The 57,671-nt window shown below is 73.3% G+C and carries 29 protein-coding genes (1 of these 29 running past the window's edge); 12 read left to right on the top strand and 17 right to left on the bottom strand.

Translation table 11 applies throughout. The features are described from left to right. On the top strand, positions 1 to 522 hold the 3' portion of the coding sequence (locus tag ACFYW3_RS27525) for a 2OG-Fe dioxygenase family protein (protein WP_389387648.1). 309 nt of this gene lie to the left of the window's left edge; only the last 522 of its 831 coding nucleotides appear in the window; the start codon falls outside the window, past its left edge; its stop codon occupies positions 520 to 522. 53 nt (positions 523 to 575) lie between these two features. On the opposite strand, the gene ACFYW3_RS27520 is transcribed toward ACFYW3_RS27525, so the two are convergent. The 12 genes from ACFYW3_RS27520 to eccCa all read right to left on the bottom strand — a co-directional run bounded on the left by ACFYW3_RS27520 (position 576) and on the right by eccCa (position 26,908). Then, positions 576 to 9,398 carry a hypothetical protein gene (locus ACFYW3_RS27520; protein WP_389387647.1) on the bottom strand — a complete coding sequence of 2,941 codons (8,823 nt, stop codon included), beginning with the start codon at positions 9,396 to 9,398 and terminating at the stop codon, positions 576 to 578. An 85-nt stretch (positions 9,399 to 9,483) separates the two neighbouring features. After that, positions 9,484 to 9,852 (bottom strand): WXG100 family type VII secretion target, encoded by a 369-nt coding sequence (locus tag ACFYW3_RS27515; RefSeq protein ID WP_351763784.1) that lies wholly within the window; start codon positions 9,850 to 9,852, stop codon positions 9,484 to 9,486. Next, the gene (locus ACFYW3_RS27510; protein WP_389387646.1) at positions 9,845 to 10,276 is read right to left on the bottom strand and encodes a YbaB/EbfC family nucleoid-associated protein; all 432 of its coding nucleotides are present in this window, start codon (positions 10,274 to 10,276) and stop codon (positions 9,845 to 9,847) included. Before ACFYW3_RS27510 ends, ACFYW3_RS27515 begins: the two co-directional genes overlap by 8 nt. Before the next feature lie 68 nt (positions 10,277 to 10,344). Next, on the bottom strand, positions 10,345 to 12,756 hold the full coding sequence (locus ACFYW3_RS27505) for a hypothetical protein (RefSeq protein WP_389387645.1): 2,412 nt from the start codon (positions 12,754 to 12,756) through the stop codon (positions 10,345 to 10,347). Between the two features lie 116 nt (positions 12,757 to 12,872). Continuing rightward, on the bottom strand, positions 12,873 to 13,496 hold the full coding sequence (locus ACFYW3_RS27500) for a hypothetical protein (RefSeq protein ID WP_351763611.1): 624 nt from the start codon (positions 13,494 to 13,496) through the stop codon (positions 12,873 to 12,875). A gap of 1 nt (position 13,497) precedes the next feature. After that, a complete protein-coding gene (locus tag ACFYW3_RS27495; RefSeq protein WP_351378890.1) occupies positions 13,498 to 13,788 on the bottom strand; it encodes a WXG100 family type VII secretion target in 291 nt (96 codons plus the stop codon). A gap of 48 nt (positions 13,789 to 13,836) precedes the next feature. Then, positions 13,837 to 14,169: a WXG100 family type VII secretion target gene (locus ACFYW3_RS27490; protein WP_389387644.1), complete on the bottom strand. Its 333-nt coding sequence runs from the start codon at positions 14,167 to 14,169 to the stop codon at positions 13,837 to 13,839. A gap of 119 nt (positions 14,170 to 14,288) precedes the next feature. Further along, on the bottom strand, positions 14,289 to 17,453 hold the full coding sequence (locus ACFYW3_RS27485) for a right-handed parallel beta-helix repeat-containing protein (RefSeq protein ID WP_389387643.1): 3,165 nt from the start codon (positions 17,451 to 17,453) through the stop codon (positions 14,289 to 14,291). Continuing rightward, positions 17,450 to 20,167 (bottom strand): hypothetical protein, encoded by a 2,718-nt coding sequence (locus ACFYW3_RS27480; protein WP_389387642.1) that lies wholly within the window; start codon positions 20,165 to 20,167, stop codon positions 17,450 to 17,452. The genes ACFYW3_RS27485 and ACFYW3_RS27480 overlap by 4 nt, the downstream gene beginning before the upstream one ends. A gap of 5 nt (positions 20,168 to 20,172) precedes the next feature. Next, on the bottom strand, positions 20,173 to 21,480 hold the full coding sequence (eccB, locus tag ACFYW3_RS27475; RefSeq protein ID WP_389387641.1) for a type VII secretion protein EccB: 1,308 nt from the start codon (positions 21,478 to 21,480) through the stop codon (positions 20,173 to 20,175). Positions 21,481 to 21,491: 11 nt separating this feature from the next. Beyond that, a complete protein-coding gene (eccD, locus tag ACFYW3_RS27470; RefSeq protein ID WP_389387640.1) occupies positions 21,492 to 22,889 on the bottom strand; it encodes a type VII secretion integral membrane protein EccD in 1,398 nt (465 codons plus the stop codon). Next, a complete protein-coding gene (eccCa, locus tag ACFYW3_RS27465; protein ID WP_389387677.1) occupies positions 22,886 to 26,908 on the bottom strand; it encodes a type VII secretion protein EccCa in 4,023 nt (1,340 codons plus the stop codon). The genes eccD and eccCa overlap by 4 nt, the downstream gene beginning before the upstream one ends. A gap of 268 nt (positions 26,909 to 27,176) precedes the next feature. Here eccCa and ACFYW3_RS27460 point away from each other — a divergent pair, with 268 nt between their 5' ends. Next, complete coding sequence (locus tag ACFYW3_RS27460) at positions 27,177 to 27,815, top strand: response regulator transcription factor (protein WP_351763637.1); 639 nt, start codon at positions 27,177 to 27,179, stop codon at positions 27,813 to 27,815. A 205-nt stretch (positions 27,816 to 28,020) separates the two neighbouring features. Continuing rightward, positions 28,021 to 29,730: a ricin-type beta-trefoil lectin domain protein gene (locus ACFYW3_RS27455; protein WP_389387639.1), complete on the top strand. Its 1,710-nt coding sequence runs from the start codon at positions 28,021 to 28,023 to the stop codon at positions 29,728 to 29,730. Positions 29,731 to 29,859: 129 nt separating this feature from the next. On the opposite strand, the gene ACFYW3_RS27450 is transcribed toward ACFYW3_RS27455, so the two are convergent. Next, positions 29,860 to 33,351: a BTAD domain-containing putative transcriptional regulator gene (locus ACFYW3_RS27450; protein WP_389387638.1), complete on the bottom strand. Its 3,492-nt coding sequence runs from the start codon at positions 33,349 to 33,351 to the stop codon at positions 29,860 to 29,862. A gap of 174 nt (positions 33,352 to 33,525) precedes the next feature. Here ACFYW3_RS27450 and ACFYW3_RS27445 point away from each other — a divergent pair, with 174 nt between their 5' ends. Further along, positions 33,526 to 34,173, top strand: a complete 648-nt coding sequence (locus ACFYW3_RS27445) for a hypothetical protein (RefSeq protein ID WP_389387637.1) — start codon at positions 33,526 to 33,528, stop codon at positions 34,171 to 34,173. 200 nt (positions 34,174 to 34,373) lie between these two features. Here the strand turns inward: ACFYW3_RS27445 and ACFYW3_RS27440 are convergent, their stop codons facing one another. Continuing rightward, positions 34,374 to 37,007: a M4 family metallopeptidase gene (locus tag ACFYW3_RS27440; protein WP_351752759.1), complete on the bottom strand. Its 2,634-nt coding sequence runs from the start codon at positions 37,005 to 37,007 to the stop codon at positions 34,374 to 34,376. A gap of 370 nt (positions 37,008 to 37,377) precedes the next feature. Here ACFYW3_RS27440 and ACFYW3_RS27435 point away from each other — a divergent pair, with 370 nt between their 5' ends. Beyond that, positions 37,378 to 38,394: a helix-turn-helix transcriptional regulator gene (locus ACFYW3_RS27435; protein WP_351752762.1), complete on the top strand. Its 1,017-nt coding sequence runs from the start codon at positions 37,378 to 37,380 to the stop codon at positions 38,392 to 38,394. A gap of 217 nt (positions 38,395 to 38,611) precedes the next feature. On the opposite strand, the gene ACFYW3_RS27430 is transcribed toward ACFYW3_RS27435, so the two are convergent. Both ACFYW3_RS27430 and ACFYW3_RS27425 read right to left on the bottom strand, forming a co-directional pair. After that, positions 38,612 to 40,597 carry a bifunctional metallophosphatase/5'-nucleotidase gene (locus ACFYW3_RS27430; protein WP_389387636.1) on the bottom strand — a complete coding sequence of 662 codons (1,986 nt, stop codon included), beginning with the start codon at positions 40,595 to 40,597 and terminating at the stop codon, positions 38,612 to 38,614. Positions 40,598 to 40,973: 376 nt separating this feature from the next. Continuing rightward, a complete protein-coding gene (locus ACFYW3_RS27425; RefSeq protein ID WP_389387676.1) occupies positions 40,974 to 42,065 on the bottom strand; it encodes a methyltransferase in 1,092 nt (363 codons plus the stop codon). 133 nt (positions 42,066 to 42,198) lie between these two features. Between ACFYW3_RS27425 and ACFYW3_RS27420 the strand changes: the two genes are divergently transcribed. Both ACFYW3_RS27420 and ACFYW3_RS27415 read left to right on the top strand, forming a co-directional pair. Then, positions 42,199 to 43,287 (top strand): hypothetical protein, encoded by a 1,089-nt coding sequence (locus ACFYW3_RS27420; protein WP_351752767.1) that lies wholly within the window; start codon positions 42,199 to 42,201, stop codon positions 43,285 to 43,287. Between the two features lie 356 nt (positions 43,288 to 43,643). Then, complete coding sequence (locus ACFYW3_RS27415) at positions 43,644 to 44,924, top strand: FAD-binding protein (RefSeq protein WP_351752769.1); 1,281 nt, start codon at positions 43,644 to 43,646, stop codon at positions 44,922 to 44,924. A gap of 22 nt (positions 44,925 to 44,946) precedes the next feature. Here ACFYW3_RS27415 and ACFYW3_RS27410 read toward each other — a convergent pair whose 3' ends face one another. Beyond that, a complete protein-coding gene (locus ACFYW3_RS27410; RefSeq protein WP_389387635.1) occupies positions 44,947 to 46,398 on the bottom strand; it encodes an amidase in 1,452 nt (483 codons plus the stop codon). Between the two features lie 128 nt (positions 46,399 to 46,526). Here ACFYW3_RS27410 and ACFYW3_RS27405 point away from each other — a divergent pair, with 128 nt between their 5' ends. The 5 genes from ACFYW3_RS27405 to ACFYW3_RS27385 all read left to right on the top strand — a co-directional run bounded on the left by ACFYW3_RS27405 (position 46,527) and on the right by ACFYW3_RS27385 (position 57,503). Beyond that, a complete protein-coding gene (locus ACFYW3_RS27405; RefSeq protein ID WP_389387634.1) occupies positions 46,527 to 47,141 on the top strand; it encodes a TetR/AcrR family transcriptional regulator in 615 nt (204 codons plus the stop codon). Between the two features lie 268 nt (positions 47,142 to 47,409). Then, positions 47,410 to 48,402 (top strand): CorA family divalent cation transporter, encoded by a 993-nt coding sequence (locus ACFYW3_RS27400; protein WP_389387633.1) that lies wholly within the window; start codon positions 47,410 to 47,412, stop codon positions 48,400 to 48,402. Positions 48,403 to 49,136: 734 nt separating this feature from the next. After that, the gene (locus ACFYW3_RS27395) at positions 49,137 to 51,608 is read left to right on the top strand and encodes a DUF6603 domain-containing protein (RefSeq protein ID WP_389387632.1); all 2,472 of its coding nucleotides are present in this window, start codon (positions 49,137 to 49,139) and stop codon (positions 51,606 to 51,608) included. 121 nt (positions 51,609 to 51,729) lie between these two features. Next, complete coding sequence (locus ACFYW3_RS27390) at positions 51,730 to 53,976, top strand: hypothetical protein (RefSeq protein WP_389387631.1); 2,247 nt, start codon at positions 51,730 to 51,732, stop codon at positions 53,974 to 53,976. A gap of 53 nt (positions 53,977 to 54,029) precedes the next feature. Further along, positions 54,030 to 57,503, top strand: a complete 3,474-nt coding sequence (locus ACFYW3_RS27385; RefSeq protein ID WP_389387630.1) for a hypothetical protein — start codon at positions 54,030 to 54,032, stop codon at positions 57,501 to 57,503. Positions 57,504 to 57,671: the final 168 nt, after the last annotated feature.

Below are 57,671 nucleotides of genomic sequence, written 5' to 3'. Positions count from 1 at the left end.
TCCCAGGGCGAGGACGTTCCCGAGTACCCGCGCAAGCGGCGTGTGCTCCCCGAGATTCCCGAGGCGCTGCGCGGCAACGCGCTGCTGCGCAGACTCCTGTGCTGGGACATCGAACAGGTCGTGTCCCTGAGGAATCTGGGGGGACGGCCGCTGTGGGTGGGGGTGCACCTGATCAAGCTCGGCGTCGACCATCACGGCCAGGACGCCGTTTCTTCCCCGAACTGCCTGCACCAGGACGGAGGCTCGTCCAGCACGTTCACCTTCGCCCACCTGATCAGCCGTACCAACGTCAGCGGCGGGCAGAACGTCATCGCCACACCGGACAGCGCCGGCCTCCAGCCCGACGACCCGTGGGCGGACCTCCATGCCCGCTTCACCCTCACCGACCCACTGGATGGCTACGCCGTCCATGACCACAGGGTGAGCCACTACGTCGGCCCGGTCCGCGCGGGCTCCGCGCCGGGACCTGGCGAACGATCCGTCATCATCGTCGGCATCGCCCCGTACGTCCCCCAGCTGTGACACGAACACCAGCGCCGCCCCCACCCACGACATTCGGGGCACGCGTCCCGCCGTCATCTCCCGTCGGCCTCCGAGTCGTCGCCGGACCGCCGATGGTCGATGTCGAAGGTGACCTCCCGGCCGCGGGTCGTCCCGTCGTCGCGGTGTAGGCCCGATGCGACGGAGAAGAGGAAGTCGCGTGCGTCCACACCCGATCCGCGCTGCCGCAGCAGGTCCGCGATGCGGGCGCGCAGGTCCGTGCGGATGCCGTCGGCCATGGCGGCGGTGAGCTCCAGGTCCCGGTGCGGCACCCGGCCGTCGCCGTGGCCGGTCAGCCGGACCGACGGCAGCGGCAGGCCGTGGTCACGGTTCCACAGACCGACCCGGACCAGGTGCTCGGCCAGTTGCTCGAGCTTGAACCGGCCCCCGTCGGCCATGGCGCCCGACTCGTCGAACGCGATGAACCGGTGCAGGGGTTCGCCATGCCCGTGGAGCACCACCAGGGTGAGCGGATTCGCCTCGGCCGAGTCGTGATCGGACAGCAGCGCCGCGTGCGTTTCGTGCATGCTCTCGCCCGGGCGCCGGCTGTAGGCGCGGAAGTACCACTGCTCCTTGCCCTCGACCATGGGGGCGGTCTTCAGCATGACGGTCGCGGCCTGCCGGAGCGTACGCTCCTGCTCCTGCGCGGGCGCGCGCCGGTCACGGGCCTCCTTCGCCGCGATCAGCGCCTGCGCCAGCCGGGCCCTCGCCCTCAGCGCGGCGGTGTCCTCCGTGGTCGCGCCCGCGCTTTCGGCCTGCCGCAGGCGGCGTGCCAACGAGGCCTCCACCGAGCGGAGTTCACCGGCGGATTGCCGCAGGTTGGCCTCGACCGCGTCGGTCGTCTCGGCGCGCGTCCGGCCGACCCGGGCGTGGTTCTCCAGGGTGAGCTGCGACCGCCCGTCCTCACTGGCCAGTACGACGGACGCGAAGTGGTACCCGTAGTGCGAGCCGTTCCCGCCGCCGGGCTTGGCGTAGTTGACGTCGAGGGACGGAAGTCCCTCGGCGTTCGCCGCGTTGACGGACTGGACGAGGTACCCCTCGCCCACCTCGGCCCAGGCGGCCTCGTTGATCCCGATCCGCCCGGCCGCCTCCGTCAGGGCGTCCCGCCCCGGATTGTCGGCGTACTCGTAGCTCAGCGCGCTTCCGTACTCCCGGCCGGGCAGCGGCGCACCGCCCTGGCCGCCGACGCCCCGGTCGTCCCGCCCGATCTGCGCGGCGGCCCAGGCCGGACCGGTGGTGGCCGGGGCCACCAGGCCTCCGGCAACGCGGGTGAGGGACTCCGCGAGGTGGTGCGTGCCGGTGACCTCCGCCGTGTCCAGAGCGCTGATCCGGCCGGTCGCTACGCGGTCCCCGGGTGCCCGGAACACCACGTGCGAGGCTCGGACCTCACCGGACACCATCTGCGCGAAGTCACGGCAGGCCTCCTCGTCGGAGCGCCCCGACCGGGTCAGGAACCCCGGTGCGATCCGCAGCAGCGGGGGATGGGGCAGCCCGTCCCCGCGCCGCAGGGTGAGGGAGACCGCGGGGTCCGCGGCCAGCCGCACCCTGCTCCCGGCCGCGGCGAGCCGCACGTTGGCGTCGTCGACGGCCTGCTGCGTGGCGTACGCGTGCCGGCTCAGGCCGCCGCAGTCAACGGCCAGCGTGCGGTCCTGCGAGACCTCGATCCCGGGCCGGTCGTGGACGAGCACATCGTCGAACCGCTGGACGGGCAGCACCAGGGCGGGGCTGTCGGGATCGGCCGGGTCGACGGCGTGGAAGGCCTCCAGCCGGGTGAGCGGCAGCCGTTGGAACAGCACCGAGCCGCCCGGGGCCGCGGTCGTGTACGCGTCCGTGACCAGTCGTGCGGCCCTCAGGTGGGCGAAGGGGTCGGCGTCCTGCGCGGTGGTCGCCTCCCACCTCGGGTCGGAGCCGGACAGCTCCATCCGCTCCGTGGTCCCGTGCCCGCGAATCGTCACCAGCCGCATGGTCGCGTCCACCGGGGTCCAGACACGGCTCCCCGTCGCGCTCCGGATGGCCTGGGGCAGGCCGAGGGAACCCTCCGCGAGCCCGCGCACGGCCAGCACGATGTCGGCGCCCGGCGGCCGGTGCGGGTCGTTCGCCACCAGGGCGGCGAAGTCCTCGGCCTCGGTCAGCCGGACGGTGCCCAGCGGCGTCCGCAAGGTGACGTGGTCCCCGCCGGCACGCGCCATCACGACGTACGGATCGACCCACGGCGCGCTCCGCGTACGGCTCTCCCCGCCGTCCCTGACGACGGCGTACCGGTCGACGTCGAGCGGGGGCCGCCCGGGCCCCGCCCAGTTGCGGCCGTGCTCCGTCCGGGTGTCGTCGTGCAGCACCCGCCGGACCAGGTCCTCGACGAAGGCGCGGTCACGGCCCGCGAACGGCGCGGGGGCAGGGGCGCGCGGCAGCGGAGCCTGCTCCGGGTCCGGCGCGAGCAGCGCCGTGCGTGCGGCGCCGCGGCTGAGGCCCGGTGCCCCCGTCCCGGTGCGCGGCAGATCGCGCAGGACCGGCCCGGAGTCGGTGACCGCGCCGATGGCCCGGATGTACGCGTCGGGTACCTCGAACGTGTCGGTGCCGGCCATCACCCCGCGCCGGTCGGCCTGCCGCTCCAGGCGGCGGAACAGCGTCGAGGCATCGTGGTAGCGGTCCGGCAGACCCGCGTAGTGCAGCAGCTCGTGGAGTGCCCGGGCGTCGTCCGCGAGCCCCTCACGGGTGCCCAGCGGGAAGGTGAACTGGTCCCATTCCCGCACCGGTCGAACACTGCGGCTGATCTCGATCGCCTCCGGATGGTCGGGGCGGTGCTCCACCTCCACGTCGATGTGCAGTTGGTCGCCGGAGCCGGGCAGCCTGCGCCCGTCGTTGACGTGGGCGTCCAGCAGTGCCTGGAGCCGGTGGCCGTACGCACCCAGGTCGCCGGCGCCGAATCCCGCGCCGAAGCGCACCGGCAACTGCAGGGAGACGTTGCGGATCCAGCGGCCGTCGTCCGCCTGGATGCGGGCCACCGCCATCCGGACCACGACGTCCCGCCCGGCCAGCGCCCCCGGACCCGGCCGTTCGGCCGCCGGATCGCGCGCCGGGTCGAACCGCTCGGTCCGCAGCACCGCCCACCCCGCCCGCTCGCGGCGCTCCCGCCACTGTCCGGGGCGGACGGGCGGGGCTCCCTCCCGGACCGCGTGTACGGGAGGCCGTTCGGCCGGCATGTGCGTGACGGTGACGACCGCCCGGCGCCGGGCTTCCGGAGTGTCGTGGGCGGGGTCCGTGCCGTGCGGCAGGTCCGAGCCGCGGGACTCGCGCGCGATCGACAGGGCGGAGGCCGTCAGCGGGGACCCGAGGTCACGCAGGTGCGCGTCGAGGCGCCGGACGAAGACCTCGCGGACGCCCTCCGCACGCTCGGCGCCTACCTGGACGGCCCGGCCGAAGTGCGGCCGTCCCGCCACGGACGCGGTGCCGTGGCCGGTGATCGTCACCTCCGGCAGCGGCAACCCCGCCTCGGCGTGCCGGACGGTACCGCGCGCCACGACGGCGGCCAGTGCGTCGAGGCGACCGACCTCAGCGGGGCCGAGCCCGGTCGAGTCCTCCGCCCCGAACGCCACGGCGCGGGTGAGCGGCGGGCCGGAAACGGCGGCGGGCCGGCCGGTGCGTCCGGAGGTCGCCGCCGGCTCCTGTAGAGCGGTCCGCGGCGTCTGGGGCGCCACCTCGTCACCGCGGAGATCGGCGACGCGGCTGTGGGGTGCGGCAGCGGGGGCGCGGACACCGCCGAGGACAGCCCGTTCGGGCGCGGCGGCCACGGACGGCGCGGGCGCCGTCTCCGGTGGGGTGGCGGGCGGTTCCGCAGCGGACGGGGGCCGGACCACGGGCCGGGCGTGGACGAGTTCGGCGTCGTTCACGCCGGGGAGGAAGCGGAGCAGCGGCTCGCCGCCCTCCTGGTGCGACTCCACGATCTTGCTGAAGATGCCCTTGCTGAAGGGCGAGGACGGCTCCCAGTCCATGTGGGCGCCGTGCATGACGGCCATGTCGTTCGCCATCATCTCGCCGACCACACGGTCGTACGGGCTGCCCTTGAGCCGGGTGCTGCCCGGGGTGCTGATGTCGAACACGTCGTGGTCGCCGGTGATCTCGCGCCAGCCCCCCTGCGGGTCCCGGCCGTACACCAGCCCGTCCTCGACCTTGAACCGGCCCTCGGCCGCCAGGGTTTCCATGACCGGCGCCAGCGTGTCGAACTCCTCCGTCCGCTGGGCGAACCGCGCCTCGATGCGGCTCCAGGTGGCGGCGTCGGTGTCCCCGCGCTCCGGCATGACCGGCCGGAAGTACCCGATCAGCCCTCGGTGTTCGGCCCTGGCCCCCAACCGGGTGTCCAGGTCGTTGATCGACTTGGCCTTGATGTCCTTCGGTTTCGGGAGCTTGCCCTGGTCGAGCCAGGCGGGAGCGGTCGGGTTCGTGGGCCGGACATCGATCCTGAGCCTGTTCCTGGTCGCGACCTCCTGGAACTTGCGGAAGTTGCCCTCGGGCATGCCGTAGCGCGCACGCGCCTCGGCGGGGGTGACCCCGGCCGGGGCGCCCGTGCCGGAGCCGCCGGCACCGCCCGAACTGCCGGTCGGGGTACCGGTGGTGCCCGACGAAGTGCCGGCGGTGTCGGACTGCGGGGCGCGCGGTGTGACCTCGCCGCCGCTGCCCTGTCCGGCCTGCTGCCGGTTGTACGCCTCCCAGGCCTGCATCTGGATCCGGGTCTGGATCTGGCGGTGCACCTCCCAGACCGCGGGGAAGTTCGGGAGGACGTGCTCGACGAAGTCCGCGTACATCTGGCTCGGCCCGTGCGGATAGTGCTCCAGGGGCGTGTGGAAGAAGGCCTCGGCCTGCGCCAGGTACTGCTCGACGTCGTACTCGACCAGGTGCCGGTACTGCCGTACGACGTCGCGCACCGCCCCGTACCGGCGCTGGACGTGGCGGACGCGGTCGGCGTCGAAGGCGTCGCGGTCCTGGAACCGTCCGGTGAGCCCCAGCTCCTCCCGGATCGACTGCACGTCGGCGTGGCCGAAGCCGCGCTCGTTGCCGTACGCGTGGACCGGTTTGCGCCACCAGGAACCCGGATCTGCCGGCTGGTACGTCCCCTCCAGGGGCCCGCCCGTGTCGAACTGCTTGCCGTACCTGCCCGAGGCGGTGGGCGGGTCGGCGATGACGACGCGCTCGTACCCCGGCGCGAGGCCGCCCTTGCGGGTGGTGCCGGTGCCGTCGCTGTCGTGCCACGCCTCCATGCGGTGGGAGCCGGTCGCCCCCGACTCCTCCAGGTAGTGCACGTCGTGGCCGATGAGCGCGACGGCCTCCAGGTTCCCGGAGCGGAACCCCAGGTGCTGTACGCCGTGCTGCCGGGCGAGGCTGTCGTACAGCCGGAACTGTCCGGTGCGGGTGTCGCCGCCCCAGGCGGCCAGCGCGGGTTCGGTGCCCCGCCAGAAGCCGGTGACCTGGTGGATGGCGTCGGTGCCCAGCTCGGTGCGCATCTCCCGCACCAGGGCGTCCCACTTGCCGCCCTTGCCCGCGTCCGGGTGGGCGTCGCCGGTGATGATCACCGCCTTGTAGTCGCCGGCCAGGTTCCGCAGGAGCTGGCGGACGCCCTGGAAGCTGGTGTCGTGCTCCATCCGGCCCCGGAGGTCCGACCACTGCGTGGCCTTGCCGGAGAACCGGGACCACAGCACCAGGACCCGGCCCTCGCCCGGCGGGATCCGCACCCCCCGCCCGGCCAGCCACGCGTTGACCTCGGCATCGCGGTCCTCGTTCAGGTGCCAGGCATCGCGGACCCGGCCCCGCAACTCCTCGGAGAACACCCGGCCGATGTGATCGGTGCCGTCGGTGACGCCCCACAACTCCTTTACCTGGAACATCTCGTGGAAGTGCTTGTTGATCCCCCACTGCTCCTGGGCGATGCGGGTGGCCTCGTCGTTGAGGGCGGGCCAGACGTTGCCCTTCTCCAGGTTCGGCACGTCGACGTGGTGGACCCGATCGGCGGGGATGCCGCTCTCCAGGTAGAACGCCTCGATGGCCCGGGACTTGTCGCGGACCGGGTCGTGCCCGGGAAGGCCGGCGTCCGGTCCGCGGGCGATGAGGACGTGCCGGTTCGGGTCGTGGAGCAGCGAGGCCAGGATGCCGAACTGGTCGCCGGACGCGTAACCGGGCTGCATGATCAGGGAGTTGTCGGGCGAGTACACCGGCGGACCGAACATGCGGGGGGCCACCGAAGGTGACTCCGTCCGCTGATGGCCCCGGTTCTCGCCGCGGTCGTCCGCCGCGACCTCGTCGCGGGCCGGGTTGCCGTCCCGGCCGTGGCGCAGGGGGTCGGAGACCGGGTCCACCCACACGTGGCTGCGCTCGTTGGCCGCGGCGCCCCGCCAGGCCCGCGCCCACTGCGCGTCGTACGGGAGGGCCGCGGCTGCCGGATCCTCGCGGCGCGGTGCGCCGGTCCGCTGGTCGAGGTCCCCGACGAGGGCGGCGATCAGCCGCAGATGACGGTCCCGCAGGCCCGCCTGCCGGAGGCCCTCGGGCGCCGGGGAGCGGTAGTCGCCCTGCAGGCTGCCCTCGACGGCGGGGCGGTGCGGGGCGCTCGTGTCGCGGTACTCGTCGCGCAGACCGATCTGATGGGCCAGTTCGTGCGCGTAGTCGACGGGATCGGCGTCGGGCCACCACGACCGCTGGTCCATGCCCCGGTCGCGGCCGACGAGGTCGACGGTCAGGTGCGGTTCGTCGCCGGGGCGGGCACGCAGCACGGTGACGTGCAGCCGGTCGCCGCCCGGAAGGCGGTACTCCGGCCCGTTGAGGAACTCCCGGACACCATCGGCCATCCGGCTCCAGACGGCCTCGGTGTCGTGGCGACCGTCGCCGCCGCCCCGGAACGCGACCCGGACGGTGAGGTCGGTGACGGACTCGCCCCGGTAGGTGAACCGGCGGGCCTCGAAGGCGGACCGGACGACGAACCGCGGGGTGCGATCGAGCGCCATGCGGGGGGCGGGCGCCGGCCCGCCGGGAACGGGGCCGGGCGGCGGCGCGGACCCCGGGTCGCGGGTGGCGGCGCCTTCCATGGCGCCGGTCGTGCCCGTGGTCGTGCCCGTGGTCGTGCCCGTGGTCGTGCCGGTGGTCGTGTGCGCGGCCGGTGCGGCCGCCGTGTCCGCGGTGTCCGAGGTGGTGACGGTGACCGTGGCGCCGGGTCGTTCCGGCACGGGGTGCGGGCCGGTGGCCGCCGGTGCCCGTGGTCCGGTCCGGGGGGCGGTGTCCGCCGACGCGCCCGGTCCGGCGTGCGGTGCGCCGGCCGCCGACGCCTGCGGCCCCGCGTGCGGGCCGGCGCCGGCCGACGGGGTCGGACCCGTCTCCGTACGGACGGAGCGGGACGGGTCCGACCCCGGTCCCGCCGCGGCGTTGGGACCGCCGGCTGCGGCGGCGCCCGCGGTTCCTGCTGCCGGTCCGCCGGGCGGTGCCGCGGGGGCGGCGGCGCCGGGACCGCCCGAGGGCGCGGGACGGTTCACCTCGGCGGGCGCGGGGCCGGCGCCCGTACCCGTGCCGGTACGGACAACCGGCGCAGTGGTCGCCGGTCGGGCGGAGCCCGCGCCGGGGGCGCCGGACGAGGCCGCGCCGGATGCGGTCGTACCGGACGGAGCGGCGCCCGAGGGGGCCGGTGCGGCGGCGTGGCCGGGGCCCGAGGCCGTCAATCCCGGGGCCGGGCCGAGCACGGTCGCGAAGCCGGGCAGGCCGCCGTCGCCGGGAGTGGAAGCCGGGGCGTGCGTACCGCCGGCCGCGCCGTGGACGGCCGGGGCGCTCTCGGTGCGCGGCGCGGGGAAGCCGGCCCCGTCCGCTCCCGTACCCGTACCCGTACCCGCTTCCGTTCCCGTTCCTGTGCCGGCCACGTTCACGGGATCGGCTCCGTTACCCCGTCCCGGCTCCGGTGCGACCCGTCCCGCAGACGGCGGCGGGTCGGACAGGGCCGCCTTCTCGGCCGTCGGCAGCCCGGGGAGATCGAAGCGCAGGGCGTCCGGCACGTTCAGGTGCACCGGGTCGACCTCGATCGTGGTTCCCTTGCCGCCGAAGCGCCGTCGGCCGCCGCCGCCCAGGGCTCCCAAGGCGCCCGCGGAGATGGACGACCCGAACTCCTCCTCGCCGCTCTTGTAGATGCCGTACATGATTCCGGCGGTTGCCACGCCGGTGGCCGCGCCCAGCACCACCTTGCCGAGCAGCGCGTGCGCGAACTTCGGCGCCAGTACGCCGCCCGCGCCGAAGAAGACACCGCCCACTGCCCCGCCGATGGCGCCCGAGACGACGGCGGAAACGGTGTTGTCCGTGCTCCACTCGGTGCGGTCGCCCTTGAGGAACTGGATGGTCTGGACGGCGACGTCGAGACCGACGTTCATCGCGACACCGGTGGCGACCGAGATGAGCAGCCGGCGCAGGATCATCTTCACCGCGATGCGGGCGCCGGTGACGGCGAGCGGGATGACCTCGGGTGCGAAGAAGGCCCACTGCGCGATCTGGGCGGCCAGCAGGACGAGCTGGCCGAGGATCATGTACTTGGAGTACTCCACCTGCACGGCGGTGTGCCTGCCGAGCTTCCCCAGTTGGCCGGCGGACCGCGCCATCTCCGGGATGCTGGACTCCAGTTGTGTGACGAAGCCGCGGAACTCGTCCGCGACCTGTCCACCCACGCTCTCCAGGACCCCGTTCCCGGAAGCGCCGATCTGCTCGCTGATTCCCTTGAGCTCCTGCGCGGCCTCGTGCCACGCCTGGCCGAGGGCGTGCAAGCCGTCCTCGTTGCCCTTGGGCCAGGACTGTCCGACCGCCAGCCGGGCGACCCAGGCGAGCTCGGGGGGCATGTCGACGCTCATGTGGTGCCGTGTTCCTCGGTAAGGGTGATGGCCGGTGCCGGTGCCGGTGCCGGTGTAGGGCCCGGGAAAGATCCGAAAGAGACGGCTAGCGGCGGGAGCGGTGCGGTGACACGTCGCCCCCCGTGACCGGGTCGGCGGGCGTGATCGCGCGGAGCGCCTCGACGTTGGCCTCCTCGGTCCGCTGGAAGCCCTTGGCCATGGTGCGGATGCCGTCGACGGTGCTGTGCAGCACCTCGGCGGCGCCGGTGATGCCGTGGCCCAGTTGCCGTTTGGGCTCGGCGTACTGTTCCAGGAACTGCCGGCCGCTCTCGTCGTCGCCCCAGCACGCGCCGAGGGCGGACAACCTGCCCTCCAGCTTGGTGGCGACGGACCTGATCCGTCCGGCCAGTTCCTGGACCTGCGGCGCGGCCTGGTCCAACCGGTCGGTGTCGACGGAGAACGTGCCGTCACTCATGGGGATCCCCCTGGAAGCCGTGGTCGACGTAGTCGCGTACGGAGTCCGGCATCGCCGGCTCCTCGGGCAGGACGGCGCCCGGGTCGACCCGCCCCTGGAGCAGGTCGGGCACGGTCACGCCGGGCGGCAGCCCTTCCGCGAGTACCGCGGCGACGCCTTCCAGGGCTTCGGACCTGGCCTGGCGGATGGTCGTGAGCAGGACGTCGGCCAGCTCCTTGGGCGCCATCCTGCGATAGGCGCCGGTGGGGAACTCGATCGCGGTGACCTCGCCCTGGGCGCCGACGGTGATCTTCACCGCCTGGCGCGGGGCGGTCGCGGTCGACGTGGTCCCGTTGACGCGCTGCCGGGTCTCCACGGCTTCCTCGCGCTGTCGGCGGTACTGCTCCAGCAGATCCTCGATCTGCTGGTCGTACGGGCTGGACACGTGAACTCATCCTTCCTCAGGGCGGTGCCGGCAGGTGCGGGCCGCCCTCGGACGGGCGGCGTGGACTCTCAGTACGCGGCGGTGGGCCCGCCGGGAACGGCGCCCCACGTGCTCTCTTCCTGGACCAGCAGGTCCGCGATGCCCCGACCGGTCCGCTCGGCCGCATCCCCGTCCGTCTCCTGCTCCCGCACCGTCTCGGCGTCGGGATCCACGGCCTCCTCCTCGGGGCCGCCGTCTCCGCAGCCGGACACGCGCGGAACGCCGCTGATCGCCGCGGGCGAGTCCCCGGGAGCGGAGCGTTCGGGCTGCCAGGTGCTCCGCGGCTCACCCGCCACGCCCGGCCCGCCCTCCTCCGGGGCCGACCGCGTCTCCCGCCCCTCGGGAAGCGACCACAGCAGCGGGACGAAGGCGCCGGCGCCCGCCCCGGCCTCCCAGGCGGTGAAGTCCTCCTCGGCGCCGTCGGCGACGGGCCGTAGGACGACGGGGCTCCCGGCGTCGCCGGCAGGCGGCAGCCCGTCGGACCCCACCGCGACGGGAGCGACAGCCGTCGCGGTGGGGTCCGACGGGGCGGCGTGTGCGGTCCCGGCGGGCGTCGCACCATCCTGCGCGACCCCGGCCTGCGGTGCGTGGCCTTGCTGAACGCCGGCCTGCGGTGCACCGCCCTGCGCCGTGCCGCCCGTCGTGGAGGTGGCGGCCCGAGCGGCCCCGGCCGCGGACGTCCCGGTACGCGTGTCCTCCCCGCCGCTCCCGCGGGTGGCGGAGGTGGTGCGCGCACCGGTGGCGGGCGCACCGAAGCCGGGCAGATAGGGCACGCCGGGCAGGGCGCCCTCCGGCGCGCCGGCCTCGTCGTCGCCGTCCGCCTCTTCGGCCTCCCAGGGCTCGGCGCTCGCGTCGAGGAGCCCCGAGGCGTCCGAACGTTCGCCGACCCCGTCGCGGCCACCGCTCGCCGCGCCCGCGCCTCCCATGCCCGGCAGGTACGGCATTCCGCCCGTGCCCAGGCCTTCCCCGCCGGCCGCCGCGCCCGATTCCGAGCCCACGTCGTCCCCGCCGGTGGCAGCCTCGCCCTCCCACGGTTCGGCGCTCGCGTCGATCAACCCCGAGGCGTCCGTGGGCTCCGACCCCTGCCCCGCCCCGCCGGCGCCGGTGCCGCCCATGCCCGGCATGTACGGCATCCCCGACGACGTCGCCATCTGCGACGGCATGCCCGAGCCGTCGGTGAGGCCGCCGGCCAGGCCCTCGGTCAGTCCGCCGCCCAGTCCGCCGGTGAGGCCGTCGGTGAGCCCACCGCCGAGGCCGTCGCCGATCCCGGTGTCCCCGAAAGCGGAGGGGCCGGCCGAGGACAGGCCGTCCAGGCCTTTGAGGCCGGAGGCCGTCGGACGGCCGGCGCCGAGGCCGCCGAGCCCGCCCAGTCCGCCGAGTCCCGGAAAGGAGAGGGGGTTGAGCGCATGGTCGAGGGCCGAAGGGTCGAGGCCGTCCAGGCCGAGGTCGCCGAAGCCCGCGCCGCCCGGGCCCCCGCCGTCCAGCCCGGTGCCGTCGAGGCCCAGGTCGCCGAGTCCGGCACCGCCGAGCCCGGAGCCGTCCAGCGCGGACGGATCGCCCGGGAAACCGGACGGGTCCAGGCCGCCGAGCTCGCCCACACCGCCGAGCCCGGCGCCCGAGCCGGACCCCGCGTCGAGGCCGGTGTCGGGCATCCCGGACAGGTCCGCGAGGCTCCCGGTGCCCCCGATGCCGCCGTCCGGCCCGCCCGGGTCGGGACCCGGCCCGGGATCGCCGTCACCGATGCCGGGGCCCTCGGGATGCTCGGCCGGGGAGCGCACCGGCACCGGATTGATGATCGCGTCGGTGGTGACCTGGTAGGCGTGCGCCAGGCTCTTGAGCACGCTGCGCATGTCCTCGTTCATCATCTGGACGAGTTCGGGCTTCCGGCTGATCGGGATCAGGCCGTTGGACATGGGCGTGACACCCATCGCGATCGCCTGGTTCGCGTACCAGGTGTCGATCTGCGCGATCTTGTTCTGTGCGCTCCGCAGGGTGATCGCGTTGTTCGCCAGTTGGTGGGGGACCGAGTGGTCGCCCGTCGAACCGCCCGACAGGACGTCCGCGTTGGCCTTCACCTGCCGGGAGAAGCCGGTCATCATCTCCAGGAAGGAGTCGGCCGCGGCCCCGCTCCACGGCCCGTTCTCGCCCGCGAGCGCCTTGGCCTGGTCGACCAGGCTCTTCGTGACCCCTTCGAGGGTCCGCTGCACGTGGTAGAACGCGTTGGCGGCGTCCAGGAGTGACTGGGGGTCGGCGACGGCGCGCGCGTGGGACTCGTTGGCGGCGGTACCGACACCGGCGGACATGCCGGTGATGGCCGCCATGATCTGCTTCCAGTCCCAGTTGTCGTAGTCGGCCAGGCTGCCGGTGGACGATCCGTCGGGATTGCCGAAGATCGTCCCGTCGTCGCCCTGGTGGAAACCACCGCTGTTGTAGTCCGCCACTGTCGCTCTCCTGTGTGCACTTCGCCCACGCCCACACCACCGCGTGGATCTGCGGGGCCGCGGTCGGCGTTCCCGGCTCCGGCGGGCGGGCCGCGTTCCGTCGGAGCCCGCCCGGCTCAGGCCGGGGCGGTCGGCGGCGGGGTCCCGGCGCCGGTCGTCCCGGTGCCGCCGTTGGCGGTCATCATCGTGTTGAAGTCGGCGCCGGTGTTGCCGAGGGCGTCCGCGAGGTCGTTGGCCGTCATGCTGTTGGCCTCCTCCGTCGTCCCGTAGTTCCGGCTCAGCAACCGCACCCCGTCCCGCAGGTCCGTGAGGCCGCGGACCAGGGCCGACAGGGCGTCGCCGTAGTTCTTCTTGAGCCCCGCGTCGGCGTTCGGACCGTTGACCTTCGTCCGCATGACGTTGGCGTGGTAGAACGCGCCCGGTGCGACGGAGGAGTCGGCGAGAGCGGTGGCGACGGTGCGTACCGGCTGGATCAGCAGGTCGATGTTGCCGGCGAACAGCTCCATCGACGGGGTGCTGACCGACGTTCCGTTCGAGCCGTTGCCGCCGGGCACCGGCGGGGGCACGAACGGGTGCAGGTCGCTGAGGATCCCCGGCGCGTGCAGGACATCGGTGCCGCCGTTGTAGGCGTGCGGGTCGCCGGAGCCGGTGCCGGAGCCGCCGTTGCCGTCGCCGTAGTCGTTGTTGTTGATGTTCGGGTCGCTGTTGCCCCGGTCGGCGGTCTCGTCCGTGATCGCCACGTCACTGCTCCCAGAGACTCACACCGTGCCGCTCGCCGGCGTAGTACGCCGCGTTGATGTGGCCGAGCGAGTTCGTGGCGTTCTGGGCCTGCGTGACCATGTCGGTGGCGGCCGCGTCCCACTTGGCCTTCGCCACGTCGTAGGTGCTGCGCGCGTCGCTCGTCCACTCACTGAGGTGGATCTTGGCGCTGTCGTCCAGGTCGCTCAGGGCGGCCTGGAGCTTCTTGCTGATCGCGGCCATCTCACCGACGACGTACTCGATCTGGTCCATCTTGACGGTATAGGTCGTCATCCTGCGCTCCTGGGATCTGGCGGGTCGGGGGGCGGGGAGGCCGTCGGCCTAGAAGCCCGGAAGCGGCGTGACCATGCTCTTGTGGAGCTGGTTGGCCGCGTCCGTGGTGGCCTGGTGGGTGGTCTTGTAGCTGCCCGTGTTGGCCTGGAGCTTCTCCAGCATCAGGCCGAGCTGCTGCCGTACCGAGGCGAAGTCCTGGAGCCAGGTGTCCATGGCGCTCTGGAAGGTGCTGGACGCGTCACCGGACCAGCTGCCCCGCAGGGCGTCGATCTGGCCCTGCATCTGGGTGTAGGTGCTGTTGGCGTCGTCGAGCGCGGACTGGAAGCTGCCCGCCGCGGACCGCATGCCCGCGATGCTCACCGATGTCGGTTCGCCTGCCATGGTCGTTCCTCTCCTCGCGCGGTCGTTGTCTCGTGATGATGGCCGGGGCCGGAGACGGCCGGTGACCGGCCCCCGGGCACGCTGCCCGACCGACCGCCCATCTCTGCCCCTTCGACCCGTCAGGTGGCCGCCGGCGTGGCCTCCGGCAGCATCGCCGCGGGCGTCGCCTCCATCGACGGGAGGTCGTCGACGAGGTCCGCGAGAGCCAGTTCGCGGGCCCGCGCGCGGCCCGCGACGCGGTCCGCCAACCGGTGCGCGCCGTGGGCACCGTGGGCCGGGTCCTGCCCGGCCAGCGCCGCCGTCACGGCGCCGGGCACCTCGAAGCCCAGTACGGTCAGACGCCGTCGGGTCAGTTCCGCGAGACCTGCTCCGGTCCAGGCGGGCAGCCGCAGGTACTCGGCGAAGACGCCGGCGAGATCGGTGCGGTCGCGCAGCAGCTCCCGCAGGCGCGCCCCGCTCCCGGACAGCACCAGGACCGCGCCGTACGCGTCGCGGGCCTCGGCCTCGGCGGTCAACGCGTCGATGACGGCGTCCCGTTCGGCGGCCGGGCGGCTCTCGAAGGCGGCATCCGCCTCGGCCACCAGCACACCCCCGGCGGCCTGCCGGAACACGTGCCCGAGGTAGGCGCGCGGTTGGGACGGCCAGCGCGCCGGAACGGCGGACAGCGGCACGTGGTCGAGCGCACCCGACGGTACGACGCCGGACTCGGCCAGGGCCCTGCCGTAGGCCGCGGCCACGGCCCGGCGTCCGCTGCCGGGCGCGCCCTCCAGGACGATGTCCGCCGGCCCGGCGGTGCCCTGGCCGAGCTCCACGAGGGTGTCGACACGGGAGCCCAGTGCGTCGGCCACCGCGCCCAGGCCGGTGAGGGCGGCCAGATGACGGGCGGCGGGGGCGGAGGCCGGCACCTGAGCAGGTGCGCGCCGTGCTGCCGGGGCGGGCGTCGCGGCCGGGGGAGCGACGGCAGGCGACCGCCCTGCCGGGGGCGGCGGAGCGGGAACTCCCGGCGCCGGGGCGACATCGGCGGCGGTCAGGCGGCTCAGCTCGCTGTCGTGCCCGGCTGCCTGCGTGGCGAGCCGGGACGCCTGGGTGCTGATCATCGTCTCGAAGACCTGACGGGCGACGCGCCCGTTGCCGAAGGTCGGGCCCTTGGGTACGTCCACGAAGTAGCGGGACAGCGCCTCCAAGGCGTCGTCGGCCAGTTCGTAGCAGTGCTTCGCGCACAACCCCCGGACGATGGTGACCAGTTCCTCCGGGGCGTAGTTGGGGAACTCGACCGTGCGGGCGAAACGCGAGGCCATGCCCGGGTTCGAGGCCAGGAAGCGGTCCATGTGCTCGGAGTAGCCCGCCGCGATCACCACGATCTCGTCGCGGTGGTCCTCCATCATCTTCATCAGCGTCTCGACCGCCTCCTGGCCGAAGTCCGGCCCGGTGCCCCGTGACTGGTTGGTCAGGGTGTAGGCCTCGTCGATGAAGAGCACCCCGCCCAGGGCCCGGTTGAACACCTCGGTCGTCTTGATGGCCGTGCCGCCGATGATCTGTGCGACCAGGTCGGCGCGGGCCACCTCGACGATGTGGCCCTGGGCCAGGATGCCGAGCTCCGCGAGGACCGCCCCGTACAGCCGGGCCACCGTGGTCTTGCCGGTGCCGGGCGGGCCGGCGAAGACCAGGTGGCGGCTCATCGGCGGCATGGGCAGGCCCATCTCCGAACGCCGCTTCGTCATCTTGTTGAGGTTGATCAGCCCCGTGACCTCGTGCTTCACGCTCTCCAGGCCGACCAGCGCCTCCAGTTCCGCAAGTGGTCCCGTCCCGGAGTGGGGAGCCTCCGCGCCCCGGAGGGAGGAGACCGCGGCGAACGGGCCGCCGACCGCGTCGCCGGCGGCCGTACGGCCGTCACCGCTCGTGCGGGCCCGGTCGTCGAGGGTGTTGTCCGAGAAGGCGCAGTTGCTCAGGTCCGTGCGGGCATCGGCGTGCGCGTTGACACCGTGGCCGCGGGCGCCCGTCATGCGGCATCCGACGGCGGTGAGCGTGCCGCCGGCGAGCACCCGGACCGCGTCCGTGTCCGAATCGGTGAACTCGCAGTCCTGCGCCGTCAGTTCCGCGCCCTCCCCGACGGTGATCCCGCATCTGCGCAGCGCGCAGCCGGCCAGGAACGCGCTCGACTCCCCGGCCAGCGCGAGCCCCTGCCCGCCGCCGCCCAGGGTGATCGAGCCGTCCCGCAGGGTCAGACGGGCGCCGCCCTGAGCCAGGACGCCGGCGCCGGACGTACTGGTGACGGCGAGCCGCTCCAGTTCGACGGAGCCGGAGTCCGCGGCCTGTACGGCGGCGGTGACGGCGTCCCGCACGACAAGTCCCGCACCCGATACGGTGCTTGCGGCGCCGGTGACATGGAGTCCGACCGGGGTGCCGCTGATCTCGCAGTCCTCCAGGTGCGGGCGGGCGCCCCCCGCCACCTGGATACCGCTGCGCGCCGCACCGGACACCGTGCAACCGCGCAGGCGGGGCGCGGCGCCGTCGGCGATGTGCACCGACTGCCCGGCCGAGCCGGAGAAGGCGCAGTCGGTGAGCGTGGTCTCGCCTCGGCTCGTGAGGTAGGCGTCCAGCACGAGGCTGTCGGTCACCGTGACCCGTCGCAGCACGGCCCGGGCCTGCTGCTCGACGGCGACGGCGGGCTTGCCGCTGCCGGTGATCAGAGTGTCCGCGACGGTCGCCACCGCACCGCCGTTGACGCAGATTCCGTTGCCGCGGGGGCGGATCAGCCGGCAGTCCCGTACGTCCAGGGCGCCCTGTTCGGCGACCACCACCGCCGACGAGCCGGCCTCGGTGACCTCGGTGTCCTCCAGCACGTTGCCGCCGCGCGAAGTGACCACCACACCCGCGCCGTTCGGGTTGGCCACCCGGCAGCCGCGGGCCGCCAGGGTGCCCTCGTTCCACGCCAGCACCGCCGTCCAGGCCGCGCCCTCGACCAGGCATCCGTCCAGCGCCGTCTGGCCGCGCCGCAGGTCGAGGACGGGGGCCTCCGGGTCGGCGCCGGACAGGACGAGCCCGGAGAGCCGGACCGCCTCCGCGTCCACCACGACGGTGCTCCCGGTCGGCGCGTGCACCCGAACGGTGCCGGCGTCGCCCTCGGCGGCCAGCGTCACGGCGCGGGTGATCTCCAGCGACTCCTCGTACCGCCCGGGAGCCACCGTGACCAGTGCCCCCTCGACGGCCTCGGCCAGCGCGCGGGCAATCGTTCGGTGGGCTCCCGGACGGTCGGGGGACACCAACAGGACCTGCCTGCTCACGGCTTGGCTCCTTCTGCACGGTTCGTACGGGTGGTGGTGATCAGCCCGGGCGGGTCGGCGCTCCGCGCCCCGGCGTCGGTGCCGGCCTTCGCCAGGGCGTCCAGGATGTTCTCCAGCCCCTTGAGGGCCATCTCGTCGAACTTCGCCCGCTGGGCGCCGACCCTGCCGTCCTGGCCGATCTCCGACGGCGACACCTCGCGCATCAGGACGGTGTCGTCGTCCGTGCGCAGCACCTTGAAGGCGGTACCCGGCAGGAACAGCACCCGGTCGGGGACGGCCGGGTCGAGCGAACTGGTCCGGCGGGCGGTCATCGACCAGATCAGGACGTCGGTGGCGCCGCTGCCGCGCGGGCCGGCGTGCAGTGACGTCCGGGCGTGGCAGAACGCCCATTCGACGGCCAGCCTGCCCTCCCCGTACCAGGCGCGCTCCGCGTCGGTGAGTCGTGTGCGCAGCAGGGCGGGCCCCCGGTAGGAGGGCAGCCGGCGCAGTCCGGCCGTCACGCAGCGCGCCAACGGCACGTGCGGGCCGGCGGTCGCGGTGCGTACCGCGGCGTCGGCGGTGCGGCTGTCGCCGGACAAGTACAGGCGCACGGCGACCAGTTCGGTCAGGGCGTCCGCCGCCTCCGCTCTGGAGCCGCCGCGCAGCCCCGGCGACTCCGACATCACCCGCGATACGGAACCGGCCATCGCGTTGTACTGCTCGCTGAACGTCCGGCGCACCCAGTCCCGTTCCTGGGCGATGCCCCGCTCCGGCGGCAGCGCGCAAGCGGCCGTCCCGGGCACGGGCTGCACCCGGACCCCCGCAGCCCCACCGGTCGCCGTGGCGACCGGCGGCGCCACGGCCGGCCCGGGCCCCGCGACCGGTGCGGCGGGGCCCGCCGGCACCTCCTCGGGCTCCGGCGCGGGCGCGCTCGACTCCAGCCGGAACCGGGGCGCGGCGGGCCGCACGAGCCGTGCCGAGGCCACGGCGGGCGCCCCCGCCCCGAGAGCGGGCCCGGGGTCCTGTGGCGGTGGCTGAACCGTGCCGGTGGCGGGCCCGGACGCGGACGCCTGTACCGGAGCCGGGTGGTGCTCGGAGGGCCGCGGCGGAACGGGACCCGCACCGGTCACCGCCCCGGACGCGGACGCCTGTACCGGAGCCGGGTGGTGCTCGGAGGGCCGCGGTGGTGCGGGTACCGACGCGGAGACCGGGCCGCTTCCGGAGAGCCCGCCGGCGACGTGGGGAGAGACGCCGGCGGAGGGATCGCCCGTGACCGACGCCGGCGGCACGGGAGCCACCGTGCGGGATCCGGACGCCGCGGGGTCCGGGGGCGCGCCGGCCGGGAGCGCCGAGCCCAGTGACTCCGTCCGGACGCGCGGCAGAGCCGATCGGGCAGCGGGACGCTCGGCCGCGGGCAGGGCACCGTCCGCCTCTCGGGCCGCCGGAACGGCACCGCTACCGCCGCCGGCGGCCTCCGAGACGGGCCGCACACTCGCGGCAGTCGCCGCGACGGAGCCGAGGCCCTGTTCGTTCTCCGAGGCGCCGGACGGCAGCGCGATGTCCTCCCGAGGCCGCCCACCGGGCGCCGCGTCCGCGCCCGACGGCATGGCCGCGCCCACACCGGCTTCCTCGCCGTGCGGTGCCGGGGCGCGTACGACGGCGTCCGCGCCCGACGGTTCGTTCCGGCCGGACGGGGGTGTTCCGGCGGACGGCGTCGCCGCGCCATCGGGGTGGTCCGCGCCGTGCGGTGGCCCGGTACGGGCCACGGCGGTCGCGCCCGACGCTTCGTGCCCGCCGAGCCGGTGTCCCGCGCCCGCCGGCGCCGCCCCGTCGACAGTCCCTTGAGTGCCGGGCGCGGCGGAGACCGAGGCGGGTCGCGCCCCGCCGCTCCTGGCCGGAGCGTAGGCCGAGGCGCCGTGCTCACCGCCCGGCAGGGGCCGCGCGCCCGACGGGAGGCCGGCGTACAGGACGACGCCGTGGCCCAAGGCGTCCGCGAGGCCCTGGCCGGGGGCGATGGACCCGGGGGTGTCGAGCGTGCCGTGCACGACGAACCGCACCGCGGACCGGGCGCCCGGCAGCACGGTGTCCCAGTAGCGGGCCACGTCGGCGACGGGCAGCGGCGGAGCGCCGGGGCTGCCGAGGACCACCAGGAGGTGCCGGGGGTCCGCGGGGACAGCCTCGACGGCACGCCGATCGCGGCCGGGGAGCGACCCCTCGCCGGTGTGCCGCAACCACACCCCGCACGGGACCGGTTGAACGGTCGTACGGGCTCCGGCCGGCCGGGGGCGGGCCGGAACGGCGAACTCCCAGTCCGGTTTGGGGAACCGCTGCGCGTCGGGCTCGGCGGGCCGGCCCGGCCGGAACCGCAGCCAGGCGGCTCCGTCGTCACCGGGCACGAACAGGCCACCCGTGGCGGTCGGGACGAGCGCGCCGTCCGGGGCGAGGACCAGCCGGCCGAGCCGGTCGGCGATCAGCCCCGCGGCCGTGCGCACCTCCTCGCCCCTGTCCCGGCCGAAGACCAGCCGCAGGCTGCCGTACCGGGAAGGCGACAACAGCCTGGCCACCGCCGCCCACCCGTCGGCGAGGGCGCCCGCCGGCAGGTCCACGACGACGAGGGTGTGCTGCGGATCGTGGGCCAGCCCGCCCGCGAAAGCGGCCGCCCGCTCGTCGAGCCGGCCCTTCGGGTGGACCAGGACGGCGTCGCCGACCGGCGTCGCCCGCAGTCGGAGCCTCACCCGGCTCACCCCCGTCCCGCGGCGGCGCGGCTGAGGACCGGCCCGTCGGGTATGAGCGCGAGGACGCCCGCCGGGAGGGAGAGCCGCGGCTTGGTGTCCCCGAGACCGAGGGCCCGTACCGCGGCCTCGTCGGCGAGCCGGTACTTCACGCCCTGTTCGGTGACGAGGTACGGGTCCCTGCCGCCGGCCGGCACCGCCAGGACGCCGCCGCCCGCCGGGAGGACGACACGCCGGGAGCCGAGACCGGCGACCGTCAGCCGCACCTGGCCTGAGGAGAGTCGTCTCAGGCACACGGTTGCGCCTTCCAAGGGGCGCACGCCCACGACGTCCGGTATCCGGTCGGTCGGGCCGCGGTCCGTCGAGACGGGGACGACCGCGATGTCCGCCTGAGTGACCTGTCGCGGCCCGGGCGCGCCGGGGCGGGCGGCGAGCAGCGCGTACGCGGTCGCGTTGACCGGGACGAGTCCGTCCGAGCGCAGCAGATAGTGGTGCTCGGTCCCGCCCGCGCTGGTGCGGAACACCTGTCCCACTCGGGCGGGCTGTCCGGCGACCGTCCCGGACGCCGTCCCCGCGCCGGACGGCACGGGAGCGGCGAGCGGGGCTCCGGTGGGCACGGCGGCGAGCCAGTCCGCGGTGGCGGCGAGGACCGCCTGGCCGTCCAGACCGAGGGCGATCAGGGTCGCGTCGCCGGGAACGGGGTACTTGACGCCCCGCAGCAGCAGGAACCGGGCCCCCGCGGGATCGGCGAGCAGCACCTGACGGTCGGCCGGCAGCGGACGCAGCGCGTCGGCGGCGGCGCCGAAGACGAGGGTCTGCCCGGCGCCGGCCGGCGCACGGCCCACCGGTCCGCCGCCGGGCAGGCAGCGCGCCCAGGGGCCGGCCGTCAGCGCGGACGCCGCCGGGACCGTGTCGGGCGCGCCCGGGATGCCGACCGGAGCACCGTGCGGAACCCCGGCCAGGTCCTTCGTGGAGACCGACTCGGGTGCGGCACGACCACCCGCGATGAGCAGCGCGGAGGCCTGGTTGCGGGTCGGGCGCAGGGCACCGTTCGCGTAGACGTAGCGGTTGCCGGTCTCCTTCTCCACGACGACGGCCCCGTCCTTGCGCCAGTCGTCCTTCGCGACGGGGGAGACCAGCCCGTACACGCCGAACCCGGCGCACAGCAGCACGACCAGGGCCACTCCGAAGACCGAACCGAGGGCGGAGCGCCGGGTCGGGCTGTCGCCCCGGCCGGGGTCGCCGCTGACGAGGGCGGATGCGAGCCGGCCCATGGCGAACTGGTACGCCTGCACGTGGTCGCGTCGAGTCTGCACGTTCGCCCGCCCTAGCCCGCGAGACCGCGGAAGTACGTGTACGCGTGCAGCACTTGCAGCAGCAGCGGCAGCAGGGCCAGCGCCGTGACGATCTCCAGGAGGTCGCCGAGGTGCCCCCAGACCGGCAGCAGCCGGGCCCGCGGCAGCCGCCACGCCCCCGCCAACAGCAGGACCGCCGCGGCCAGCAGCACCAGGAGCGCCACGGCCCGCCCCGCGGGCCCGTTCTGAGCGGTGCGGACCACGAGGACCAGCCCCAGCCCGTACGCGCCCGTCAGCACCGCCGGCATCCGCTGGAGGGTTCCGTTGGTGCCGCGCGCGCGAAGCAGTACGGCCAGACTGAGGGCGAGCGGCAGCAGCCAGCCCGTCCAACCGTGCTCGCGGACGGTCAGCAGCCACAGCGCGACCGCCCAGACCAGCGCGGACGAGATGCCGATCATGTCGAGGCAGGCGGTGGCGACGGAGACCCGGAGGGACACCCGGGTGCCCGGCTCGGGCTCGATGTCCAGTTGGAGTTCCCTCGCGTCGTGCGGCAGTTGGGGCACGCGAAGCCGGGCCGTGCGCAGGGCGAGCCGGGGAGCGAGGTGCCCGAGGACGAACAGGGCGACGGCGACCGCCGCGCCGGCCTGTTCGGCGCGCAGGCCGGTGCCTTCGGCGAGCCCCGCCCCGGCGGCCGCCGCGACCGCCGTCAGCAGCACGGTGCCCGGCACCACCAGCGGCAGCGCGCCCAGTGCGAACAGCACGCCGGCCAGCGCGATGACACATCCGGCGCCGAGGAGCACGCCCGTCAGTCCGGGCGCGTGGCCGCCGGACGGACCTTCGCGCAGGGTCGTCCCGGCCAGGGCGGCGAAGCCGAACGCGCCGAGCCCGGCGACCAGGACGCTGCCGCGGTCGGCGTGCATCCGGGCGGCCGCCGCACAGGCCGCGGCCAGCACGAGGGCCACGACGCCGGCGACGGCGGCGGTACGGGGGCCGGTGCCCGCGCCGAGCAGCGCGGCGGCGAGGCCGGCCAACGCCAGGCAGGCCAGGCCGATGGCGAGACTCCGGGTGAGTCCGGGGCGCCACCGCCCCGGGCCGTCGCCGACGGCGTGCGCGACCCCGTCGGACACGTCGTCGAAGTGCAGGGCGGGCAGCGGCGCGTCGGCCGGCCGCAGATGCAGGACGTCGCCGTGGCGCAGCCCGGCGCTCGCCGGGGTGGCCTCGGGGGAGAGGGGCTCCTCGCCGAGCCGCTGGAGCACCCACGGGATGCCGGCAGCGGCGCTCCCGGCGCCGAGCTGCCGGAGCAGCACCGGGAGCAGGGCGGACACGGGGGTGGTGACCGGGACGGACAGGTCGGCACGGCCGTCCGGCGTCTCGACGGTGACGCGGCAGACCTCGGTGGCCCGTCCCGTCAACGGTGCGGCGGTGGTCATCGTGCTCCTGGGGTGGGGGCGGGGGGCGTCGACACCAGGCCGGTCTGGACCAGCTTGACGGTGCGCCGGGTGACGAGCTGGGCGCGCCCGGCGGGCAGGGTGCGGGGCTTGGCCTCGCCGATGAACTTGCCCTCCTCCTTGGGGTAGGAGAACAGCAGCGCCGGATTGCCCAGTTCCCACATGCGGCGGACCAGCGGGTCCATCACGGACCGCATCGCGCCCGAGGTGCTGCGGGCGACGACCAGGTGCAGCCCGATGTGGGCGCCCTGCGCGAGCAGCGGCACCAGCGGCGTCATCGGGGCGACCGAGCCGGGCGCGCCGGAGAACAGGTCGTAGTCGTCGACGAGGATGAACAGCAGCGGACCGCTCCACCAGTCCCGCTTCTCCAACTGCTCGGGGGAGACGTCGGCGCCGGGCTGCCGCTTGCCCACGGAGACGGCGGCGCTCTCGGCGAGCTTGCCGAGCCCGTCGTTGTCGACCACGTACCCGACGCGGTACTCCTCCGGCACGTCCTTGAGCAGTCCGCGGCCTGGGTCGGCCAGCAGGATCCGGGCCTCCTCCGGCCGGTAGCGGGTGGTGATGGCGCGGATCGCCAGCCGCAGCGCGTTCGTCTTGCCGGTCTCGCCGTCGCCGTACACCAGCAGGTGGGGCGTGGAGCCGAAGTCGTGCCAGAGGGGCGCGAGCCGCTGCTCGTCCCAGCCGAGGCAGAACCTCAGGTCGCGGGTGTCCGCGGGCGCGGGGAGCCGGCGGGCGTCCAGCGTGGCCGGCAGCAGGCGCACTCCGGGAGCGCGGCCGCCGGTCCAGAACGTGTCGATCTCCGCGACCGCCGCCTTGGTGGCGGCCGTCAGGTCGTCGGTGCGCGAGGAACTGTCGAGACGGGGCAGCGCGGACAGGAAGTGGTGGCCGGATCCGGTCAGGCCCCGGCCGGGTCGGTGCGGGACGCCGGCCGCGGCCCGGGACCCGACCTCGGACTCCATCGAGTCGCCGAGACGCAGTTCGAGCCTGGTGCCCAGCATGTCCCGCAGTCGGGGACGCACTTCGGACCAGCGGACGGCCGACACCACCACGTGCAGACCGAACGACAGCCCCCGGGCGGCGAGTTCCATCACCCGCTGCTCCAAGTCCTCGTAGTCCTGGCGGAGCGTCGCCCAGCCGTCCACGAGCAGGAAGACGTCCCCGTACGGGTCGTCGACCGCGCCGGTGGCGCGCAGCGCCCGGAACGCCGCCATCGACTCCAGCCCCCGGGCGGCGAACAACTGCTCCCTGCGTTCGAGGAGCTGCGACAGCTCCTCGACGGTGCGCAGCACCCGGTCGCGCTCCAGGCGGGTCGCGACGGAGCCCACGTGCGGCAGCCCGGCCGTGGACACCAGGCCACCCCCGCCGAAGTCCAGGCAGTAGAACTGCACCTCGGCCGGCGTGTGGGTCAGCGCGAGCGACAGCATCAGCGTCCGCAACACGGTCGACTTGCCGGTCTGGGGCGCGCCCACCAGACCCACGTGCCCGTCGGCGCCGGACAGGTCGGCGACCAGCAGTTCGCGCAGTTGCTCGAAGGGACGGTCCACCATGCCCAGCGGCACCCGCAGCGCGCCCTGGGCGCGGGGGTCGGCCGCGCCCATGCCGCGCTCCGGGTCGGGCACGATGCCGGGCAGGAGCTGGTCCAGGCCGGGCGACTCGGACAACGGGGACAGCCAGACCTGACGTGCGGGCGGGCCGTTGTCCTCCAGCCGCCCGACGAGGACGTCGAGGAGGCTGTCGTCGGCGCTCTCGGCGCCTTCCTCCGCATCCCCCGTCCCGGAACCCTGGTCGCGCAGGGCCTCCTCGGCGAGCGAGACCAGCGCCGAGGCCTCCTCCGCGCGGACCGAGGCCGGCGGCCCGCTCTGCTCCAGCCCGAAGGCGGTCACGTCCAGCACCTGCCCGTCCGCGTGTCCGGTCTCCGCGGGGGCCTGCGGGGCGGGGGCGGGGCCGGAGACGTACGCGGCCTTGAACCGTACGAGGTTGGTCGTGTCCACCTTGAGGTAACCGTTGCCGGGAGCGGACGGCAGTTCGTAGGCGCTGGAGGTGCCGATCACGCTGCGGGATTCCATGGAGGAGAAGGTGCGCAGGGCGAGCCGGTACGACAGGTGCCCCTCGACCCGGTGGATGCGCGACTCGTCCAGGCGCTGCGAGGCGAGGAGCAGATGCACGCCGAGACTGCGCCCCAGCCGTCCGATCGACACGAACAGCTCGACGAACTCCGGCTTGTTCGCCAGGAGTTCGGAGAACTCGTCGACGATGATGAGAAGGGAGGGCAGCGGTGCGAGGGTGGCTGCCCCGGCGCCGCGCGCCTTCTCGTACTCGTAGAGGGAGGCGAAACCGGCCGAGCGCAGCAGTTCCTGGCGGCGGATCATCTCGCCGTTGATGGAGTCCCGCATGCGGTCGACGAGGTGCAGTTCGTCGGCGAGGTTGGTGATGACGGCCGACGTGTGCGGCAGCCGGTCCATGTTGAGGAAGGTGGCGCCGCCCTTGAAGTCCACCAGGACCAGGTTGAGGATCTCGGAGGAGTGGGTGGCGGCGAGGCCCATCACCAGCGTGCGCAGCAGCTCGCTCTTGCCGGAGCCCGTGGCGCCGATCAGCAGGCCGTGCGGCCCCATGCCGCCCTGCGCGGACTCCTTGAGGTCGAGCTCGACGATCTCGCCGTCCTCGGTGACCCCGATCGGCACCTTGAGCCGTGCGTCCTGCGCGAGGCGGGGGCGCCATCCGGCGGAGACGTCGAAGGCCCGCACGTCGCGGATGCCGAGCATGGTGGCCAGGTCGAAGTCGGACTCCAGGGGACGGTCCACCAGGTCGACGCCGCCGCCGGTACGCATCGGGGCCAGGGTCCGGGCGAGCGTCTCCGCCTCCACCGACCCCAGCCGGTCGGCGATGCCGGAGACGGTCTCGGCGCCGTTGGGGAAGTCGACGCGGCCGCCGCGGACGGAGAGCCGGAGCACCTTGGGGCCTCCCGGCACCGCCCCGGTGAGGTCGAGCAGCACGACTCCGCGCACCCCGGCGCCCAGCAGCCGCGAGGTCTCGGGGAGCCGCACGCCCTGGGCGACGATCACCGTGAACGGCTCGGCGACGCCGGGCGAGGACGCGGGATCGTGGTCGGGCCGGTCGCGCAGGTCCGGCCCCAGCAGGTCGAGCAGCGCCTCGTGGTCGCCGGCGGCGAGGCGGACGGGACCGGCGGCGTCCTCCTCCTGCGGGTGGGCGTTGTGCGGCAGCCACTTGAGCCAGTCCCACGCGCGGCGCGCGGCCTCGTCGCCGAGGAACGCGATCCGCAGTTCGTCGGGCGAGTGGAAGACCGCGAGCCGCGCCAGCATCGCGCGGGCCAGGTCCAGCGCCTCCGCGGTCTCGCCGGTGAACTCGACGCTGGTGAAGCGCCGCAGGGACACGGGCACGGGCAGGAGGGGCACGGTCTGGTGGGCCCGCGTGAAGCGGCGCAGCGAGATCGCGCACAGCGGCTCCAGGTCCTCGACCGGCTTCGTCTGCGGCGGCAGGAACTCCAGGGCGGCGCGGCGGGTGCCCAGCCCGATCCGGACGCGGGCGAAGTCCTCGTGGGCGGGCCTGCGTTCCCACAGCCGGGCGCCGAGGGCGAGTGCCCACAGGTCGCCGGCGTCCGGGTCGTCCCACAGCAGCGCGGCCCGCTGCCCGTCGGCGGCCTGCCGGGCCTGCGTCCGCTTCTGGCCCAGGTAGCGCAGGTAGTCGCGGCGTTCGGCGCGCATCCGGCGGCGCCGCTCCGCGCCGGGCCGGCCGACCTGCGTCAGGGTCATGCTGACCATCGCGACGCCCATCATCCCGGCCATCATGTACATGGTCATGCCGCCGCTGCCGACCGAGAACATCAGCACCATCGCACCGGCGCCCAGGCCCATCGGCAGGTACATCATCACCGAGCCGAAGTCGGCGGTGGCCGGCTCGCCGAGCACGGGGGGCTCGGCGAGTTCGACCTGTCCCTCGGGCATCGGCGGACCTTCGGCACGCGGCGAGCGCTTGGTGACCACAGTGCTCAACGTGCTTTCCTGCTTTCCCGCGGCCGGCTCTTCGCCTCGAACCCTAGGCAGGGCGGCCCGCCCGCACCCGCCCCGCGGGCCCATGTCTGTCCCGGTGGACACGGAAGCCTGGTCGGACGGGCAAACACGCCAAGTGAACGCCAAGTGAGCGCCAAGGCGGACCGGCGACGATCGCCGCACGCCGTCACCACGGCCGCCCGACGCCGTGCCGGTACCCCGGATCCACCCGTGCGAGGGTCCGAACACAGGGGAGAAACCAGTGACGTTGGGGACGATATCGATCGCGGTCCTCGCCGACGACCCGATCACCGGAGAGGGCGCCGCCTGGAGCCTGTGCAGGCATCAGGGGCTGAAGATCCTGCCGCAGGAAGACCACCGGGAGGCGGACGTGGTCCTCGTGCTCACCGCGGACGTGACCGAGGAGACGATGGCACTCATGGAGTCGGTCGCCGCCCGGTCGACCAATCCCGCGATGGGAATCGTGCTGGTGACGGGCCGTATCGACGAGGCCCACCTGCTGCGCGCGGTCCACCACGGCCTGCGCGGCGTGCTGTGGCGCCAGGACAGTACGTTCGACAAGGTCGTGGAGGCGGTCCGGGGCGTCGCCGAGGGCGCCGCGGCCCTGCCGGCACCGGTGCAGGGGCAACTCGTAGACCACATCAAGGCGGTGCGGCGCGATGTGCTGGCACCGCTGGGACTGACCGCTTCCGGCCTGGAAGCCCGTGAGGTCGACGTGCTGAGGTTGCTCGCCGACGGCTTCGACACGACCGAGATCGCCCGGAAGCTGAACTACTCCGAGCGCACCATCAAGAACATCGTCAGCGTCATGATGAACCGCCTCGGGCTGCGCAACCGCACCCACGCGGTCGCCTTCGCGCTGCGCACCGGGACCCTGTAGGCCCTGTCCGGCCCGAACGAGTGGGAGCCGGGGGCCGCGGTGGTACGCGGCGGCCGACCACGGGCCCGCAGGCCCGCACCCGGCACGCAGGGGAAGGAAATCCGGTCCTGCCGGGCAGGGTTCGCCGCCTACGCGACGCCGACGGCACACGCGCTCCTAGGGTCGTCCGGCGAGGACCACCACGCGCGGAGGCGGGCAGGCACACATGGAACACAGGACCGGACCGGCGGAACAGACCGGTGAAGCGGCCGGTGAAGCGGCCGTCTGGGAGCAGCCACTGCCCTGGCTGCCGGAGACGGATTCAGGGGCCGAGCCGGAGGCGGTCACCGAGCCGGGTTCGGCTGCGGAGCCGGGGGCGGTCACGGAGCCGGGTTCGGCTGCGGAGCCGGGGGCGGTCACCGAGCCGGGTTCGGCTGTGGAGCCGGGTTCGGATTCCGATCCGACACCAGCGCCGACGCATGCCCCCGAGGCGGCGCCCGGCACTCCCGCGGCGTCGCCCGAGGCCCCTGCCGTACCCCGACCCCCTCGGCCCGCGAACCGCGCCGCCGCCGGACCTGCGTCGGGCACCGCGAGCACCCCCGCCCCCAGGTCCGCGGCCGACGGCGAGACCGCTCCCGGGGCGGAGCCCGCCGGTATCCACGAGCCCGAGCCGGAGCCGGAGCCGGAGCCCGGGACGGCGTCGGCCGCGGCTCCGGCGGCGGAGCCCGCGACGCCCGCCGCCTCCGGGGCCGAGCGCGGGACGCCTTCGGGCCCCGAGCCGGCGCCGGAACCCGCGGAGCCCGCCGCCTCCGGGCCGGAGCGAGATGAGGCCTCCGCCCCCGCGGCCCCGTCCGGCGCGGAGAGCCCGGCCGTACCGGCCGGGGGCCGCGCGTCCCGGTCCGGCACGGAGCCCCTGCTCACGCGCGCACCCGTGGGCCCGGCCGGGAGCGGCCCCGCGTCCGGCGGCCGGTCCGCGTCCACACCGGCCGCCGGCGGGCCGGGAAGACTGTCCCGGCTGCTCGCGGCCCGGGCCGCCACCCCGCCGACGCCCGTGCGCGGGGGCGCGCAGCCGCAGGAGGACCAGCCGGAGCGCAGCGCGCGGATCATCGGGGCCGTGACCGCCGCCTCGGTGCTGCTGGCACTGGGCCTCGGCACCGTCGCCTTCATGGCCCTCCCCGGCGGCGACGCCTCCGGGCCGGGCGCGGCGCGCGTCGAGGAAGCCGCCGCCCCGACGGTCGGCCCGGACGGCTCGGTGCTCCCCTCCCCGTCCCCGCCCGCGAGCGGCACACCGGCGGCGAACCCGCCCGGAGCCGAGGGCGCCCCGGCCGTCGCGAGCCCGGCCCCGCCCGGGGCGGGCCCCGCTCCCGGTACCGGCCCCGCCCCCGGGTCGGGTCCCGCGCCCGGGTCGGGTGCCGCGCCCGGGACCGGCCCCGACCCCGCCGGTCAGGGGGCCGGCGCCCCCGCGCCCCGGGCGGCCGGCTCGGGCGGCGCCCCCGCCCCGCGTCCCGCGCAGAAGCCCCCGGCCCCGGCGGCCGCCGCACCGGCCAAGGCGGCAGGCGACACGATCGTCGGCTACGGGTCTTCCCGCTGCGTCGGCGTGTCGACGCGCAACGGATCGGACGGATCCGCACTGCAGTTGCAGGGATGCGGCGGTGACGCCTGGCAGAAGTGGGTGTTCGCGTCCGACGGCAGCGTCCGCTCCATGGGGTTGTGCATGGACATCGCCCGCGCCTCGACCGCCAACGGCGCGGACATCCAACTGGCACGCTGCAACGGCGGATGGGCCCAGCGGTTCAACCTCAACGGGTCCCACGACCTGGTCAACACCCAGATCGGCAAGTGCGTCGACACCAGGGACGCGGGCACCGCCGCCGGTACCCGCCTCCAACTGTGGGAATGCGGTGGTACGTCCAACCAGAAGTGGCACCTCGGCTGAGGCCGGCCGGCCCGTGGCCGCCGCGGCCCGCCGCGCCCGGCAAGGCACCGGACGAGAGGCCTGGGCCGTCTCTTTCGGATCGTGCCGGGCGGCGCGGGTCAGGCAAGATCCGAAAGAGACGGCCCAACCTCAAACCGCCGCCCGCACGCCCGTCGTCCCCGCCGCGAGGGCCGCACGGGCCGCTTCCGCCAGGTGGGGCGATCTCCACCGCTTGGCGACTTCCTCCGCCCGGGCGAACTGCCGTAGCGCCGCGGGCTCGTCTCCCAGGAGCCGGTGGATCTCGCCGAGCGCATGGGCGAGCGGGCGGGTGACGAAGGAGATGCCGGCGGCTCCCGCGAGCTGGTCGCCGGCCGGCAGCAGCAGCGGGAGCAGCTCGCGGGCCGCGGACCGGTCCCGCAGCAGGCACGCCAGTTCGGCCCGGAGCGTCAGGGCGATGCTGTGGAGGTGGTCGGCCACACCGGTGGAGAGGGGGCCCAGCGCGTGAACCTGATCGGTCCTGCCCTGCCGGGCGAGGACGACGGCGAGGGCGAGCCGGGCCAGGGGAGCGGTCCCGTCGTCGACGGCCCGCAGCAGCGGCTCGGCGTCCGAGGGGCGCCCCTGGCTGAGCCGAACGGTCGTCAGCCCCAGTACGTGGACGAAGTCGCCGTGCGAGGACCTGTTGGCCCGCAGCCGGTCCCGCACCTCGGCGTAGCCGGCCTCGGCGTCGGCGAACCGGCCCTCGACATGGGCCAGCATGGCCAGGGTCGACAGGTTGATCGCTTCCGCCTCGACCAGTCGGTGCCGTGCGGCGATCGCCCGTCCCTTCAGCGCGTGGCGGCGGACCCCGGCCACGTCGTTGCGGGCACCCGCGGCCATGCCGCTGATGTGCTCCCGCACCCAACTGTTGGCGGGGAGGTCGTGCGCGTAGCCGAGCACCCGCAGTTCCGTCGCCAGGATCTCGCGGTGGTCGGTGAAGCCCTGCGGCACGGCGCCGGACGCGGCCGTCAGGGCGCAGGAGATCAGCAGCGGGTCACCGACCGCGCGGGCGACCGCCAGTTGCCGGGCGCCCTCCCGCCCGCCGGTCTCCCCGTCCGGTGGGGTCCGTACCGGGAGTCCGAGGATCATCGGGTCCACCGCGGCGCGGGCGATCAGCCCGTCGACGAACGCGTCGAGCGCGGCCGGGGCGACGAGTCCCTGCGGCCCGCTCAGCGCGAGCCCCGGGCTGATCGACGCGCCGAGAGCCACCGCCACGAGCGCGTCGTGGCCCACGTCCGATGCCGCCTCGATGGCGCGCTGGCGGGTGTACCGCGCGGACACCACCGCCCCGGCCCGTATCTCGGCCCGCAACAACCGTCCGAGCAGGGCCACCAGCCGGGCGCCGCGTGCGTCCGCCGCGCCGCCCTCGCCGGCCGGTATCAGGGCGAACGACTCGATCGCCTGCCCCAGCAGCTCCACCGCCGTGTCGTGGGCGTAACGGCGCTCCGCCAGGTCCGCCGCGGCGAGGGAGTACTCGACGGCGAGCGAAGCGGTCCGCGCCGTCGCCGACCGCGCGAAGTGGTGGGCCAGGGCCGCCAGGTCGTCGGGTCTGCGACGCCGCAGCACCTCCGCCAGCCGCGCGTGCAGGCGTGCGCGGCGCACCCCGACCAGGTCGGTGTAGACGGTGTCGCGGACCAGTGCGTGCGCGAACCGGACCAGTCCGGGCGCCGGTTCGGTCAGCAGCCCCGCCATGACGCACTCCTCCAAGCCGTCGAAGACCTGGTGCTCGTCGTACTGGGCGGGATCGACGGCCTCGATGAGGACGCCCACCTCGGACTCGCAGCCGCACACGGAGGCGAGCCGCAGGACGGCGAGGGCCACGGGGCGCAGCTGCCGCAGCCGCCGGCGCAGTACGTCGCGTACGCCCTGCGGCACGTCGGAGACGGCCACCAGCGCGCCCTCGCCGGCGAGCAGCCGGGCGCTCTCGCGCACGTAGAAGGGGTTCCCGCCGGTCCGTTCGGCGAGCGCGGTCACGGTGGCCGCGTCGACCGACGTACCGCACACGGCTCTGACCAGGGTGTCCACATCGTTCGGCGGCAGCCCGCCGACGGCCAGTCGGTGCGGGGAGCGGTGTGCCAGTTCGGCGAGGGTCCCGGTCAGTCGGTCTCCCGCATCGGCCGGACGGTACGTCGCGATCACCAGCACAGGGGCGCCGGTGAGCTCGGCGGTCCGTTCCAGCAGGGCCAGGGTCTCGCCGTCCGCCCGGTGCAGGTCCTCGATGGCCACCGCCAGCGGTCCGCTCCCGGCGGCCGTCCGAAGCCAGGCGCTGAACGCCCGGTGCAACCGGAATCGCCCGGCGCCCCTCCCGTCGCCCCACGCCGGAACCCCCTCGGACAGGCCCTCGCCGCCCCCGCTCTCGCCGCCCCCGCTCTCGCGATGCCCGCGATCCACGGGCCCGGGGCGTTCGTCGCGCCCGTCGCCCTCGCCGTGCCGGGTCCGTACACCCGCCCCGCTGTGCCCGCCGAGTTCGTCGAGCGGGACGTGCGTTCCGTACCCGTCCTCCTGGAGCAGCGGGGCGACCGCGTCCTGGTCCGGGGGAGGCACCTGCCGCGCGAGCGCGCCGAGTGCCTCCGCCCACGCCCATGCGGGCGGGGCGCCGTCGAACTCGGGGCAGCGCCCGACCACGACCGTCCAGCCCTCGGCCCGCAACTGCCGCCGGAACCGGCCGAGCAGCGCGGACTTGCCGGCCCCGGCCTCTCCGGTCAGCAGCACGACGCCGCCCGCGTGCCGGGCGCGACGGGCGGACTCGTACAGCGCCGCCAGCTCACCGTCCCGTCCCACGAACAGCTCGTGCGGGGCAGCGGTGGAGACCACCACCGGTGCGGGCCTGCCGGTCGCGGGCACCGCCGCGCGCAACACCTCGGTCCGGTCCGTCAGCATCGCCCGCTCCAGGTCGACCAGTGCGTCGCCGGGGCCCAGACCGAGCTCGTCGGCCGTGATCCGGGCGGCCCGGCGCAGTTCGGCCAGCGCGTCGGCCCGCCGGCCGCTCGCCCACAGCCCGAGGGCGAGCAACCGCCAACCCTCCTCCCGGAGCGGGTGCTCCCGTACGAGTGCCTCGGCCGAGGGCACCACCTCGGCCGCCGCCCCGGCCCCGAGGGCCGCCTCGACCGCGAGTTCCCTTGCGACGACGCGCAGTTCGCCCAGCCGGGACGCCTCTGCGTGGGCCCACTCCTCGTCGGCCCACTCCCCGTACGCCGCCCCGTGCCACCAGCCGAGGGCCTCGTCGAGCAACCGCCGGGCCTGCGCCGGTGATGCCGTACGCGCCCGCCGCACCGCCGCTTCGAAACGCCACGCGTCGACCGCTTCCTGCGGCAGCCGCAGCGCGTATCCGGGCGGGGCGCTGACCAGGACGCCGGACGGAGTGCGGGGCGCCCGCCCGGGTTCGAGCACCCGGCGCAGGTTCGACACGTAGGCGTGCAGGGACGCGGCCGCCTTCTGCGGGGGCCGCCCGCACCACAGTCGGTCGATGAGCGTGTCCACGGGTACGACGGTGCCGCGGTGGACCATCAGGAGGGCGAGGACCGCGCGTTGCCGGGGGCTTCCCAGGTGGACCGGTGTGCCGTCGACGGCAGCACCGAGCGGCCCCAGGACCTGAACACAGAGCATGAGGTGCCAATGTACAGCGACTCCGTGACAGGTACGCTTCATCCAGCCGGCGCCCGCGGCGGGTCGCCGGGCCCGCGGCCTCTCGGCCTCGCGCACAACCGAGGCAGAGTCCGAGTGCGAGGCGGGGGCCTCCCCGTCCGCCGGACCTCCGGGACCGCCGACTAGCCTGTCCCGATGGGACTCGACATCACCGTGCTCATGGTCGACTGGCAGCACTTGGCGCGGATACCGGCGGACGACAGGGCGGACGTGCTGGGTGATGCCGCGTGCCCCGACTTCTGCTGCCGGGCGTGCGAGGACGCCGACCTCGCCGTGACGGGCGGCTGGGTGTGGCGGCGGCAGGTGTCCTGGTGCGCCGAGTACCGGTTCCACGGAACCACCGGCTCCTACGGCTGGCACGCCCGATTGGGCAATGCCTGGAATGACGTCCGGACCTCGGTGGCGCCCGAACTGCGGGACGCCCTGGACCACTTCCTGCGCGGCCTGTTCTGGGACGACCCGGCCGACCTCACGTGGATGGACCCCACGGCCGCCGCGGAGGAGGAACGGCCCGCCGCGCGCGGCTTCCCCGACGACCCCGCTCCGTGGCGCCCCCCGGTGCTCCTGCTCAGCGCCCCCGACGAGGTGTCGGAGCTGGTCCGCTCCTGGCAGGTGGCCGCGCCCCGGCTGGAGGAACTGCGCGGGCCCTTCGAAGCCGAGGCCGCCGGCTGGGCGGGCCGGCCCGCCGGCTTCGACGCCGCCGCCGCGCTGTTGCGCGAATGGGGCGACGTGGCCACGGAGGCCGGCGCCCGGGGATGGGGCCTGGTCGGACTCCCCTTCTAGGCCGTCTCTTTCGGATCTTGCGGGTCGAGCCCGCGTCGTCCGGTGCCGTGCATCGCACGGCGGAGAGGCTCCCGAGTACCGGACGTCCTCGGGTGCCTCGACAACGCGGCGAGGTGCGGCGCCGGACGACGCGGGTCAATACAGGGCCGGGGGCCCATGGTGTGTGCCATGGGCCCCCGGCCTCCTGGGAGTGGGGCGGGTCAGCAGCGACCGGCCGGCCGGTCACGGACGACGAGGTCCGTGGAGCCGGTGGTCGCGTCGATCCAGGCGACCTGGCGGCCGGTGCCCGCCGCCGGGTAGCTCTGTTCACCGCGGTTGCACGAGACCCGGTCCAGACGGGACCCGTCGGTCGTGAACTGCCACAGCTTGGGCAGCGATTCGTTGCGGTAGCGGGTGTCGGGCGTCTGGGCGACGACCGTCAGCGCCTCCTCGGAGACGGTGAGGTCGGAGGCGATCAGCGCGCCGGGCTTGTGCTCGCTGCTGACCATGACGGTCCCGGTGCCGTCCAGCGCCGAGCGCAGGATCGTCATCTGCCCGTCATCGCCCTCGTTGGTGTCACTCAGCCAGAACACGTTGTTCCCGTTGACCCCCGTCTGGCCCAGGCTCACGGCCTCGTCGAGCTGCTCGGCCAGTGTGGTCTTGCCCGAGGCCAGGTCCAGGATCTCCACCCCGAGGCGGTAGGTGCCGTCCTGCGGGTAGAGCTTGGCGTAGGCGAGCTTGTCACCCTTGACGGACGGCAGGGCGGTGATGATGTCCCAGTCCTGGCCGTCGACGAAGACGGGCGCCTTGTCGGCGGGGCGCTGGTAGCCGACGTGCCGGCCGCCGAAGATGTCGTACTCCTCGAAGACGACCACGCCCTTGTCGATGCGCAGGCCCGAGACGCCCGTGGTCGAGCTGTAGAGCTTCTTGACCGGGCCGCCCGCGATCGGACGGGAGAGGATGTCGACGGAAGTGGTGCCGTAGGCCGTCCAGACGGCCGTCTTGCCGTCGGTCGCGGGCGCCGTGTGGAAGCGCCCGTCGTTGGGGCTGATCACCTTCGCGGCGCCCTTGCCGTCCATCCGGCCGGCGTAGACGGAGTAGGGCTCGGAGCCGTCGTCGTTGGACTTGGAGACCGTCCACCACCCGCCACCGGCGCCCAGACCGCTGTCGGTGGTGTTGAGCTTGCCGAACAGGGAGTCGCTGTCCACGCCCAGGGCCTGCTCCCAGCCGGGAACGATGCCGTGGGCGTTGAAGGCGCGCTTGACCGTGTTCTGTTGGCCGGCGGTGACACCCATCGACTTCGCCGCGGCGAGTACCGCGTTGCGGGCCTCGGTGAATCCGTCGACCGGAGTCATGTACTCGGTGAGGGCCTTGTAGACGATCTTGTCGGCGAGGGTGCCGCCGAGGTCCTCGCGCATGTCCCACAGCGCACCGGAGAAGATCGTCGAGTTCAGGTGCACGCCTCCGTTGTCGGTGGCGAAGGAAACACCCAGGAAGCTCTTCGACGTGGTGGCGCCGTCGTTGAGGTCACGCAGCGCGCAGTCGGCGGCCGACTTCGTGCGGCACAGGTTCTCCCCGATCAGGCCCGCGGTGGGGTCGGTCATCGGGGTCCCGTTGGCGGTGACGTCGATCGCGTTGCCGAAGTAGTCCGCGAGGGCCTCGTTGAGGGCACCGGACTGACCGGCGTAGACGAGGTTCGCCGTGTGCTCGATGACGCCGTGGGTCATCTCGTGGCCCACCACGTCGGTGTCGGCGGAGAGCGGCTTGTACTCCTTGTCGCCGTTTCCGTACACCATCTTGGCGCCGTCCCAGAAGGCGTTGACGTACGGCAGGCCGTAATACGTCACACCGACCAGCGAGTTGACGGTCATGCCGCTGCCGTCGAGGCCGTCGCGCCCGTGGGCGTTCTTGTAGTAGTCGTAGACCTGTCCGGCGTTCCAGTGGGCGTCGACGGCCCCGGAGTCCGTGGCCGCGGCGTTGAACTCGGCGGTGGGCGAGGAGAACATCTTGAGGTTGCTGGGCCACTTGCCGGAGGCTTCCGAGACCGACCGGCCGCGGGCGTCCCAGGTCGCCAGCAGGTTCTTGGACGTGCCCCGCATGCGGACGGCATCGGCCATCACGAAGGTTCCCGCGGGCTGGTCGTAGGCGATGGACAGCGGGACCTTGGCGCCGTTCAGCCGGGTACCCGATCCCGCCTCGGGGAACAGACCGGACGCGTCACCCGCCGGGCCGTCCGCGGCCGGGGCGTCCTTCGTGTCCTTGCCACTCACCGCGTCCGGCGCCGTCATCGTCTTCAGGGCGCTGTACTGGAGTGCCGGGTAACCCGACTTGGCGTCGACGTACACCTCGCGGACCACCGGCTCCCCGGTGCCGGGCGCGCTGCCCCGCACGGTGACGCGGTAGGCGAGGACACCGTCTCCCTTGGGGAGGATGACGAGCCCCTTGGCCTCACCGGTCAGCGGAGCCTGGGCGGCGTCGTGGCCGGCGCCCTTCGGTGCCTGGCTCTTGCCGAGCACGGCCCCGCCCAACTGGTGGATGGTGGCGGTCACCGCGCGCTGGACGGCGAGCTCTTGGCCGACCTGCGGGGTGACGTCGGCGGTGAGGCCGGTGAAGTAGTGCCCGGACGTGCCGGTGACCACCCGCTTGCCGTCCTGCTTCTGCATCCGCACCACGTACTGGCCGCCGAGGACCTGCACGCCGTGGTGCTTCTGCTGAAGGCGGACCGTCTCGTCCGCGCCGCTGTTCACCGTCGAGACGGGAGCCAGGTCACTGACCGCCTGCGGGATCTTGTAGCGGCTCTTCTTCGAGGCGAGGTGCTGACGCGCCGCGTCGGCGGGAGCCGCCTTGGCGTCCACGGGTTCACGTATGCCCTCGACCAGGACGGGGGTGGCGGTGTCCCGTCCCGAGAGAGTGCCTGACCCTCCGTCAGTGGGGTCTGTGGCCTGCGCGGGTGACACCGTCAGTGTCAACGCGGCGGCCAGCAGAGCCGCGATTCCGGTGCCCGAACGGAGGGATACGCGCCATCCTCTGTTCGCGACTGCGGCCGGTGCCGATGAACGTGTGCCGGGCTTGCGCAAGACGTCTCCTCAACGGTGGGTGCTTGGATCGATGCTTTACGTCACGGTCATGCAAGCCCGCTCCACAGCCTTTGCACAGACTCCGAAGCCCCTCAGAAGTGGCCACGCACACTTGTGGGCACTCTGTGAAGACGCCAGAATCCCCGACATGATCGATACCGACCCGTACAACCCGGGCCTCGGATGGCCAGAGGAGGACGCCCACAAGGCGCTCCTCGTGGCCGGTGCCGGCGATGCCGCTCATCTCGACACCCTGACCGGCGTCGGCGATCCGGGACCTGACAGGACGCCGGCCCGTCCGGCCGGACGGGGCGTCACCACGCCGCTGCCGGACGAATCCCCGGGGCCCGCCACCTCACCGGCCACCACCCTTCGGCTGCTGGTCCGACGCCGCCAGGCACTGCTTCGCCAGGAGTCCGCGGAACTGGAGCGCCTGTGCACCTACGCCGACGGACTGGCCGAGCGGCCGCACGCCGTCCTCGGGGCGGGACGCTCGGGCGCGCCCGAGATCCTGTCGGGCGCCGAGGACATCACGACGCGCGTGCGGCACATGCTCGCCGCCGCCCAGAGCGAGGTGCTGATCCTCGACAGACCCCCGGGCACCAGAGGATTACCCGATCCGGTGCCGGACGGCGAGGCGCTCGGGCCCGCCATCGGGGACCTGCTCGACCGGGGTGTGATCGTACGGACCGTCTTGGACCGCGAGTGGATGAAGCATCCGGGCCGGCCACAGACCCTGGGCGCACTGACCGAACGCGGCCTTCAGGCCAGGGTGGGCGCCAGCCTCCCCACGAGGCTGATCGTCGTCGACCGCCACAGTTGCCTCCTGCCGCCGTCCGCTGCCGGCGACGGCGCGGAACCGGCACTCGTACCGGGTGGAGCCCTGCTGCGCAGAGCCGTCCTGCCGCTCTTCGAAACCCTGTGGGACCGTGCCACACCGGTCGGCAACCCCGACAGACATCTGACCGCGCCCCAGCGGGAACTGCTGAGTCTGCTCGCCTCGGGCCTGAAGGACGAAGCCATAGCCCGCCGGTTGGGCGTTCACGTGCACACCGCGCGCCGCCGCATCAGCGGCATGCTCGACGACCTCGACGCGGGCACCCGCTTCCAGGCGGGCGCCCAGGCCGTCATCCGCGGCTGGCTCGACCGGGCCGCGGAGGCCTGACCCTCGGCCGACGACTGCCCGGGCCGCCTCGCCCGTCGAGCCCGGTCACATGGTCGGCGGCGGGGTGGGGGATCTTCGCGTCACCCATGACCACGAACGCGGCCGGGAAGATTTCCCGTCGGGTCGTGGAGCGCCGGTGTCGGGGGCCGAGGGGCGGGGCGGTTCCGTCATCCGGCGCATCAGCCGGCGTCTCGCGCGTACGTGTCCGTGCTGCCCATCAGCAGGGCGGGTACGGGACGTCGTGCGACCTGGCCGCGGTCACGATCGCCGCCTGGGGCCGGGACATCGGCGTGCCGTCGGAGAGCAGTGGTTCCACCGGGTCCACGATCTCCCCGAGTTCTGATCGCAGCGCGCCGTACGACACCACGGACACACGGTTGGTCGGCGCGGGAGTGAGGGTGCCCGCCTGCCTCACGAACGCCACGAAGCTCTCGAAGTCGCGCTGGTGGGTGAACGGCTCTTCGAAGTCCGTCAGCGCCGGGTATCCGTCCGCTCCGACGAGGGTGTAGGCCAGGGTGGCCAGCCGATAGCGCTTCTTGAGCTCAAGGCGCTTGCCATCGATGTGGATGTCGAGGGGATCGACGCGGTGGCCCACGGCGGCGCCGGAGTCGAAGGTGTAGCGCACGTTCTTCGACACGGCGAACGGCGCGTACTGCGTTCCCCCGCCCTCCTTCGTCGTCCACTGTTGTTCCAAGGCGTCGTGGATCTGTTGGCCGGTGACCCAGACGCTGACGATCGGGTCGCCGTAGCCCACGCCGCGCCAGGCGCGCACGAACGGGATCGCCCCGTTCGTGGCCGGGTCATGGACCAGGTCCCCGGCGATCACCGTCTGCCCGACCCGGGGAGCGATCGCCACCAGAGCCAACTGCGCCGGGACGTTCGGGTGGCGGTTGCCGTTGAAGTTCTTGTTCGTGGGCCGGCTGCCGGCCCACAGCGCCCAGTCGGCGACCAGGTCGCCCATGGTGCTCTCCCCTGCGGCGTTGCGCGCCCGCAGGAATGAGCCGCGCTGCCGGCCGATCGTCGAGTTGGCCCGGGTGGTCGCTTGTCCGTTCCAGTACGAGACGACCCGCTGCATCTCGGGGTCCGGGGCGATGTCGGTCCGCGTGTTGGGGTGGTTGGTCGACACGGTCAGCTCTCGGACCACCTTGCCGGTACGTGGATCCAGCTTCAGGTTGATCTCGTTGATGAGCTGGCCGTGACAGCCGGCCTCCACGAAGGGCCGGGGCACGCCGTTCGGGTCGGGCAGCATCATGTTGAAGCGGGTGTGCCAATGGCCGGTGACGATGGCGTCGATGTCGGGCGAGGCCTGGAGGGCGAGCTCGTAGGCCGGGCCCGAGGGGTCGTCTCCGTCGTTGAAGTCGCCGCCCGCGACCGCGCCGTCGTGCATGCTGAGCACGATGGCGTTGACACCGCGCTTCTTGAGGAGAGCGGCCAGCCGATTGACGGTCTGGATCTCGTCGAGTGTCTTCACGGCGGGCAGGTAAGCCGTGGTGGAGGACTCCGTGCCGATGGCTGTCAGGTGGATGAAACCGACCGGGATCCTCTCCCCCCTGGGACCGTCGACGTACCTGATGTTGTACGCGGGGAGGACATCGGCCCCGTCTTCCCGCCATTGCACGTTGCCGGTGAAGAACAGGAAGTCCGCGCCGCGGAACCGCCGACCCGTGGAGTCGATGAACGACGTGTCCTGACCCACCACCGGGAAGGGGACGCCCTCCTCCATGTGCCGGGTGATCATGGCCGGCGACTTGTCGAACTCGTGATTGCCGGCGGTGGAGAAGTCGAGCTTCATGAGGTTGAAGGCCTCGATCGTGGGCTCGTCCGCGAAGACGGCCGCATCGAACTCCCACCCGGAGAAGTTGTCGCCGGGACTGAAGAAGAGGGAGTTGGCCTTGCCGTCCCTGATCCGCTTCAGGTGGGCGGCCATGTAGGCGACGCCGCCGACCGTGTAGGTCCGGCCGCCGTTGCCGTGGATGGTGGCGTCGCCGCCCGGTGCCGCGGCCAGATACCCGTGCAGGTCGCTGATGTTCACCAACTGGACGTCCACGTGGCCGTCGGCGTCGCGGACGTCCCGGGCGTGGTCCGACGCGTATGCGGGAACGCCGGTCGCGACGGTGGCACCGACGGCGCCCGCGGCGGTGAGGAAGGAACGCCGGCCGGCTCTGACGTCGTTCCACGACTTGATTGTCTTCGGCAGGGTCATGCTCTGACTATCGCGCGACGATTCCTCGCGAACGAGGCTGTTCGCCCGTTCCCCTCAGGTCTTCATCCGCAGGGCGCCCGGCTGCAACTTCCGGTGCCCCTGGGGGTCGTTCACCTCACGCCACGACCGGTCCGGCTGCCGAGAGAGCGCATCCAGGATTCCTGCCCAGGCTCGAACACGCGGTGGGAGACCTCGCCGCCCCGGAGGGGCCGGCCGCCCCGGCCACGGTCACCATCGAGGAGCGCGAGTCCCTGCGGTGGCCCCACACCGACGTAAGGGCCCTGCCCCGTCGCGGGGCGCGTCGAGTGCCGGCCCACCTCTTCCGTCCCTTCACTGTGGAGAGAGGCAGCCTGAGACCCCGCTCATTCGGGTGACTTCAACGCGTTGGACGCTTGTGCGCCACGATGGCCGCGTTCGCCCCGGCCGCCTCGAGCGGGATGGTGGTGATGCCGGTGAATCCGGCTTCGGTGAGCCAGCCGGTGTACTCGGCGTGGGTGTAGTTGTGGCCGGCGCGTGTCTCGATCAGCATGTTCAGGCCCATGAGGGCGGCCGGTGCGGGTCCGCTCTCGTCGTTGTCGAGGACGAGTTCGCAGATGATGACCGTGCCGCCCGCAGGCAGGGCCGCGTGGCATTTGGCGAGCAGGGCGCGGTTGGTGGCCTCGTCCCAGTCGTGGAGGATCATGCTCAGCAGGACCACGTCATGGCCCTCGGGCAGTGCCGGGTCGGCGAGGAAGTCTCCGTCGTGAGTGGAGATGGCGTGGTCGAGGCCCAAGGCGGCGATCTTCTCGCGGGCCATGGCGGTGACGCGCGGCAGGTCCAGGACGGTTGCCCTGAGGTGGGGGTAGTGGCGGCAGAGGCCGGTGGGGAACGCTCCGGTGCCGCCGCCCACGTCGAGGAGTCTGCGGTGGGCGGTGAAGTCGTGGGCGGTCGCGAGGGCGTTCGCGGTGAAGGAGGAGAGTGTGAACATCGCCCCCCAGAAGTCCTCGAGGATCGTGGCGTCGGCGGTGACGAAGGCGGACTGCTGGGTGTCGGGGTCCCAGGTGGTGGGACGGTTGGTGCGCAGGGCCTCTTGAAGGCGGTGCCAGGCGGGGTAGGCGTGCCGGTCGGAGTAGCGGACGAAGCCGCCGAACCAGTGCGGTCGTCCTTCGACGAGGAAGTGCTCGGCGGTCTCGCTGTTGCGGTACTGGTGGTTCTCACGCACCAGGAGACCGAGCGAGGTGCAACTGGCCAGGAGCATCCGGGTCGGTCGGGGGTCGAGGTCGAGCGCGATCGCCAGTTCGGCGGCGGACGCCTCGCCGAGTCCGGACAAAGTGGTGAACAGGTTGAGGTCGACAGCGGCGGCCAATGCCTTGAATCGCCAGAAGCCGGTGGTGAGTTCCATCAGCGGAACCGGTGTGGGGGCGGAAACGGCCGGGGGGAGGGCGGTGGCCTTCGGCGAGGCTTCCGGCACGGGGTGGACGCGGGGCACGGTCGACAACTTGGCATCCGATCTGGCCTGGGTGGGCCCGGTGGGAGCAGAGGTGGGCCGAAGCACCACACTGGGCCACTTAGAGTAGTCGAATGGACTCGGATAGTAATAACCTGAGGTTTGGGAGACTGCTGTGACTCATGGTTCGAACGTCGGTGCGTCGACCACGCTCCGGCTGCCGCTCCCCGATGAACTGCCCGTCGGCACGGGAGCCGTCGGGCGGGCCCTGGGCGCCGTGCTGGAGCGGACGCCCGTGGCGTACGGGGTGGCGATGGCCGACGACGTGCCGGCCCGGCGGATGCTGCTGGCCTGGGCGACTCCGGCACCCGACGCCGGGGCCGAAGCCCTCTTCGAGCCGCCGGCCGGCAGCCGTATCCACGACCGGCACTTCGTGGTGGAGCGGGTACGGGGCGACAGCGCCGCCCTTCTTGCCGAAGCCGTCCTCGTCAGCGACTTGCTCGTACGTCAGGACCTGGCGGAGAACGGGACCACGCTCGACGAAGACCCGGGCGGAGCGCTGCTCGGCGTCACCGCGTTTCTCACCGGGGGACTGTCGGTACCCGTCAAGCATCGGGAGTGGGCCCCGGCCGATCCGTCGGCGGCAGCCCACCAGCGCTGGCTGATCGGACACCAACGATTCTTCGTCATGCTCCAGTTGCTCGCCTCTGCCCTGTCCGGGGTGGATCAGGAGGCCGGGACCGCGCGGGAGGAAGCGGCGGTGCGCGAGTTCACTTGGCTGTGCGGCAGCGCCACGGCTTCGATGAGGTACGCCGCCGACTTTCCCCCGGACGGGTACGCCGGCGTGCGGGAGACCATGGTGCCGCCCGCCGTGAACGCGGGGTTCAGCGGCCTGCAGACCCGTGACCACCAACAACTCGTCGCCGTCATGCGCGCGTTGAAGCGTGGCGGTGGGCTGGAGCGGATGGCTCCGCAATCGGCGCGCGCCGTGCACGCGGGCGTCAGCCGGCTCTACGACGCGCACGTGTGGGTGTGCGACCGGTTCGGCGGCGCCACCGAGCCCAGTCTCCTGATGGCTCAGACCCGTCAGGGAGCCGACCGGCCGGCCTCCGGTCAGGACGGCGAAACTGCCCGCCCCAGGGCACGGGCGGCCGAGGCGTCGATGGCGGGCGGGGCCGCGGAGAGTGGTGTCACAGCGGCCCGCAAGCTCGCCGATCAGAGGCTGCGGCAGCTCACGCCCCGGGCGGACGCGTCCAGGAAGTGAAAGGTTTCCGCCCGCCCGCATACCGGTTGTCGCCGGCGCGGCACCCGGGCGGGTGCGCGGGGGCACGATGCCGTCCTCGCACCGGTGCTTCCACCCCCGTTCCCGCAGCCCCGGGAGCGGCGGACGTCCTCCGTAACGCATTCAGGAGTCCACAGGTGTCCCTTCCCGAGCCCCATCCCGCGCCCTGCGCCGAGAACGTGACCGATCCCCTCGGGCAGGAGGTGCTCCACACGCCCCCGGATGTACCACACGCCCCACCCGCGTGTGCTTCCTGCGGGTCCCGAGGCGGGAGCCCGCACCCGGGCCGGTCCGACCTCGAGCCCGGTACGGAAGCGGGGCGGTTCAGGGCGCGCCGGGTGGCCGGAGTGCTCCGGCCCGGGTCCGTGGCGCAAGTCGTCGAGGCGGTGCGGGCAGCCGCTGCGGATGGAACTGCTCTGCACCCCGTCGCCACAGGCCGGAACTGGGGTCTCGGCTCCCGCAGCCCCGTCCGCGACGGCGCGACCGTGCTCGACCTCTCCGCACTCGACCGGATCCGCGAGGTCGATGTCCGCCGCGGCTACGCGATCGTGGAGCCAGGGGTCACCCAGGGCCGACTCGCCGCCCGCCTCACCGGAACGTCCCGCATCGTCAATCTGACCGGCGCATCGCAGGACGCCGGGGTGATCGGCAGCCTGATGGAACGAGGCGTGGGCCTGCAACGGGGCCGGACAGAAGACCTGGCCGGCCTCGAACTCGTCCTCGCCGACGGCCGGACGGCCCGCACCGGCTGGTGGCCGGGTACGGGTCGCGCGGCGGTGCGCCCACACGGGCGGGGGCCCTCCCTGAACCACCTGTTCACCCAGTCCACCTGGGCAGCGGTCACCGCCGCCACGGTTCGGCTCCTGCCCCGCCCCGACACCGTCCGGGTACTGCCGCTGCTCTTGGACGAACGGCAATGGGAGCGCGGAGTGGACAGCCTGCGCGCATGGACCGAACAGGGCTTGATCGCCCCGACCACGAAGATCTACGACCCGGTGGCCGCACGCACCTACGGCACGCCGGGCCGCCACCTGGCCCACATCACCCTCTCAGGAGACGCGGATCTGGTGCGAGCGACGACGGAGATCGTCTCGGGACGGCTCCGGGACACCGGCTGTGGCCTCGGGCTCGGCCCCGCCCGCGCCGCAGACCCGTGGGTGCGACGCGCGTACGCGGGCGAGGCCGACCCGGCCGACACCCTCTTCCTGCGCAAGACCGGGCACTGCGCGCGCTGCCTGGACCAGGCGCGTGGACTTCTGCTGTTCCTGCCGATCGTTCCGTTCGAGGGAGAGGCGGTACGGCGGGCAGCCGCGTTGACCCAGAGCTGCCTGGTCGGACGCACGACGGCCCCGGGGGTCACCATGAACGTGCTCGACTCCGATGCCCTCGACCATGTGATCACCATCGGGTTCCCGCCCCAGGACGCCGAGGCGGTACGAGACGCTCACCACACCCTCGACCGCCTGCACGAGTCCTTCGCACGCGAGGGGTTCAGCGTCTACCGCACCGACATCGACCACCCCATGACACCGACCGGAGCGGGCCCGGACACAGTCGTGCGTGACCTGCTCGGACATGCCCTGGACCCACACGGCGTCTTTGCCCCGGGCCGCCACTGACGGAAGGGCGGCAGGCGATGGCTCAGGCGGATGCGTGGGCGCCCGCCCACACGGTCGGCGTTCGGTGTGCCCAAGGGGCGGCCTGCTCCAGTTGCCCGGCGAGGCGGAACAGGACGTCCTCCCGCCCGTGGCCGGCGGCGAATTGGATGCCTATGGGCATGCCGGTGGCCGGGTCGGACGCGAGTGGCATCGACATGGCAGGTGTGCCGGCGACGTTGAAGGCCGCCGTGAACGGCGACCTGTGGAACAAGTGCTCCAGCCAGCCCAGCCCGTCAGCCCCTTCCGCGCCATGGCGATAAGTGCCCACCTGCACCGGCAGTTCCGGAAGGGTGGGTGTCAGCAGCACTTCGTGACGGTCGAACCGGGCGCCGAGCGAGCGGGCGACCCGGTTGCGTACATCGAGGGCCTGCACGAACTCCGAGCCGCCGACCCGGCGGCCCCACGCGTAGCTCGCCAGTATCTCGGGTTCGAGGGTGCTCTCGTCCACGGGACGGTCGAGCATCCTGGCGAAGCCGTCGATCCAGGTCACCAGGTTCGCCGACCACAGGCGTGCGTTGGCAAGGACGAACTCCTCCCAGCTCACCCCGAGGTCCACGGAGGTGACGTCGACCTGATGGCCGAGCGACTCGAGAAGCCGAGCGGCTGACAAGACGGCGTCGTGTACCGCCGGCTCCACGGCGCGCCCGTTCCAGGGGGTCGTCATCAGGCCGATGCGCAGCCTTCCGGGAGAGCGGGTGATCTCTTCGGCGTACGGACGAGTCGGACGTTCCGCGAAGTAGGGGTCGCCCGACTCGGGGCCCTGGATCAGGTCCAGCAGTGTCGCGCTGTCGCGGACCGTCCGGCTGAGCGCGCCGTGTACCGCCAGGCCGTTGAAGACCTCGTCGGCATCGGGCCCCATGGAGACTCGGCCTCGGGTGGGCTTGAGCCCGAACAGCCCTGTGGCGGCGGCGGGTACGCGGATCGAGCCGGCCGCGTCGGTGGCGTGGGCGATGGGGGTGACGCCGGCCGCGACGGCTGCGGCCGACCCGCCACTGGAACCGCCGGCCGTTCGGGTGAGGCCCCAGGGGTTGCGGGTCGCTCCGTGGAGGACCGGCTCCGTGGTGGTGCTGTAGGCGAACTCCGGGGAGGCCGTGCGCCCCAGTGTCACGAGGCCGGCGCTCCGGAACCGCCGCATGAGAGAGGAGTCCGCCGCCGCCACATGGTCCACGGCGAGGCGGCTGCCCAGCTCGACCCGCTTGCCCTTCATGGACACGGCCAGGTCCTTGATGAGGAAGGGCACGCCCGCGAGCGGTGTGCTGCCGGGGGTGGGGGCGTCCTCGGCGGGCCAGCTCTCGACCACGGCGTTGATGTCCGGGTTCACGGCGGCCATCGCGTTCTGGGCCGCGGCCGTGACCTCCGCGACGGTCACCTCTCCTCGCGCGAGAAGTTCGGCCAGTCCCACGGCGTCGTACCTGGTGTATTCGTGCAGCTTCACAGTGCCTTGCCTTGCCTCGCGCCGGACGATCGAACCCCGACGATACCGATCGGTATCGTGTGGGGGTGATCGGTAACGTAGCATGGAGTCAAGCGAGGCCGGTCAACGCGAGTGGAGCGAGACGGAACATGACGAGCAATCCCTCACGGCCCGGCCGGGACACGCGGGTGCCCCGTCTGCCGCCACGTGAGCGCATCCTCGACGCGGCAGAGGAGCTTTTCCTGCGAGACGGCGTGAAGGCCGTCGGCGTCCAGGCCATCGCCGATCGGGCGAAGACCACGAAGATGGCCCTGTACCGGCACTTCGCCACCAAGGACGCGCTGATCGAGGAGTGGCTCAGGATCGTCGCGGCGGGTTACTCATCCGCGTTCGACACGGTGGAAGCGGATCACCCGGACGACGGCCGCGCGCAAGTTCTCGGAGTCACCCGATTCATCGCCGAGGGACTGCCGGACATCGCGCGGCGAGGCTGCCCCTTCGTCAACTCCATCGCAGGCCTGCCCGACCCCGAGCACCCGGCCCGTCGGCTGATCGAGAGGCACAAGGCCACTCAGCGCCTTCGTCTCACGGAGATGTGCCACAAGGCCGGCGCGAGAGTGCCCGGTGACACCTCTGCGGAGATCACTTTCCTCCTGGAGGGTGCGCAGATCAGCATGCAGAACGGCAGCGTCGACCGAGTGGGCGACCGGCTTCAGGCCGCGGTCACGGCGATCCTGGACCGAGCGACCAGCGCGGCGGACTGACCCCGTGTCACGGGGGCGGAAGCCCGCCAGAGGGCCGGGGAATGGGAATCGGGTGACTTCGCCCGCGTACCCGCGAGCCTGGTGGCCAGGGCGGCTCTCTGCGCGGCATCGAGCGGTAGCGTGCCGGAGGCCGGCGGACTTGCAGGGTCCGCGTCGTTCCGTATGGCCCGTGAATCTCGGCCGGGGAGCATGAGGGAAGCCGTGGCGTCCCACATTCCGGGCTGCTCTGTCATCTTGGGTGAGGGTGATGATCGTATCGATGGTGTCGATGCCGGAGGGCGTCGTGGCTCGGACAGAGGTGTCCGAGGTCAGGGAGCGTCTGACAGCCCCGGGCTTCGTGATCGTGGACATCGACCGAGGAGAAGACCCCCCGCCTGACGAGCAACCACTGCCCCGCATGCTGGGATTGGACGACAAGCCATGGGAATGGCTCGGCAGACGGAACGAGCCCGTGCGGGCCGAGTACCACGCAGGAGCTGTCGGCTGTGTCGTGCCGGTGATCGACGGCGACGACGTCAAACACATCCATGTCTTCGCCGCCGAGGGCCACCTCGTCACGATTCACCACGGGCCCGTGGGGCTGATCGACGCCTTCACCGAACAGTTGCCGGAGGACGTGCCCTCCAACGGGGCGACGGCGGTCTTCCTCTTTCTGCACGGAGCGTTGGAGGCCTTTCGCAAGGCCGCCGCTCAAGCACTCCTGGAGGTGGGGGAGGTCGAGGAGGCGATGTTCGAGGGGCGGGCGTCGCAGCACGTTCATCGACTGGCCCACCTGCGTCGACGCGCGGCCCAGCTGCACCGGGCGTTCCTTCCCTATGCCGCGATCGCACAGGAGTTCCTCGCCCATCGAAGGATGGCGAACCCTGACCTCTCGCAGGAGCGGCAAGCGCTGAACCGCATGCACGAGCGCACCGTGCAGTTGGTGATGATGGAGATCGACTCCCTGCGGGACGAAACCAGGCGGGCGGCCGACACCTACGCCTCCCTCGTCGCCGACCAACAGAACCTCGTGATCAACAAGCTCGCCATCGCCTCGGTCATCTTCTTGCCGCTGTCGTTCCTGACAGGCTTCTTCGGCATGAACTTCAGCTACCTCAGCAACAACTTGTCGAGCGAGCGAACCTTCCTGTGGCTGGGCATCGGCATGCAGGTGTGCGCCCTGCTCGTGGCCGTGTACGTCGTGATGTACCGGACGCACTGGCGCCAGCTCCGGGACGGTCAGTCCCACGATGTCGGCGCCGGTCAACCGGCGGGCCGATGATCTGGAGGCCTCCCGCACGCTCGACCACGCGATCCAGGTGAGTCAGCCGCTGACCGCTCGGCGGCTGAACCGGCCCGAGCTCGTCGCAGGCGAAGCGGAAGGCGACCGGCACCCCGCCTCGGCCCAAATCGCCGAGCGTCCGGACGGTGTCGGGGTACGGATGCCGGCCCCCGGGCTCATGTGGCGGTCGTAGAGGGCGCGGACCAGCCCCGGCTCGGTGACCCGAGCCTCACGGATGAGCCCGGAGCAGGCCGCACGCCGCCGCTCGGCGTCGAAGTCGCGCTCGTCCCGCGGATTCCGCGGCCGGGCCGGAACCCGCTGCGATCCGCCGCCGCGCGGACCACTCACCTCATGGGGCCGGCTTGTTACCGGCCTCGTGGCGGGACAGGGGTACCGCCGGCGCAAAGACCTGCCTGCCTGCCCCTCAGAGGTCTTACGGCCCGGTGGAAACGCTTCTGCGCACACGCGGCGCAGGCCGGAAAGCGTCCGTCCGCGTGTTCAGCGCGCGAGCCCTTTTGGCCAAGTTCATTACGCAGAGTGCGTATTGATGTTCTTTGCGTGCCGGCCCTGACTAGGCTCCTGGCAGCGGACACGCCGGCCCGTCGCCGGTGGGTGCTTCCGCCTTCCCCTTTTTCTCACGAGTCGAGGGTGGGATCGCCGTGGCAGCACGTGTGGAAGACGTTCGGAAGCTACTCGAGCAGGCGGCGGGCGGGTCGCTTGACATCCCGGCCTCCTTGTTCGCCGACCCGGATGCCGCGGCGCTCGTCTTTCCGGGCGGCACCGTGCGGATCGACGGCGCCGTGTGCGGTACGCAGACTCTGTCGGTCGGCGGACAGGCCACGATCACCGCGTCCTCAGCCCCGGTGGACGTCGCGTTCACGACTGACGGTGAGTGGGTGACCGGAACGGTGGCCGCGGTCGATCTCGGCGACGGCCGCGCTCTCGTCCTGGTGGACGGCGCTCCGGACGGTACGGATCTGCCGGCCGGCGCCTGGGTGCTGGCGGACGGCCGGGTCCTGCGGCTGACCCGGCGCACGCCTCAGCCGACGGCCGACCCCGAGCGCCTGGACGGCCTGGGCCGCGCCCTGCCCGCCGTGCGCCCCCGCGACGGCGCCCCGCGCGACCGCGCCCCCCGGGCGCTGGTGACCGAGCACGGCATCCTCACCCCCCGCCCCGGGCCCCGACGCCGCAAGGGGATGCGGGTCTTGGAGGCGCCTTCGGTGCGCGGCTGGTCGCCGATCGGCACCCCGGGTGGTGACAACGGGCTGAGTGTCGACTACTACAACCCGCCGCTGCGGATCGCAGGCGCGCTGACCGCGCTACCCGCCTCCCCGCCGTACAAGACGGTGGTCGGGGGAGTGCTGCTGGTGGACACCGGTGCGTTCAACGGCTCGGCGATGGGCGCCTACGTGGTCCCGGACGGGTCCGGCGCGGACCCGTCGCTGTTCGCGTACGGCTCGCTCGGCAGCCAGGTCGGCTTCGGTCCGCCGCTGTTCCAGGTGCGCGGCATCTCGGCCGGGTTCGGCTGGAACAGCCGGGTGCGGGTGCCCGCGGCCGATGCCCTGGCCGGCTTTCCGTTCCTGATGGCACTGGACAATCCGGGTGCGATCGGCGCCGACGACGAGGAAGTCGACCCGCTCAAGGTCCTCGGCGAGCTGATCGGCGGCGGAAATCCCTGGGTGAGGCCGCAGGAGGGTGAACTGTGGTTCGCGGCGGGCCTGGCGTTCGACTGCTTCGAGACGTTCAGCGGCCGGGCCATGGCGCTGGTGCAGACCGGCTCCGACTTGACGATCAGTCTGCTCGGCGCAGCCGGGATGCAGCTGCCCACCAAGAGCGACAAGAAGATCGCCCGGGTGGAGATCGGCATCGAGGCCACCCTGCGTCCGACGGCCGGGGAGCTGAGTATCGGTGCGGCGTTCACCGAGAAGACGTTCCTCATCGACCCGAACTGCAAGCTGCGCGGCGGCGTCGGCATGAAGTTCTGGTTCGGCGACCACCCGCAGGCCGGTGACTTCGCGTTCATTCTCGGCGCGATCCCGGCGGGCCGGGAACTTCCCGCCCGCTATCCCCGCCGGCAGCCGGCCGGCCTGACCTGGGGCGTCGGGTCGACCGTCAGCATCACCGGCAACGCCTACGCGGCGTTCACTCCCAAGTCCCTGATGGCGGGAGGCTCCCTGGACGTCGTCTTCCAGTCCGGCATGCTGCGTGCCTGGCTCACCGCCCGGGTGGACGCCCTGCTGGAGTGGAACCCCTTCTACTTCGACGTCGGCATGGGCATCCGGGTCGGGGTCTCGGCGACCATCAAGGTCTGGTTCGTCAAGATCAGGATCTCGGTCGAGGTCGGCGTCAGCGTCCGTGTCTGGGGCCCCGCCGTGGGCGGCGAGGCGACCGTCCACCTGTGGTTCATCTCCTTCACCATCGGCTTCGGCGCCGGGCGCCGCGACCAGACCCCGGCGCTGGACTGGGGCGGGTTCCAGGGCATGCTGCCGCCGCCGGAGAACATGGTCCGCACCACGGCGATCGCCGGCTACACCGGGGAGGGCGCCCCGGCCACCCGCGGGGCCGTCAAGCCCTGGCTGGTCAGCAACGGCGGTTGCACCTTCACCGCCGACACCCAGGCCCCGGTCAGCAAGGTCTACCTGAACCAGGGCAGCGACACCGTGGAGGCCGCGTCCGACAGCGCCGTGGACATCCTGCCCATGCACGTGCGGGGCAAGGGCAGCGAGTTGCGCATCCGGCTCACCTACAACGGCGAGGCCGGCGCACTGGGGCCCTGGGGTCGCTCCGTCCAGCGCGGCAGCGTGCCCAACGGCCTGTGGGGCCGGCAGCCTGACGCGCCCAACGACGGGATCATCCCCGACCGGATCCTCGGAATCCGGCTCACCTCGCCGCCGGTCGACCACGGCACCTCCACCGGTTTCCTCGACGAGCGGGCCATCTCCTTCGACCCGATCAACCCCGACGGCAACCAGCCGCTCTCCGGAGAGCCCGCCACGGGCCCGGTCCCGACCCGTCCTCGCGGCGTCATCGCCGCGATCCAGGACGGCATCGACACCACCGCCACCCGGAACGACCGCGCCGCCCTGGCCCAGGCGCTCACCGGCCTGGGCGCGAACCTCGGCTCCCTCGATGCCGATCTCAGCGCCTACGCCCAGGCCGCGGGTACCGCCTTCACCGCCGAACCGATGCTGATCGCGGCCGGCTGACCCGCGCGCCACCGCGGACCGGCCCGGGCCGTGCCCCGGGCCGGTCCGCGATGCCGCGCGCCCCGCGCCCGCCGTCCGGCCCCCACCCGCAAACCTTCGCGCCCTGTCGAAAGGCACGCCCGTGACCACCACACCCGACTCCCCATCCCGACCGCGTACCAGCGAGCCGGGCGCCGAACACCGCACCCGGTTCTTCGACCACCGCATCCCCTCTCTGTACGCCGGCCGGTACCGGATCGACAACCGGCAGACCCTCCGGGACGTCGGCGGTCAGGACCGCGTCATCGACGCCGCTCCGCAGCCCTTCGACGTCGTCCAGCCGCGCTTCAGCTTCGACCCGACCGGCATCAACGCGCAGTTCCCCGTACCGGACGCCGTCGGCACCTACAGCCAGACCCTCCCGCACATCAACCTCGACGCCCCCGGCCTGCCCTGGAACCGCCCCCTGGGCCCCGACCAGCCGGCTTCCGTCCCGTGGATGGCCCTGCTGGTCTTCCGCGAGGACGAACTCCCTGAGGACCCGGACGCGGTGGGCCTGGTCAAGGCCGGAACGGTGCGCCGGCTCCTGGACGGCGCGCTCGGTGCCGGCAAGCCCCCCGCGCTGCCGCCGGAGAGCCTGCGCCCCGACGAGTACGACGAGCAGTGCGCCACCGTCCTCGTCCCTGGCGCCCTGTTCGACGCGGTGAAGCCGCTGCCCGGGGAGATGGGACATCTCGCGCACCTGCGTGAGGGCGGGCGTCCCGACGCCACCCGCGCGGGCACGGACCCCGAGCCCGACGAGGGCGAACTCAACGCCGTCCTCGTCGCCAACCGCTTCCCCGCCGCCGCGGGCGGGCGCCACGTCGCCCACCTGGTCTCACTCGAAGGGTTCGACCAGTACCTGACGGCCCCCTCTCCCAACGGAGGCGTGCGGCTGGTTTCCCTCGCCTCCTGGTCCTTCACCACCGAGCCCGACTCCGGTATCGGCTTCGGTGACCTGGCCCAGCACCTGGCCTCGGCCGACGGCATCACACCGCGCCCCGCTGACGACCTGCGCCTGCGCGTGCCTGCGACCGGCCCGGCCAGTCCGGCCGGACCGCAGAAGGAGGCCTTGGAGCGGATGGCGGGCGGGGCCGTGGCCCTGCCGCAGCGCCTGGAGACCGGCGAACGCACCTTCGCCTTCTACCGCGGCCCGCTCACCGCCCGACCCGCCCGGAAACTCCCCGAGCCGGCCGCCTCCCGCCTGGACTCCCCGGGCGAGGCACTGGTCTACCTGCAGCAGTACGGCGTTTTCGACACCGCCTACGCCGCCGCGTTCACCGCCGGGCGCACCCTCGCCCTCGCGGATGCCGAGTTCCGCGGCGCGCTGCTGGAGTTCCGCTCCGCCGCCCGCACCGCGGCCCGCCGTCTGGCATCCCACCCGGAACTCGCCGCCCAGGCCGTGACGGCGCTGAGTGCCCGACGCCTCACCGCGCCCCTCGCCTTCGAAGCCTTCGACCGACTCCTGGCCGACGGCGACACGCGCTCCGGCGGCGCCCGCCTCGTCCAGGCTCTCGACCAGGCCGGCCCGCAGGTGCGCGCGGGCCGGCGTCGTACCGCGGCCCGCACCCGCCGCACCATCGGCGACGCGCGTGCCGTTCTCACCCTGCCCGGCGTCGCGAGCCTGCTCACCCAGGCCGCTCCCGACACGTTCGCGAAGGTCACCGCCTGGCTGGACGCGTTGCGCCGTCTGGAACCGCTGAGCCTGTCCCACCTGGTCCCCGACCCGAGCGCGCTGCCGGCCGAGAGCATCCGCTTCGCCTACATCGACATCGACTGGGTGCGGGCGGCCGTCGACGGTGCGCTGAGCGTCGGCGTCGGCCACACCCTGGACGCCGATCTCAACACCCTCGCCGCCGGTGGCGGGCCGGTCCCGAAGTGCGCGGTGCTGATCAACTCCAGCCTGGTGCCGAACTGGCCGAACACCATCGTCACCGCCCACCGAGGTTCCGCCGCGGTGGAACCGGTGCGCGACGCGGTGTTCGGCACCGAGATCCGGCTGCTGCTCTATCCCGAGGTCATCGACCGCTTCGAACTGGCGGAACCCCCGCGCGGCCTGTGCTTCGGCCTCAGCGACATCGGCACCATCGAACTGCGCGAGATCACCGGGGACCGGATCGGCCACCCCATGGGAGAGTTCCCGCCGCCGCCCCCCGCGGACGACAGCCGCTTCCGCCGCTTCCTGCGGCCCGGCGAGCACGACGTCCTCAACGTCGACGGTGCCGGCGACGCCCTGGTGCCCGCCCTGTCCACCGCCCACGGGCTCACCGGAGGCCGGCGGATCTCCTCCGCCCAGTTCGCCCTGCAGATGATCGACGCCCCGCAGGCGCAGACCTTCTCCCGGCCCTGACCCCCATGTCCCCGCGCCGTACTGCCGAGCGCTGACCGAAAGGACCCCGGGCCATGTCCGTGGACAACACCCTCATCGTGCCGGTCGAGGTCGCGGCCCTCGCCGTCAACCGGGCCACCCGCGACACCGCGACCCCGCACGTCTTCCACCGGTGGATCGCCAACTTCAAGGACGTCGGTGAGGGCGTCCCGGCGGAGCCCGACCCGTTCTCCAGCCCCGAGGAGTGGACCGGCCGGGAGGACCGCCTCGGGGTCTACCTCCAGTGGGAACTGCCCGCCGCCCTCACCCGCGGCCGCCACGACGAGGAGGAAGGCATCGGCGACTTCCCCCTGGTACCCAACCGGTGGCTGGTCGTACGCCACACCGACAGCACCCGCCTGCTCAAGGCGTGGATCGTCCAGAGCGACCATCTCGACCCGATGGACGGCAGCGTCTCCTTCCAGAACCCCGACTTCGACCCCGACGGCGACAGCGCGGAACCTGCCGCCACGCTCATCGGCAGGTGCCACGAACTCACCGGCCCCTGGCAGGAACCGGCCGACGTACACACGCCGTTCCTCACCGCGATCGGCCCCGGTCTGCCGACGTTCTCGGTCTTCCAGCCCTACAACAGCAACGTCTTCTCCATGCACGACACCCTCCTGGACACCCCCGAGGGCAAGCTGCCCGCGCAGGAGCGGCTGAGCTACTTCGTCGCCGGCTGGTACGCCCAGCCGGACAGCGACATCCTCGCCGGTACCGACGACCTCGCCGCGCTGCTGGAACGCCTGCAGTGGAGGCCGCCCGCCGGTTCCGGCAGCGGCATCCGCTCCTCCGTCTACTCCGGCACCGTCCTGGGCCTGGACTGGGATCTGACCGGCCCCGTCCCCGACTCGCCCTGCCCGGCCCCCGCCGACGTCACCCCGATCGTGTCCAACAGCATCGCCGAAGCCGTCGCCGAACTCGGCGCCCAGGCCGACGGTGAAGGCGCGCTGTCCGAGGAGGAGGCCGAGCTGTTCCGCGCGTTCCTGCTCGGCGGCATCGACGCCCTGGAGGAACGTGATCGACCGGAGGCCGACATCCTCACCGACCGCCGCGCCCACGACAGCGCCTTCGGCCCCGTCGCCGGCGGATACCGCTGGTTCGTCGGCGAACGCGGCGAGGAGACCGGCCGCACCACCTCACACGCCGCCCGGGCGGCCGAGGCCGACACCGTCGCCGAACTCAACCGCCGCCAGGCCGTCCACGACGCCACCGAAGCCGAACTCGACACCGCCCGCGAACACCTCTACCACCTGTGGTGGCTCACCCATCTGAGGAAGAAGCCCTCCGACTTCACCGGCCGCATCGATGACGAACTCGACCCGTCCCACGCCGACGGCGCGGCCGGACGAGTCGTCGCCCTCGCCCGGCAACTGTCCGAACAGCGCGCCGAACTGCCCTGGGGCAAGAGCGAAGCGGACCTGTCCGCACGTATCGACGCCCTGTACCCCGCGTACGGTGCCCGGGCCGCCCGCCGCCTGATCCGCGTTCCGGCCGAGGACTTCGAGTACAGTGCCGACCCGGTCCTCACCCTGGAGGGCGCCAACCTCCACGCCCCCCTCACCCGCGACACCGCCCTGCCCTGCCGTACTCCCGAACGCCTGGTGACCCGCGCCTCCGGCACCAGCACCACCGACGTCGCCGACACCGCCGCCCAGATCGACCTCACCGGACAGCAGCCGCTCTGCTTCCCCGCGCTTCTCGGCGAGTTCCTCGTCCTCGACCGTGCCCTGCGCAGCGGCGCGATCCGGGACGTCACCGGAACCCTTCCCGAGCACGGCACCACGCCGTGGACGATGCCCTGGCAGCCACTTTTCCTGCTGTGGAAGGCCGAGTACTTCCCCCTGCCGATGCGCGACGGCGACGTAGCGCACTGGGACTTCGTCGACGGCTCCCGCTACCAGTGGAAGGGCACCGGAGAGCCCGGCACCCCGCTGGTCGTATCCGGCCGCCAGATGCTCGCCCCCAGCGCCGGCCACATCGTCGACGGCACCCTGCAGAGCTACGCCCGCGTGCGCGACCAACTGTCCGCCGACGCCGTCCGGCAGGTCCGCTCCCAGGCCCGCGAGGCGAACTACCTCTCCCAGACCCTCGACGGCTTCGGCGCCGCCATCGCCCAACGCCGGCCCCTGGCCGGCCTCCAGCCCACCGGCGACCTCGCCGGCCTCATCGGAAACGGCGACTACCCCCCGCCGGACCCCGGCCCCCTCAAGGCGAGCGACTGGGACCCCGACCCCGTCTCCACCTTCCAGGACCTGCGCGCCGGCCAACTCGCCTTCCTCGACCTGGCCGTCGTCGACCGCTTCGGACGCTCCGTCAACCTCATCACCGATCCGGCCCACTTCCGCCCCGAGATGCCCGACACCATGCGCCCGGCCCACCCCGTCAGCGATGACGACTCCGACCGGCTGATCGAGCTCGGCCCGCGCCTGCTCCAGCCGGCCCGGCTGCGCTTCGACTTCCTCGCCGCCACCACAGACGAGGACACCGACCTGACGCCCGGCACCAATCCGGTGTGTGCGTGGCTGCTGCACAACCGCCTCGACCGGTCCCTCGTCGTGTACGCCCCCGACGGAGCGGCCCTCGGCGAACTGCGCGTCACCCTGAACACGCACGGCGAGCGGGAGGTGTCCTGGTCCGTCCTGCCGGGCTCCGAGGTGACGCGCTTCGAGCAGTTGGAGGCACTCAGCCGACACACCTACCGGCTGCTCGGCGCGTTGAAGACCCGCGGACCCGCGACCTTCGACGCGTTCCGCGCGACCCTCGACCACACTCTGGAGACCATCGACCCGGACGGCCCGGCCGACCCCGGCCTGGGCTTCCTCCTCGGACGCCCGCTCGCCCTGGTCCGTACCCGGCTCACCATGAACCTGCGCGGCCCCTTGCGCACCGACGTCAGCTGGCAGAACATCTTCCGGCCGTCCCCCTCCGAACTGCCCACCCACCCGTGGGCGATCCGCCTCGGCGAGGCACAGCAGAGCGACGACGGCCTGGTCGGATACGTCCTCGACGACGACTACGAGCACTTCGAGACGGTCATCGATCCGGCCGCCGGTGGTGAGGAGTACCTGCGGCCGATCGGTGACCGGCCCGGCCTGGAACTCGACTTCGGTGACAACAGCAGCGCAGTCGCCACCATGCTGCTGGACCCGCGCGCCGCCGTGCACGCCACCACCGACATCCTCGCCACCAAGACGGTCTTCGTCCCCCAGGAGTTCACCGACTCGGCGATCACAAGGATGGCGGTCAGCTTCCGCACCGGTCCGCTCCTGGCCGCCACCACCACCCTGCGCGGCCCGCAGGACGAGAGCGAAGAGACCGTCCTCCTGCCCACGCCGGCCGGCGTCATCGGCACCTGGACCTGGTCCGAGAACCGAGCCGGCACCTGGGAGAAGCTACCCGTCCTCAGCCAGGACCAGTACGACCTGCCCCTCGCCGAACCCGAGATCCGCTCCGGCTTCCTCACCCTCGACGACGCCGTCGCCCACAGCCGCACCAACCACTGAGAACCCTCGCCGCCATCCCGTCCCCCCGCCCCGGTTCAGGGGCGGGGGGACGGCGTGCAAACCGAAGGAGCCCCATGACTGTTGTGATCCAGACCCATGACCCCGAGATCAGTGCGGAGGTCGAGCCGCTGCTGTCGTACACGGTCAGCACCACGCCGAGTCCGCTCA

The sequence above is a fragment of the Streptomyces sp. NPDC002602 genome, assembly GCF_042889445.1.
In the GTDB taxonomy this organism is placed as follows: domain Bacteria; phylum Actinomycetota; class Actinomycetes; order Streptomycetales; family Streptomycetaceae; genus Streptomyces.
The sequence above is the reverse complement of the archived record's forward strand: the minus strand, read 5'-3'. Positions and strand labels throughout refer to the sequence as shown.

What these genes read in the sequence shown, in the direction of transcription:
- ACFYW3_RS27520 (WP_389387647.1), bottom strand. Translation starts at nt 9,398, where the DNA reads ATGAGCGTCGACATGCCCCCCGAGCTCGCCTGGGTCGCCCGGCTGGCG.
- ACFYW3_RS27515 (WP_351763784.1), bottom strand. Translation starts at nt 9,852, where the DNA reads ATGAGTGACGGCACGTTCTCCGTCGACACCGACCGGTTGGACCAGGCC.
- ACFYW3_RS27495 (WP_351378890.1), bottom strand. Translation starts at nt 13,788, where the DNA reads ATGACGACCTATACCGTCAAGATGGACCAGATCGAGTACGTCGTCGGT.
- ACFYW3_RS27490 (WP_389387644.1), bottom strand. Translation starts at nt 14,169, where the DNA reads ATGGCAGGCGAACCGACATCGGTGAGCATCGCGGGCATGCGGTCCGCG.
- eccD (WP_389387640.1), bottom strand. Translation starts at nt 22,889, where the DNA reads ATGACCACCGCCGCACCGTTGACGGGACGGGCCACCGAGGTCTGCCGC.
- ACFYW3_RS27455 (WP_389387639.1), top strand. Translation starts at nt 28,021, where the DNA reads ATGGAACACAGGACCGGACCGGCGGAACAGACCGGTGAAGCGGCCGGT.
- ACFYW3_RS27450 (WP_389387638.1), bottom strand. Translation starts at nt 33,351, where the DNA reads ATGCTCTGTGTTCAGGTCCTGGGGCCGCTCGGTGCTGCCGTCGACGGC.
- ACFYW3_RS27445 (WP_389387637.1), top strand. Translation starts at nt 33,526, where the DNA reads ATGGGACTCGACATCACCGTGCTCATGGTCGACTGGCAGCACTTGGCG.
- ACFYW3_RS27435 (WP_351752762.1), top strand. Translation starts at nt 37,378, where the DNA reads ATGATCGATACCGACCCGTACAACCCGGGCCTCGGATGGCCAGAGGAG.
- ACFYW3_RS27430 (WP_389387636.1), bottom strand. Translation starts at nt 40,597, where the DNA reads ATGACCCTGCCGAAGACAATCAAGTCGTGGAACGACGTCAGAGCCGGC.
- ACFYW3_RS27405 (WP_389387634.1), top strand. Translation starts at nt 46,527, where the DNA reads ATGACGAGCAATCCCTCACGGCCCGGCCGGGACACGCGGGTGCCCCGT.
- ACFYW3_RS27400 (WP_389387633.1), top strand. Translation starts at nt 47,410, where the DNA reads ATGCCGGAGGGCGTCGTGGCTCGGACAGAGGTGTCCGAGGTCAGGGAG.
- ACFYW3_RS27385 (WP_389387630.1), top strand. Translation starts at nt 54,030, where the DNA reads ATGTCCGTGGACAACACCCTCATCGTGCCGGTCGAGGTCGCGGCCCTC.